Here is a 55,327-nt window from a genome sequence, read left to right as displayed (position 1 = left end):
TAGATGTCCGAAGTCCAACGGAAATATCATTTGCAATGTGCGTACCGCCTACCGGTATTTGCCTCACTGCCTGAAGGGCACCATGCTGGAATACAGAAATCGTCGTGGAACCTCCTCCAAGATCGATAAGGCCGACTCCGAGTCCTTTTTCATCTTTAGAAAGAGCAATGGCGCCAGCCGCAAGCGGCTCGAGCACAATATCTGCTGTTGTGAGGCCTGCTTTTTCCACACATCGGAGCAGGTTATGAAGCACCGTGCGAGAACCCGTCACGATCAGTCCTTCCATTTCCAACCTGACTCCGATCATTCCCCGCGGATCATTGATCTCATCGAGTCCGTCTACGATAAACTGCTTCGGTACTACGTCAATGATTTCCCGGTCAGGTGGAATGGACATCACCTGCGCGGCATCAATGACACGCTTTACATCTTCATCACCAATTTCACGGTGCTCACTTGAAACAGCCACTACTCCGTGACAAGGCTGTAATTTGATGTGATTGCCCGTGACACCGACGATCACGTTGCGAATTTCCATACCTATCATACGCTCAGCTTTTTCAACTGCCTCTTTAATCGATCGGACAGTTTCATCAATGTCCACGATGGCTCCTTTACGGAGACCGGATGATGGAACTTCGCCGACTCCGATAATGTTAAGGGCACCGCTCGACACTTCGCCGATCACCACCCGTACATTCGATGTACCAATATCAAGCGTTACATATGTATGCTCATAATTCATTCAATCAGGCACCTCCCCCGGTTATCCATTCAATAAGATTAATTCAGTTTCTATATAAACTAGTTCGTTCTCACTGCTGAAAGTCCTGCCGTAAAGTCATAGAAAAAAACAGTCAACGGTTAAAAAGTTGCTTCCTTATATCAGAGGCATCGCGAAATATTCGTAATGTTAATACAATGGAAACGACTATGTACAAGTCTACACTAAGTTGGTGTCCTAGAAAAGCGATTATCGTACCTAAAATCAGATTCGTTACAAATCCGTAAAAAAACATTTTTTCACAAAACACACGTTCGACAAACGCTTTCATTCCGCCGGTTATGCTTAGTAATAATGTTAGAATCCAAACCGCTGCATAAGATTCGTAGCCACCTGGCAGTTCCCCTTGATAAAATACTCCAGTTATTATCCCTGCACACACTGCGACGGCAAGTGTTACAACCAATTTCACTCGTCTTCCTCCTCGGCCGGCTCTGCCGTCTGAAGCCTGTACGAACCATCAAATCCCGGTACATCAACTTGCTTGAGCTCAAGCGTCAGCTCAAATCCTTCTGACTTCAGGAGCATGGCTGCCTCTGACGCATTGATTCGATCTTTTGCGAGCTCCGGTGAGGGAGCAGTGAGGGAAATAGCAACCGGGAGCGAGCCAGCACTGTGCCCATCCACCAGCGTGCGGCCATTTACTTCCCGGATCGACGTCCGGGCTGTAATACGTTCTTGGCCGACCGACGCAGCTTCGGCTCCAGCTTGGAAGCTGTCGTTCAATAAGAGCCTCAGCAAATCCGGCGGCAAGTGGATCCCCTCATCATTCGGATCAAATACTGTAAGAACGATTCCGTCTCCTGAGATCTCGGTCAGCGAGGCCGCTGCTTCCAGTCGCTTTACTGCAGAATCAGCTGCGGGCGTGCTGTCTGGTTCATCCAGAAGTGCAAGCCTTCGCTCGAGCATCGCAGCTTCTGCGAGCAGTTCTTCCTGCCTTTCAGCTTCATACAAGAGCAGCTGCTGCAAGCTGCCTTCATCTTCATAAGCTGGAGAAGAAGTGAGTGAGCTGCCTAAGGCATGGCTGCATACCGCTGTAAACAAGAAAACCGCCGTCCCAATAAGCACATGCTTCATCCGACCTCGCCTCCAGTGCGTACTTCAGGAATTATGATTTCATTCAACGTTTCCATCCGTACCTGAACATTATCCGCTAACAGCTCATAAACTGCACCGCCACGCAATTCCATGGACGCTTCCAGAACGCTGCTGTCTCCGATTGCTTCAACGACAAACGGAGCTGTTGAACGGATCCCGTCCACTTCGATCACTGGACCGATGCATTTAATGTAAGAGGACTGACTAAGCCTGACTCCATTGACAGCGACCGCTTCTGCTCCTGCGGTTAACAACTCGTCTACCGCCCTTTGGACGTGCTGCTCATGAACAAGAAAAGCTGAAGGGTTATCGCTGTCTGTAGTTGTATCATCAAGTTCTACACGCAGACCTTCGCCTTTTACAGCTACGTCTCCGGCAAGCATTCGAAGCCGCATCAGCTGCTCTTCGGTTACGGTTGACGCATCCTGCGCAGCTGACAATTCTTCCTGCTCCCTTAAAGAACGCTGAAGTCCTTCAACTTGCTCCTCCAGCAATTCATTTTCTATCTGAAGTGCTGCAGCTTCTGCTTCATCACTAACAAATCCTTCCTCTGACTCTATCGAGCTGCTAATGGCCAGTCCCGCCAGCAGACTGACAAAAAAGACAGCCGCAGCACTAATCCACTTCATCCGCGTCCGCTGCCTCCCCGTCTCCCGCTGTATCCTCTTCTGCCTCTTCTGCCGGCTCATCGGCGGATTCCTCCGGAGGAACGTCATCAACGATACCGCCGCCGGATTCTTCTCCTTCCATGGGCTCTTCTTCTTCATCAATTTCGGCAAATGATTCAAAGTATGGGTTGATACGCATATGAATGATACCCTCTTCACTGCTGTCGAGCTGACCTGCAACTGCTGCGTAAGGCTCCATACGGTCGGCAAACGATGAAACCGTTGTACTGACGACATTCCCGTCATTCATATAAAGAGTCAGCCTCTCCGGGTCATTTTCCACCGGATCGTGAATGATGTCGGAAATGGCATACTGGACGGAAGTACTCATGCGGTTTATTTCTTGAGCCAGTTTAGTCAGCATTTCTCCCTCTTCAAAACCATGCAGGACAGGAGCATCCCCTGGAGGACGTTCCATTTCTACAATGTTACCGTTGCTTAAAACCGGATTATAAGAGCTTCCTGCTGATGCATATGCTGCAGTCCTGTACTCTTCTACTTCGATCCGCACCGTTGATGGCCACGTCCTGCGAATCGATGCCTCTTCTATCGTTTCGTGAGAGAGAATAGAAGCCGTATGCTCATCAAGATCAAGTCCCCACATCTTCATACCTCGTTCAATACCTGATACAGCTTCTATTTCCTCGGCCCCTGTAAACGCTGCACCTTCTACATGGATTGAACGTACATCGCTCAGACTGCTTTGAAGGTAAACTGCAGTACCAATCAACAGCAGCAAAACGGAAAGATAGAGCAGGAAGCGTTTGCGTGCCCGTCTCTTTCTGTCAGCTTGAAGCTTTGGCAGTTTATGCTCAAGGTCGACCACTCTGTCCCTGCTCATTTTCCCCCTCCTTTTCCTTTATTTATGAGCGTTTTAACGCGTGCAGCTCTTCCGAGAGTAAAGCTGCTGCCTGCGGCATGCCAGCTTCCCTCGCTTTTTGACTCATGGCTGCTGCTGTTTCCGGATCAAATAAAGAATCCAGTGCCGCGACAAGGGTTTCTGCAGTCAGATTTTTCTCTTCGATCATCAAGGCAGCACCCTTTTTTACGTAAGCATCCGCATTATGAAATTGGTGATTTTCTGTTACATACGGACTTGGTATATACACTGCAGGTACACCTAGCGCTGTCAATTCTGCTATAGAAGTCGCTCCGGCACGCCCCACAGCTCCACGGACCTGTCTTAACAGAGCCGGCATGTTTTCAACGTACGGGACGGTAATAATAGAGTCGGCTTTCTTTTCAGGGAGCTCTTGCTGGATAGCATCATAATGAACGCTCCCCGTTACATAGAGAACCTGGTACTCTTTTTCAGCCAGCTCGCTGTATGCTTGTAATACTGCCTTATTAATTGGAGCCGCGCCTCGGCTTCCACCGGCTATGACGAAAACAGGCTGATCCGGATTAAGTCCATATTCCTTCAGAATCGCAGGCGTATCCTCTGCCTCTACTGCTTCTGATGCACGTGGATTTCCTGTATAGACCACTTTTTTCTCCGGGAACCTCGTTACAGCTTCATCAAAGCATACCGCGACCCGGTCGGCGTATCTGGCGAGAAATTTATTCGTGATGCCTGGCACGCTGTTCTGTTCGTGAATAAGTGTCGGAATTCCAAGCTTTGCTGCAGCATAAACGACCGGCCCGCAAACATAGCCCCCAGTGCCGACAACAACATCCGGCTTAAATTCTTTTAAATAGGCCTTTGATTGACGGACTGCTTTAACAAAACGAAAGACGGTTTTAACGTTTTCAACTGATAGGCTGCGCTTGAACCCTGTAATATGCACACTCTTAAATAAAATGTCTGCATCTGGAACCAGCGTTGATTCGAGCCCCCGCTCAGTTCCGATGTACAACACATCGGTCTCTTCTTTTTGCTGCAAGTGGCGAATAAGCGCCAGAGCCGGATAAATATGACCGCCCGTCCCTCCGCCTGATACTGCGATTCTCATGTATGATTCCCCGCTTTCTTCCCAGTTGCCTGCTCAACTGCGTGGATAAATGTTCTCCCTCGTTCTTCGAAGGTAGAAAACTGGTCCCAGGAGGCGCAAGCGGGTGAAAGCAGGATCACATCCCCTTCACGAGACACATCAATCGCTAGCTCTACTGCTTTTTCGAGCGTTTCAGTCTGATGCCGCTCTGGTACGCCGGCTGATTCTCCTGCTTCAAGCAGTTTACCTGCTGTTTCTCCATATGAAATCAGGCCATGAACGTTCGACATTTCCGGAATCAGTCCATCAAAAGAAAGCCCGCGGTCGAGTCCTCCAGCAATAAGGATAACTGGCTGTGTAAACGCCTGAAGCGAGGTGACTGCTGCAGGAACATTGGTAGCCTTGGAGTTATTAAAAAAGGTTCTTTCTTTCCAGACCATGACATGCTGCAAACGATGCTCGACGCCGCCGAACTGGCGAAGAACAGATTTAATTTGTTCCAGTTCAGCTCCAGCTGCAGCTGCAGCTGCGGCTGCAGCAAGACCGTTAGCGATGTTATAGCTTCCCGGCAGTGAAAAGTCTGTTTCGCGCACTAATTTCTCTCCGTGGAGGCAGAGCCAGCCATCAAATAGACAAGCACCGTCTGCCAGCTTTTTTTTTGTTGAAAATGGAATTTTTATGGAAGGTGCTGATTCGACCATGCTGCAGACAATCGGGTCATCCGCATTGTAGACGAGCGTATCTGATTCTGTCTGGTTACGGAAAAGCATTGCTTTCGCTTCTATGTAAGCCTCTTTCGAACCGTGATAGTCCAAATGAGCATCGGCAATATTTAATAGCACCGCCACATTTGGACGAAAATTAACTGTACCCATCAGCTGAAAGCTGGAAAGTTCCGTTACCATCACATGATCGCTTGATGCCTGCCGAACAACTTTTGATGCGGTCTCTCCAATGTTTCCAGCGAGCAGCGGCTGACGGCTGCTGCCCTTCAGCATTTCGTGAATATAGGTGGTCGTAGTTGTTTTACCGTTAGATCCCGTGATTCCAATCATGTCACAGGGAGCGGCATCGTAAGCAGCCTCTACCTCTGTAATAATCGGTATGCCTGCTTCCACCGCTTTTTGAACGAGTTCATGATCGTACCGGATACCCGGGTTTTTCACGAGTACTTCCGGCTTTTCTTCAATCAGCTCCGGAGGATGACTTCCGCAGACCGTCCGTATTCCCAGCGACTGAAGTTCTTGCGCAAGTTCATTTTCATCAAATGCCAGGCTGTCATTAACAGTTACATCAGCACCGAGCTGGTGAAGCAGATAGGCTGCTTCTGTCCCGCTCCGTGCAAGTCCTAAAATGAGAACGCGCCGGTTTTTCCAATCGTTTTTTGAAAACATTATAATACCTCCAGCATAATACCGGCAGCTGCACATAGCACACCGATGGTCCAGAATGTCGCGACCACCCGCCACTCACTCCAGCCGGAAAGTTCGAAATGGTGGTGGATCGGGCTCATCTTGAATATTCGTTTCTTTCTTAATTTAAAGGAAGCCACCTGCAAGATAACGGACAGAGTTTCGATTACGAATACACCGCCGATTATAATCAACAGCAGCTCCGTTTTTGTCAGCACTGCCGTCATGGCAAGCGCTCCACCGATCGCCAGCGAACCGGTATCGCCCATGAATACTTTAGCAGGATGTGCATTAAAAACAAGAAAACCTAAAAGTGCTCCTGTCAAAGCCATCGCAAACACTGCGGTTGAAAACAAACCTGCTGCATAAGCAATGAAAGCGAAGGCCGTAAAGGCTGCAGCAGCGGTACCCGCTACCAGTCCGTCCAGGCCGTCGGTTAAATTGACCGCGTTGCTCGCTCCAACGAGCATCACAATAATGAGCGGGAAATAAAGCCAGCCGACATCAACAGCGAGCTCTGTCCCGGGTACGCTGATCTCTGTAGACAAGCCTGTCGCAAGCAGGATGATGTAAACAAGAGTTGAGATCCCTACCTGCCCTAAAAATTTCTGTTTCGATGTAAGACCTAGATTACGTTTTTTTACTACTTTAATGTAATCATCCAGGAACCCGAGCAGACCAAAGCCTAACAGCACAATGAAGATAAGAATCAGCTCAATGTTGATGCCGTAATAAAATCCTGATGCTGCTGCTGAAGCGGCAACTGCGGCTCCAAGAATAATCAAACCGCCCATCGTCGGAGTTCCCGTCTTTTTTTGGTGGGACTGAGGCCCCTCCTCACGGATGCTTTGTCCAAACTTCAGTCTTCGTAAATATGGAATAATAAATGGTGAACTAATCACCGTTAAAGTAAATGCTAAAATCAAGGCAGGAATCAGCCCGGTGTCAAACATGCGGTAGTACCCCTCTCTAATCTCTGTTCAATTCGTGCAAAATTTCGTAAATCATTTCTCTGTTTGCGCCTTTATACATAATTAAATTATTGCCGACGAGTGCTTCTTTCAGCTTATCGATGGCATCTACATGCGTTTTATAGTAAAACGAGATGACATCGTCACGCTGCGCTCTCTCCAGTGCATCATGCACCCAGAAAGCTTTCTCGCCAACAGCAATCACATCTGTTATAGCAATGGTAATATGCTTTGCAAAAAGCTCGTGCACCGCCTTGTGATATCTGTCAGACTGGAAACCTTCATCAATAATTAAGTACCTGCGGTCATAATTGCCTGTGTGGGACAGCCAGCCTAATGAATAATCGAGCTCTGCCTCCTCCATAGCCTCAGACTCAAACAGCACATAACCGCCATTCATCGCAGGCATGACCTGGAATCCAAATACCTCCGGACGCAAAAACGAGGCTGGCGGGTGTGTTTTTCCGGTAAGTCTTCTATAGCTGTTTTCAGCAGTTTGAATAAGCGGCGCATAGACGGCCAGCCAATCCGGCAGGTCGTTCCGGTCTGCAGAAGGAGACGGCGGAAACAAGGTAGTCACAATTGTTCCAGCATCATTTGACGCTTTTGTATAAGCGGCATCTACAGTACAAACCAGCGATATTTCCGGTTTCAAAAGGCCTGCTAAAGATTCTCTCCGTTTATCATTTTCTTCGATATGCAAAAAGACAACTTCCGTATCTGTATCAAGTGACAGAATCAGCTCGGCATCTGACGCGGACTCCAGCTGACGCTCATTTAAAACCGCTGTTTTCCTTCCTTTCATCCATGCTGTCATCATTCTCAGCATCACACCTGCCGTATAATCCCCCTCTACCAGCACAACCTTTGCTTTATGATGCTGCAGGTAATAAGCTGCGAGGTCTTTACATACCTGTTCCGGACTGTCTGTCATAAACAGTGGAAAATGTTCCGGGATTGTATCCGGCACCGGCTCGGTCTTACGCCATAAAGCAGCTGCTGCTCCGCCTTCAACCGCTGCTTCAATAAACTGGTGGCCATCATAGCGGGGTCCGCTCACAGGCACAAACAGACTGCCTTCCACCACTTCGTAAATACTGCTTGTAACATTTGCAAACTCCTGAACATCTGTATTTCCTCTTTGAGATGAAGCATATGCAGACAACAGTTCCGGCGTCACAAAAATACTCAATAGCCCCACTCCTTCAGCGCGGTTTCAGCTTCTTTCCTGTCATCGAACTCGGTGCGGACTCCATTAATTTCCTGGTACGTTTCATGCCCTTTACCCGCAATCAGCACAACATCACCTGCTTTAGCATGCAAAATTGCTTTTCTGATTGCTTCTCGACGGTCAGACTCCACAAGAAAGTCCGTTGAACTCATCCCCTGTTTCATGTCTTCAAGAATAGCATCCGGATCTTCAGATCTTGGATTATCAGATGTAAGGATTGTCAGCGAACTTCTCGCTTCTGCCGCTGCGGCCATGAGCGGACGCTTCGTCTTATCGCGGTCCCCTCCGCACCCGACGACCGTAATAACATCGCCGGTTGAAACTTCCTTGATTGTATCCAGTACATTTTCGAGACTGTCTGGAGTATGTGCATAATCGACGATGACGTGCACCGGGTGAACGGATTCCACCGGTTCGAATCTGCCCCGGACTCCTTTCAGGTTTTCGAGGTCTGCCGCGATTGTACGAAGCTCAATGCCTTGAGCATAAAGAGCTCCCGCAGCTGCAAGGACGTTGTAGACAGAAAATCGTCCGGGAAGAGAGATGCGGATTGGATACGATTCGCCAAAACCATTCAAGCGAAACTGGCTCCCTGATGGGTCCAGCTTCAAATCTGATGCCTGCAGATCTGCTTCAGAGTGAATGCCGTAGGTAACAACTGGTACTGCCGAAGCTCTTATCATGACAGACGCATACGGATCATCGCTGTTAATGACCGAAACCGGAAGCGGATATCGATTAAACGAAGAACCAAGCTGCGAAAACAACAGACTTTTCGCATGTGCATAGTCATCCATATCTTTGTGATAATCAAGGTGATCCTGAGATAAATTCGTAAAGACTGCCGTTTGAAATGCCGTACCATGGATTCTTCCACCTGCCAGCGCGTGCGATGACACTTCCATTGCTACCGTTTCAGTTCCTGCCGAGCTCATGTTATGAAGCAATTTCTGCAGCGTAATTGATTCCGGCGTTGTATTCGCTGACGCTACTGTTTTTCCTGCATAACGAGTATACATTGTACCTATAACGCCGCACGCTTTGTCTCTCATCTCCAATAGCTGTTCGATATAATGAGTTACCGATGTTTTTCCATTCGTCCCGGTAACTCCGATCATCGTCAGCTTGGCACTTGGGTGTCCGTAGAAGTCTGCCGCCAGTACAGCCATGGCCCGTCGTGAGCTGCCTGTTACGATTTCCGGCAGTCCGATATTGAGCCTTCGCTCTGTCACGATCGCAGCAGCTCCGGCCTCCTTAGCAGATTCAGCAAATGTATGCCCGTCAACCGTATATCCTGGAATACAGAAAAACAAATCGCCTTGCTTTAGATTGCGATTATCCATCTCCATTCCTGTGATGGCAACATCACTTCCGTACACATGCTTAATTGGAAGCCGTTCAGCTAGTTTGTATAGTGTTGTAGTCATTAGTATCACCCTTCGGCATCATCGCTGCTAAGAATTATGATATTCCCCGAATGAATTGGACGTTAATCCATGAAGAAAGTTTCATCGTCTTCATCTTCGTCTTCGTTATCATCTTCATCTGTTTCCTCTTCCACCTGCTCACCCGGCTCGTCCATATCGAGCAGAATCCGAATTGTTCCAGCTCCTGACGTAGAGCTCCCTGGCTCTGGTCGTTGATCGACTGCGAAACCCTGGCCTTCCGACTCCACCTGCATATCCATAAGACTCGCTGCCTGCTGAACTGAACGCAGACTCCATCCGGACATATCCGGCATCGATGCATCCCCTTCTGTCTTCAAGAAAAGCTTCGTCCCGTGGGCGAGAGTCACACCTTCTTCAGCACTTTGACCAACGATCTCTCCGCCGTCTCCAAGCACGTAAACATCCAAGCCTTCTGCAATCAGCTGTTCAGAAACGTCTTCAGCCTGCGCACCGCTGTAGTCTTCGACGGTTATCTCAGTCCCGCCGTCTCCATCAATCTGAGATTCTTCGGTTGGAGCAATATTTAAATACTGCAGACTCTGTTCCATTACCTGTCTGAAGATCATTGAAACTGGTTCATTTCCAAGCTGACTAGGTTCAAGCTCCGGACGGTCAACGGCTACATAGACAATGACTTCCGGATCTTCTGCCGGAGCCATGCCGATGAAAGAAAAAATGTTCTTCCCGTGTCCAGACATATATCCTCCACCCTCTTCAGCAGGGATCTGGGCTGTTCCGGTTTTTCCGGCAACCTCAAATCCGTCAATGGCATAAGCCCTTCCTGTACCGGCTTCTTCGGTCACTACTGTTTTCATGATGTCCCGGACCTCTGCTGCTGTTTCAGCAGAAATCGGTTCACCTGCAATTTCAGGAGACGCTTCGTACACTGGTTCACCTGTCGTACCATCAGTAATGGCAGAAACAATATACGGATTCATCATTTTTCCATCGTTTGCGATTGCAGTTGCTGCTTTTACCTGCTGCATCGGAGAAACAGAGGTCGCCTGACCAAAAGCTGTGGTCGCTGCATCAATTGGATAGGTCTCCGCAACGTCCCCGCCATTGACCTCATTTGGAAGATCAATGCCTGTAGGCTCTCGAAAACCAAACTCTGTCACATATTCATACAGCTTTTCAGGTCCCAGTATTTCCATAGCAATTTTTGAAAATGCAACGTTGGATGAACGCTGCACTCCTTCGTTAAATGTGATGTCTCCCCAGCCTTCTCCATTATTATGATCGTGAATCCTTCGGTCGAAAATTTCATATGAACCAGACGTAAACTCTTCGTCTCCTTCATACACTCCTTCTTCAATTGCCGCAGCCAGCGTAAAAATTTTCATGGTGGAGCCAGGCTCGAACCTGGATGATATCACATAGTTCGTAAAGTTTTCGATATCTTCGTATTCATTCGGATTAAAGCTGGGCCGGTTTGACAGCGCAAGGATCTCTCCAGTTTCTGCATGTGCAGCAACAGCCATCATCCGCTCCGGCTCATACAGCTCGTCTACCTGATTCATCGTCTGCTCCATCGCCGTTTGAATTCGAGCGTCTATCGTGAGTGACACATCAGCTCCGTTTACTGGCTCTTGAATACGTTCTTCTACTCCAGCAAGCGGTACAGCGCGGCCGTCCTGCTGATAAGAGATTTCTCCTGGTTCATCCCGCAGATACTCATTCAAGCTGTTTTCAAGTCCCATTCTAGCTTCTGACATATCGCGCTCTGTATAGCCAATAACATGCGATGCAAAAGTCTGCATCGGGTAGTAACGGCGAGGATCTTCACGGAAAACGATACCCGGCAGCTCTAACTCCTCAACACTCCGCATTTTTTCAAAGCTCATGTTTTTCGCTGCAGGACCTAACTCGACCTGGTGGGACTCTCTGGACAACTGCGCTTCGAGGAACGCCGGATCCACTTCGAGCACTTCAGCAAGCTGGGACGCCGTATATCCAGGGTCCTCCACGTAAGAGGACTGACTGTCATCAAGTACAGCTACAATCGTATAAGAAGGAATCTCTTCGGCGAGTACCTCCCCTGTTCGATCGAGAATGGAACCCCGCTCTCCATCAATTTCCATTGTCTGCGTCCAGCGTCGCTCCAGCAGATTTTCAAGATCCACTTCCTGCACTTCTTTAGACGCCTGTATATACGCAAACCGTGAGAACATGATCAAGATAGCCGCTGCAAAAATCATCAAAATATACAACGCTCTGCGAGTAATGACTTTTTGTTTATCCGCTTCCATATACTCTCCTCCTGCTTCCTTCACTAAACGGGTTCAACAGCAGAAAAAACCTTTTCGGAACGCTCAGACCGAAAAAGTTTTTTTGGTAGAAAGACGACGTTAATCCTGCTGATGAAGCACTCTCACTTGTTCATCGTGCAAAGACATGCCGAGTTCGGATTGCGCTATCGTTAAAATGCGATCCGGATCGGATAATTCTTTGACCTGCAGAGTAAGACCGTCATTTACACTTGTCTGTTCCGTAATCGCTGCCTCTTTCCCCTGTGCATCATAGTTCAGCGAATAGAGCGAAGCGTAGTTTGATACGATCATGAAAGCTGCTGCTATGATGAGCGGTACAGCAAGCCCGTAAAGCAGCTTCTCTCCTTTTGTGATTCCGCTCTTATGTACTCGTCTGACAACCGTCTTCGTTTTACGTACCGGAGCCGGATTGTGCTGCTTCACTAGTGGACTCATGTTAATCCTCCCCTGTTATGCTCGCTTTTCTGCGATCCTCAATTTGGCGGAATGAGCTCTGTTATTGTTCTCAAGCTCCTCCTTGCCAGCTGTGACCGGTTTTCTCGTAATCAGCTTCAACTCCGGTTCCATTCCGTCTGGAATAACCGGCATCCCTCTTGGAAGTTCCGGCATGCTGCTTTTTTTCTTGAAAAACACTTTGCAAATACGATCTTCCAGTGAGTGAAACGTAATAACCGCTACACGACCACCTGGCTTTAACATATCTACTGCCTGACTGAGCGCTTCTTCAAATACCTTCAGTTCATCGTTAACGGCAATTCGTAAAGCTTGAAACGTCCGCTTCGCTGGATGTCCGCCTTTTCGTCTTGCCGGAGCAGGTATCGCTTCCTTAATGATATCGACTAGCTCAAACGTGGTTTCCACTGGCCGAACCGCTCTTCTTTTTTCAATTTGACGCGCGATCTGTTTGGCAAATTTCTCTTCCCCGTATGTATGAATAATATAATGAAGATCCTGAAAGCTCCATTCATTCACTACCTCATAAGCCGACAGCTCACTTGAAAGATCCATTCGCATATCAAGTCTGGCATCGAACCGGTAGCTGAACCCTCGCTCCGGAACATCGAACTGGGGAGAAGATACGCCTAAATCAAACAAAACACCATCCACTTCTGTTACGTTTTGCTCTTCCAGCCGGAGCTTCAAATTTCGGAAGTTATCCTGAATAAACGTCACAGGCCTTCCCTCTAATCGATCTGCAGCTGCCTGCAGCGCATGCTCATCCTGATCAAATGCAAACAGGCGCCCGCCTTCAGTCAGTTCGTCTAAAATGCGGCTGCTGTGTCCGCCGCCGCCCAGTGTACAATCGACATACGTGCCGTCCGGTTTAATAAGCAGCCCATCGACCGCCTCTTCTTTCATTACCGTTTCATGCTCAAACAACGTCTGCCCTCCCCTTCCATTATGTATCAAATAAACCCTCTGCCAGCTCGGCAAATGCATCAGCGGATTCATCCATGTAGGAATCCCAAGCCGCTTTATCCCAAATTTCCACTCTGGAAGATACTCCAATAACGACACATTCTTTTTCCAATCCTGCATAATTCCGCAGTGAAACAGGAATATTGATTCTATTTTGTTTGTCCAGGTCACATTCAGTCGCTCCAGAAAAGAAGAATCTCGTGAATGCTCTGGCATCTTTCTTCGTAAACGGAAGCTCGCGTAATTTGGACTCCATCTTCTGCCACTCTTCCTGCGGGTAGACGAACAAACACTGATCCATCCCCCGAGTAACGACAAAGCCGGATCCGAGGTTTTCACGGAACTTAGCCGGAATAATCATACGTCCCTTTGTGTCCATCTGATGCTCGAATTCGCCGATGAACATGCCAGTTCCACCCCTTCCCCCACTTCTTAATTCTAATCTACCACATCTCCCCACTCTCTACCACTCATTTTGGAAATCATTGATAAATATTCTGAATTTTTTCTGGAACTGTCACAATTTTATATAGTTAAGCGCTTTTACCTTATCGCAATAAAGCTTGTCCAGGTTTCTAACGTAATGAGCGTTCATGAAACCGTCAATTGAAGATAAATGAGTACTGAGGAGGGCATACTGCGAAGAAACACTTCTGGGGGCCTATACAGCGTCATGTACGATCAATAGCTCCCTCCTGTGACTTGCGTCGCTCATGTTACTCGACTGATGTTTGAGTGAGGTGTATCGACCTGCATCCATGATGAGTCCCAAAGCTGGTTCTGTTAATCAACCAGGGCTTCCTTCCTCGTTCATCATTTTACGTGCAACACAAAAAGAGACGGCACATGTACCGTCTCTTCAGCATAATAACGATCATATATTCTTTAGATTACCGATTTCAAAGCAGCCTCTATTCAATCATAAGAGTCGCACCTTTGCTTGAGGCCTGTTCCTGTTAAAGAGCAAACGATCAAAAGGCTACTCGCTGATGACAAAATGAACAGGATTTTCATGTTGCTGGCTGCGGAGTGCTTGCAGAAGCTTGATCGCCGCTGATGGGCCATAGCGATTCCAAAGACTTAATACCGATACCCACCGTTCCTGGGTGCTCCCCTTTAAAAGAATTTCTTCATCCGCTTCTGTTAACCGCCGCAGATCTGCTTCAATGTCTTCCTTCTGCTTTGCCATTACTGCTTCTTCAAAGGAATGAAGCATCGCATGAAACCTGGCCGCCCAGCGTTTGTTAAAATCTCTCCGTAATCCATACGCATCGGCTGCATGTGCAGCAAGCGCCTCCAGCCTTTCATATGCCTCCGAAAATACGGCGTCTTCCTCGGGAGACTTCAGTCCGACTTGTAATGATTCCGCCTTTTGCATCGCGGCTCCAGACTGCAGCTCCTCAAATCGAAGATCATATCGTTTCATTGTTTTTTGAGTCCTTCTGGAAAGAAACGTGATAGAATGGCGCAGCTTGACGACCGGCATGCGAATATCAAAAAGATGAAAGCTTTCGCGAAGGGTGCCCCAATAAGCGAGCTCACCTGCTCCAGCAGTGAAAGTCAGTACCGGCAAAAGCATATCCTGCATTAACGGGCGCGTCACGACATTATTGCTCATGCCGACCGTTTGCTGCTCCAGCATTCCTACAAGCTCCTGTTCACTCCAACCAGCCGGATTATGTTCTGTAAAGTAACGGCCGCCTTTGAAAAACAGCTGCTGACGAATTCCGTTTTCATGTACAAACAAATGTGCAGTAGAATCCGGCGGATCTATAGGCTCCGTTCCGGCTGCCTGTTGGAAAAAACCAGCTCCATCAGCGGCAGTTTGCTGCAGCATTTCAGTATGCGTAAGCAAGCGCCTGAAGCTTTCCTGCTCCAGCTTGCGAATCTCCGGGTCATGAGCATCGATCAGGACCAGTCCGGTTCCTGCAAACAGCTTCCCGGTTAACACAGCAAACCACTCTGTGTAGCTCATCCCCTCCCTAATCGACTCAAGCAGCTCCTCATACATCTGCTTCGTCCACTTTGTTTCTCCGAGCCAGGCGACAGCTTCTCTTACAGCGGCTTCTGCTTCTTCCACAGGGATGCTTGTTTCTGAAGCAGACCGCTTCCACTTGTTCGATCCGGCACTTTTTATTTTTTTAACTCCTGAATGATGATGGATATAGGCGTGATTAATTTCTTCTATGTCATGATCCTCTCCTGCAATCCAAAACACCGGGACCACAGGATGCTGAAGCTTCGTTTCCTGTAATTCCGCTTCTAGCAATATCGATATGATTTTATTCACCGTATACATCGGACCTAGAAACAATCCTGCCTGCTGACCGCCCGCAACAACTACGGCCTCTTCATCTCTCAGCCGTGCAATCTGCCGGAAGGAAGCTGGACAGGGAAAATAGGTTTTATGAAACGAAGTGAGAATATCAGCCAATTCTTTCCGCTTAAAAGATCGGGTGAGCAGCTCCGCTAATCTTTCGTTTTCCCGGCCGGGTATGTAATCATATCTGGCCGTCACAGCCGGATCCCTTCGCTCGTACAGAGCCGCCGGGGTCCCTTCAGATGGTAAAGATTCACAAAATACGTCCATGTCCGCCAACCTTTCTCCTTACAATATCCCGTTTAGTATAGCAGAAGAAGGCATTGTCCTAAACCGAAGAGACTTCAGTCACCTGCTTGCCTGCAGGAAGCTGCACAGTCGTCTTCTGCCTCGATGAACAGGCTTCCAATAGTTCAAGCGCTTTTCTAAGAGCCGCTAGATGATAAACAATCCGGCGAAGGCCAGCACCGTATACATGCAGGCATATACGAGAAAATGAAATCTCCACGTCTGTTTTAACACCTTCCACATCCTGACTTCTTCGATAACATACCATTGCAGAATAGTTAACAGAGAGGCGACTGTTAGAAAACCAATAAGCATAAACCAGCCGGTTCCCACCCCCCACAACAGTTCGATCATAAAGTATACACTTATCATAAACAACAGGGCCGTCATATCTGCAGATAGTCGAAGCGATCGTCCCGGTTTCCCTATAAGCTTATTAACGGTAATAAAAAGGAAGACAAATACAAGCGGCGGGACTGTTACGGCTGTGGCGGCGGCCCCTGCAGCAAAATCCATCATCGCTCTGCCTCCTTTTTGCGTACAAGATAAACAATGCGCTCATGATGCGGAGCTCCTTTAACTCCGGCCATCGTGATCAGCGCACCATTTATTGCCTGAAGCTCAAGAGGCCGGCCTGCTTCGTAATCAGCAAGCATAGACGACCGATTGCGAGCCGTCATCCGAATCAACTGCTTCACGTCTTCCCAAATGAGTTTTTCCATATCGAGAATGGCGGCCGCCTCTATACACAGCTTCTGCGCTTCCTCTTCTGCTTCAGGGTTTTCTAAAAGATATCCATTTGGCTTTTCATACAGGACCGTTAACGGGTTTATGACCGCATTCATGATCAGTTTTTTATGTATTCGTGTTTTGATGTCCGCAACTTCTGATACGTTAAGCTTACCAGATTGTCGAATAAGCTCTTCTACTTCTCTTTTTCCTGTCAGCGGCACTGCGATCATGCCATCTCCTGTATGCCGTACTTCATGAAGCGATGTACGCAGAGCCCCGTGCGTTACTACTGCTGGATACGCTTCTACTCCTTCAGGGATGATGTCCATATGACCGATGCCATTTTGCAGCATCAGCATTGGCGCTGCCGGCTTCCAATTATCAAATAATTCGCTTATGTGATGCTGTTTCACCGTGCACAGCCAAAGATCCGGCTCCTCAGTGGATTCACGGCCCGCTCTGGGCCTGTATTGATACATTCTGTCTTCTTGCTCGAGACAGATACCTTCATCCTCAATTTTTTGAATTTGCTCCCTATTTCTCAGCTTCAAAAACACATCGTGTCCTTGAGCCATCAAATGCGCCGTGCAGAGGAGTCCCAGTGCCCCTCCTCCCGCAATACCTATCTTCACTGCTCGTTCACCTCTTTCCTTGCATAAGTTTATCATAAGTGGCGCTGCCTGAAAGCCGCAGGTCGAAAATCATCTGATCGTTCAACAGGGAGAGCCTTCCATCTAAATTGGTATTCCGGTATAATAGAGACAGCGCTTTCAATACAGGAAAGCTCTAAAGATTGATTTCAGATACTGGAGGGACTGTACATGGATCAGTACGAAGTAGAAAGATTAAAAATTAATTTTAAAACACTCGAGCACTTTGAAAACTTTCGAGAATACGGAATTCAGGAACTATCCATGAAGGAAGATCTGCAGGACAACATTGTGGAGAACGACAGTGAATCTCCATTTTACGGTGTTTACTTCGGCGATAAACTTGTTGCCAGAATGAGTCTCTATCGGATTGATGCAAAGTATGACCGCTATTTTGATCCGCCGCAGGATTACTTTGAGCTTTGGAAACTTGAAGTTCTGCCTGGCTTTCAAGGTAAAGGAATCGGCAAGGTGATGGTCGATTTTGCTAAATCTGAGGGACTGCCTGTCAAAACAAATGCGCGTCAGCGTTCAGATGATTTCTGGACGAAGCAGGGCTTTGAACCGGTCACGTATGACCCGGCTCGTGACCGTGGTGAAAATACGTATGTATGGTTTCCAAAAGGTGTCGGGGAGCAAAAGTAACCCCGTGTCCATACCGCCTTCAGCCGCCTCAGACAGCACGTCTGAGGCGGCTTTTATGTTACCTGATCGGATTATTGCTTTTTGTTAAGAAAGAACGCTACCTGCTTGTGATGTTCTTCTGATTCCCAAAGCGAAGCACAGCGGTCTGCTTCCATTCTCATCTCTTTATAAAATGCGGAAGCATTCACCGGTTCTCTGTAGCTTGTAACCGCCTCACCCGGGATCGTAACAGGCTTCAGGTCTCTCAGCACCTCATCGAGGCTTTCTGCTTTTTCATCAGCAAACCCAATCGATAAAAGACGTTCAGCATCGTAGACAGATGCGCTTGTCAGCATGTGAAAGGCGTTTTTCGCGCCTATTTTTTGCTTTAAACACGCAGCTCCGCCCCAGCCTGTTGACAGGGCCAGTCTTCCTTGGATAAAGCCAGCTTTTCCCTCTGCTGATATGTAAACTTTGTCACAGGCAGCTGCGAGTTCGGCACCGCCGCCTACAGCCGGCCCATCAATGTAGCACACGCTCACACAAGGCAGCTTTCTAAGACGGATCAGGTTTTCATTCATTGGCCGAAGCATAGTAAGCGCTTCTTCTTTTGTATATAACGAATGAAAAGCTTGCACATCTCCTCCCGAACAAAAAGCACCCCGATGGCCTTTGATCAAAAACGTGTGAATATGCCGATTCGTTTCAGCTTCCTCAAGAGCTTCAGCTAATGCGTTGATCACATCGAAATCAACTGCATTTTTTTGTTCAGGCCGATTAAGCTGAACGTGGAGCACGCCGTCCACCAGACTTATGTCTACTTTCATATCCCGCACGCCCTCTCCAGGTTATACACTGTCCCAACTGTTATTTCGACATCTTCCGGCACCTTCCTGCTTGATGGAAAACAAAAAAGCAGGGAAATAAATCCCTGCCCAGTCTTACTTGGATACTACGTCGCGGCCCTTGTAGGAACCACAAGATTTGCATACACGGTGAGAAAGCTTCATTTCTCCACAATCCGGGCACTCATTCATGCCTGGCACGCGTAGCTTCAGGTGTGTACGACGCTTATTTTTACGGGTTGTACTCGTTCTTCTGAATGGTACTGCCATTTCAGTCCCACCTCCTTGAAATCATTCCTTATCAAATAACTGCTTCAGTTTCGCCAATCTCGGATCCACCTTTTTCTCTTTTGCGGCTTCCTGCTCCTCAGCCTGAAGCTCCCAGCCGCTTCCAGATTCAGGTGCCGGACCCTCTGGCTTATCACTGAAAACACGCAGCGGCTTCTCTAACAGAATCCGCTCGCGCACATAAGGCATTAGATCGACCGTGTTGCCCTCTACTTCATGAACGTCATCTTCCTCTTCCTCGTCGAAGGTGGCCCACTCCGATAATTTAAACGATTCAATCGCTTGAATCGTAAAAGGAAATTCTACGTCATTCAGCGTACGGGCACAAGGAAGCGTCATGCTCCCTTCAATTGTGAGTGCGAACGTCGCAAGATCTTTCGATATTGACCCTGTGCCCTTTACGTGCACAGGCGTTACTTCACGAATTTCGCGGTCGCCTTCTTTTACCTGTGAGACGTCGACTGTTTCATCAAGCTCCAGACCATCTCTGCGGAAGGCCTGCAGCTGCTGTATCGACCATTTCATTAGTTTTCACCTCAAGACAACAAATGTAATTATATCGCTGCAAAAAATAAATGTCAAGGTAATCTCTTTACATAAAAAATACCGTCACACCTAAGGCGGACACAGCATGCATCAGCTGTTTTGCCTTATTGATATGTAAACATACTGTTCGTCTCTGTGCAACTGTCATATGCTATACTATTGCCGAAAGGAGCGCAGGAAGATGAATATACTTGGAGTCGTTGTTGAATATAACCCTTTTCATCATGGCCATGCCTTCCATCTCGAGGCCTCGAAGGAAAAAACAAAAGCTGATCTGACTGTTGCAGTTATGAGCGGTTCATTTCTCCAGCGCGGTGAACCAGCCGTGCTTTCCAGTTACGAACGGGCCGCGGTCGCAGCCAGAATGGGCGTTGACCTCGTGTTTGAGCTGCCATATGCTTTTGCTGTCCAGTCTGCAGATCGGTTTGCTGAAGGAGCTGTTAAACTGTTGAAGGCAGCCGGAGCAACCGCCGTCTGCTTCGGAAGCGAGCAAGGCAGTATCGATCCATTCCTGTACCAGGCGGACCTAGAGAAAACACATCAAGCTCAGCTTCACACACTGCTGCATAAAAACCTTGGTGCCGGCATGAGTTTTCCTTCCGCTTATGCAAAAGCTGCTGCATCACTCTCGCCTGATCATTCCTTAGACGTGAAGCAGCCAAATAACATTCTGGGGCTGCATTACGTGAAAGCTGCTCAACGGCTGCAGCTTGAGGCTGCGACAATTCAGCGCCGGGCTGCAGGCTACCATGATATCGAGCCGTCGGATGCCCGTATTGCAAGTGCAACCTCGATTCGGAACATGCTCACTTCGAAGCGAATCGGTGAAGCGCAAGCGTACATGCCAGATGATTCAGCGGCCTCTGTTACCGAACAGCTTCAGCAAACTGGTGTACTTCCTATTTGGGAAACCTATTATTCTCTTTTGCAGTACCGTATTTTAACCGCTTCACCGGAAGACCTTGCTGCAACAGCTGAATGCCGGGAGGGGATCGAGCATAGATTAAAAGCTGCAGTATTCGAGCCTGATTTTGCAAGCTTTATTAAGCACGTTAAAACAAAACGGTATACGAGGACGAGTCTGCAGAGACTATGCACGCATATTTTGACAAATACCTCTAAGACAGAAATAAAAGATACGTTCGAGAACGAGCCGCCGCTGCATCTTCTGGCAGCCACTGAGCGCGGCAGAAAGCACCTTCGCACACTGCGACAAAGAGACATTCATCCGACTGTAAAGGGAAGCAGTCAATGGAAAACTGATCCACTCAGTGCTTCGGCCTACGATGTGCATCAGCTAGCTTTTCCGACTCACAGCCGCTCGTCAGCCTTTAAACAGTTCGCCAGGATGGTATAAGCAGATACATGCAGGGGAAACTATAAAAACCGGTCGTTCCACTGACAGCAGAACGACCGGTTTTTTCATACGCAACATTCTGTTTCCACACCCAATCACTCGAGGGAATCTAAAAAATCCATCGCTTCGTCAAACGTTCCTACAGGCACAATCTCCATATCTGATCCAATCGTCTCCGCAGTATCTATCGCGATTTGATAATTAGAATCTTCACGGCCTTCTTCTACGGGAACGAAAAAGATGTCAATTCCGTCTTCGTCGGATGCGTAAACCTTTTGCTTCACTCCACCGATTCTTCCAACGTTTCCATCTTCATCGATAGACCCAGTGCCAGCTATATTGTACCCTCGCGTGATGTCTTCTTCTGTCAGCTGATTATAAATCTCCAATGCAAACATTAATCCAGCTGAAGGACCACCGATTGTATTCGTATCAATTTCTACTTCAGGATCACGGATCAACTCCCGGTCCGTCACCGGATTAGAAACGCCAAGGCCTCCTGCTCCCTCTTCAGCCCCAATTTCTTCAGGGAACGCCTGCACCTCTACGGTTTCCTGCATTTCTTCATCTTCCCGCTCAAACGTCACATCAACAGAATCTCCAATCTCAGCAGATTCCAATGCTGCAAACATTTCTTCAATCGATAACACGTCGGTTTCGTTAATAGCCGTAATTCGATCTCCCGGCTCCAGCTTGCCCTCGATATCCATTCCGGGAATAACAGCCGTAACTAGTACCCCATATTCCTCAAACTCGGCTTCAAACCCGGCAGCATTGTAAGCAACGAGAATCGCCTGCTCCTGAGAACTCGCCATCATCATCAGCTGCCGATGCTGATACATTTCGTCTGTTTCCCCAGGCGGCCGGACTTCTTCAGCCGGCATCAACTCGCGCTGGTCACTGAAGTAGGACCATATGAAGTTAACGGGATTCGCTTGCCCCATCCGTATCGTCGTAAGAGAAAAGCTTCCCTCATAGTCATTACGCTCTTCCACCTCGATCACGTCCGTCAGCGGCTGCGCATCTCCTGGCATTGAGAAATAATAAGGGAGTTGTACAAAATTCAGAGCAAGTAATACGGCTACCAGCACTACCCATTTAATCCATCCTTTATTTCTGCGGGGTTGCCGACCGGTTTCATTCATTCATTAACACCTCTATCGCTGAGCCTATACTGCAGCTTCATTTATATAGTTCTAACATACAGGATCAGCGCACAGATTTACAGCAGTCTGCTTTCAGCGCTCTGATAGCTTCTGCTTAAGCGCTTCTGCAACCGCAGGCGGGACAAAGCCGTTAGGTACTGCCTCAAACCGGGCTACTTCTTTAATGATAGATGAACTGAGCACCCGGTACTGCGGTGATGTAGGCAGAAATATAGTTTCGAGCTCTGTATTTATTTCCCGATTCATAACTGCCATTGGAATTTCATATTCATAATCAGTAACTGAACGCAGCCCTTTCACTAGCACAGTGGCTCCTTCTTTTCTGGCAAATTCCGCTAAAAGGCCATCGAACGTTTTAATTTCGAGATTGTCTATCCCCTCTGTGCTTATACGAAGCAGCTCAAGCTTTTCTTCAAGTGAAAACAGTGGTTTTTTACTGCTGTTATGCATGACAGCTGTAATCACGCGATCAAACATCTGTGTACTGCGCTGCATGATATCAACGTGACCATTTGTAACAGGATCAAAGCTTCCTGGTATTATCGCAGTCGTCATCGTATTCAGCCTCTTTCATCAGCATATTTTTTCATTCATCACCGGTTACAGACAGATTTTCTGTTAGGCAGCTGCCTGGAACTACTTTTTATGACCAAATAGGGTCAAGGCTGTACTGCCGTAGTTCATTCTTCGAATCGTCCGGAGTCCGTCTATCTCTTCTGGAAGCTGTTTCTCTTTTCGGTGCTCCGCTGCGAGAATCCCATCCGCAGCAAGAAGCCCGTGACTGGCTATGTACCTGATCTTCTCTTCATACGTATCATCATCGTAAGGCGGATCCATGTAAATCATGTCGAAAACAAGGTCTCTTCCGGCAGCCGCTTTAAGCGCTCTGCCAGCCTCGCTTCGATAAAGTTCTGCCCGGTCTCCCGCACCGATATTGTTCACGTTCTCTTTTAAAACGGAGAAGGCTTTACCGTTTCTTTCCACAAATACCGCACGCTCAAACCCTCTGGACAGCGCTTCCAACCCTACCGCACCGCTTCCTCCGAAAAGGTCCAAAAACCATCCTCCGTTAAAATAAGGACCGGTTCCATGAAAAAATGCTTCACGAACTTTATCGGAAGTTGGCCGCGTGTTCATGCCTGGCACTGCTTTCAGTTGTCTGCCTTTAAATTCACCGCTGATAATCCTCATTGTTCTCCCCCTCTTATGACTTATCCCGCAGGCAAAAAATGCTTCAGGACGACGTCGCGTCCTGAAGCACGTAGCGTTACCATCACCCAAATGTATCGTCAGCAGCTGGTTACAAGCCCATATGGTAATCTTCTTTTTTCACGGGCTCTTTAGTCAATCCTTGGTATTCCGTTTTTATCCACGGACGCATGGAACGATCTACACGCTTAACAAACGGCATCTTTTTTATTTTTGAAACGGTCTCATCCACCTGTTCAAGGTCGCAGTATAAGATAACATATTTCATTCGCCTGGATGCGTAGTGTACGTGGCCAAACCGTTTTAACTGCTTGACTTGTTTTAGTGACTGAATATAAACAGCCAGTCCAATCCGGTCTTTCATGTATAGGGCCTCCTTTACCCGCATCCGCAGCTGCCGCCCGATCCGCATCCGCCGCTGCAGGAAGACTGCTGGGCATCAAAAAACGGATTACCGGTCGGCACCTTAATATTAACTGAGACCTGCCCGGCAATCAGCAGGCTGATTTCACTCAGAAGTTCATGCAAAGCTGTTTCAGCTTCTTTAAACGCTGCGATGTCGGGGTGCATATCCAGCTTTCGCTTGTATTCCCTTACTTCCTTCGTTATTGTTCTGAAATCAGGGTGATATTTACCAAAACGCTGCACATCTTCATATTTATCTTTGAGCTCCTGAAAAGACATGATCTGCCTTTGAAGCTCCCGGTTAGATTGAACGGCAAGCTTTGCCTCTGTGTACTGGTTAAACAGCTCAGACTGCGTAATCATTTCACTGAGGTCCTGCGCTTCCTCCACCAGCGAAATATCTGTCATGATCATCATGGCCGCGCCACCTCCATAGTGTCAGTATAGCACGGGAAGTCTGCAGACAGAAAGTGTGGTTATTCTGTGAACTTCCATTTAAATCTTTTTCTCTTCATTGCAACGGGAAACATTTCATAATATGATTAGTAATGGAACAGTTATATCGTCTGTAGGAGGGAAACTATGAAATTTGAACAGTCAGGTTTGGAAGACAAAATTGTACCGTTTGCCGACTTCCGTGAAATTATGGAAGAAGCCGGCTTTGACGCCCAATGGGACTACGAACGGTGCACGTATGATTATAAGATTCTTGATGAAGTAAAGGATGATGTTTACTACTTCCGTTTTCCAGGAGTGGTGCACGAAGGCGAATTTCCAAAAGAGTCATCCAAAGTACGTCTGCTTCAGCCTTACCTCGGCAAGCATTATTATCCACACGGCGTTGAATACGACGAAGTATTTCCTGAGCGTATCGTGGAGAAATGCAAGAAAAAGATTGAACAGGTCCGTGAAAAACTCAGTGCTTCTGCAGTAGGCTGAGCAACCTTGGAAACTTTCGATCTCTGACGGCTATGCCCACGGGATCGGAAGTTTTTTTATCGATACATACTCTCATCAAGCGGAAAGGAGACCAGCATTGTCCCCACAACTGAAAAAATATCTATTTATCGGACTAGGTGTGGCTGCTGCGGCTGCGATCCTTTATTTTATTCTGCCGGTATCTGTACCGCTGATCCTGGCGTTTATTACCGCATTGTTTTTATCGCCGGCAGTTCGGACGCTCCACCAGAAAACACGCTTATCCCGTAATTTCGCGGTCTTTATCGTCTTCATTCTGTTTACAGCGATTATAGCTCTGTTGGCTTATTTCCTGCTGACGAGGGCTCTGACGCAACTTAATGCGTTTATTGAAAACCTGCCGATGATGATCAACGAAATTAATTTGGCCTGGATGAATTTGCTGGAAAACCTGCGTGGACAGTTCGACCATTTGAGTGAGGATATCGTGGATACGATCGATGCTGAAGTAACCACCCTGCTCTCGGGACTTCGAACAAACCTTCAGGAAATGAACGTAATCGGCTGGGTAACCAATGTGATAATCAGCATTCCATCTTATATTGTTTCTCTGCTCGTTTATTTAATTGCGCTCTATCTCTTCTTGCTCGATTTGCCAAGGCTTCGCCAAAAAACGTACGCCTATTTCAAAGAAGAAACGGCAGAAAAGGTCCAGTTTATGACCTCCCGCCTCTCTTATGTTATTTTAGGCTTTTTTAAAGCTCAGTTTTTGGTGAGTATTATTATATTTATCGTGACTTTTATCGGTCTCCTACTGATAGCACCGGAAGTAGCGCTTATCATGTCTATCATCATTTGGCTGATTGACTTCATCCCGATAATTGGTTCGATCGTTGTACTCGCTCCATGGGCACTTTACCACTTCTTTGCAGGAGACACGGCAATGGGCATTCAGCTGATCGTGCTTGCCGTTATACTGCTTACGATCCGCCGTACAGTAGAACCGAAAGTGATGGGTCATCATATCGGCCTTTCACCGCTTGCCACGCTGATCTCGCTGTACATTGGTCTCATGCTTTTTGGCGCTATCGGATTCATTCTCGGTCCGCTCACCGTTATTTTATTTACGAGCGCCAGAGAAGCTGGACTGATAAAAATGAATGTAAAAGTATAGCAGTAGCTGTTCAGGCAAAAAACCGCCTGCTGACCGTGTAAAAACGGTTGGCAGGCGGTTTTTTCTAAATAACGATTCCGAGGATTGCATCAAACAGCCTTGTGGTCTCTCCAGGAGGATAGATCACATAAAGCAGCAGATACACCGCAATCCCAGTAGATGCTGATACAAACCAAATTAAGGAAGTAACGGGCCCAAGTTTACGGTGAAGCCGCCGGTTGTCCCGATACCCGGAAATCAGCTGAATAATACCGAGAACAGCTGCAATCGTCGCCATCGTAATGTGAAACAACAAAAACACTGTATAGTATAGGGCCACGCTGTCTGGTCCTCCAAAAGAGGTGGAACCGATAAAGAACGTTTTCGACAGATACGTAATAAAAAAGATGACTGCAAGGACGGCTGCCCAAAACATGACAGTCTGGTGCGCGGCAATGCGTCGCTGGGCGGCCAGTATCCAGCCTACCGCTACAAATACGGCACTCAGTGCAATAAAAATGGTACTTACAAATGGTAAAAATGTTGCCATCAGCCTGCTCCTTCCAAAGATAAACATGTCTAGCTGCTGCCGAGCAGACGCTTAAGAAAGAGCGTGCCGCTTGTAGCGGCACGCTCTCCTGAATGTGAAAACTAGTATTTCACAATACCGATAAGCAGCATAAGAGCAGCCACTGTCATAGCAGCAACGAATAGCCCGGACCAGATCATTGCATTTACCCAGCCGGTGCCTTTGCCGTTCATGTGCATGAAGTAGTAAAGCTGCATGACGACTTGAACTGCTGCCAGCAGAAGGATAAATGGAATTGCGAATCCTGTAGGAATAGCGTCGCTGGCAATCGTTAGAAATGCCGTTGACGTGATGAAAATCATAAACACGAATGAAACAATCTGCGTGCGAGATTCGCGTTTCAGCTTCCGTTCAGTCTCCTTGGAAGGTCTGCCTTCCAACGGAGCACTTGGATCTACATGTGCCATTTAATCAACCCCCTGCTCCAAGAAGATAAACAACGGTGAAGATGAAAACCCATACGACATCGATAAAGTGCCAGTAAAGGACCGCTGTGTAAAACTTAGGTGCGTTCGCAAGCGTAATGCCTGCTTTACGGTAGCGGATCAAAAGCGTTGTGATCCAGCCAACACCGAACGCCACGTGCGCGCCGTGCGTACCAACCAGTGTATAGAAGGAGGACGCAAAAGCACTTACAGTAAAGCCGAGTCCGTAATTAAAATAATAATCGTAGAACTCATAAATCTCAAATGAAAGGAATGCAACACCGAGTGCTACAGTTGCCCACATCCAGATTAAAAGCTTGTTAAAATTACCCCGCTTCATATTGATGATGGCAAACACACTCGTAAGTGAGCTTGTTAACAGGATCATCGTCATAATAAAAACGAGATCGAGGTGGAAAAGTTCGCTTGGTCCAGGACCTCCCTCGGTGCTTGTACGCAGACCGAGATAGGTTCCGAAGAGGGAGCCGAAGAGAACCGTCTCCCCACCAAGGAAAAACCAAAAACCTAAAAACTTGTTTCGGCCTTCCAGCGTCGCTTTTTCGGGATTCGGCGGAAGAACCTGTGGCTCCACTACTTGATTATCAGCCATTATTTGTCCTCCCCCTTTTCGCCGGTAATTTCAGAAACAGGGATGTTATAGCCATGATCTTCAATAACTGAGCGGAGCATCATCGTGAAGAATGTAACGACTAGACCGCCAATAATGACCGGCCATGAATAATAGATGACGCCAAAGCTCGCAATGGAAAGTCCCAGTGCAATAAAGATCGGCAGAATTGAACCGTTTGGCATGTGAATATCACCTAATGGCTCCGCCGCTTTCATACGGCCGTCCCCATTCATTTTCTCGTAGAAAAATGCATCAAGATCTCTGACGAGCGGTGTCTGAGCAAAGTTGTACTCCTGTACTGGAGAAGTAGTTGCCCATTCCAGCGTGCGCCCGTCCCAAGGATCTTGAGTATTGTCCGTGTTTTTTCTGGAAATCAGCACGTTGATAACAAGAAGAATAAACGCTGTTCCCATCATGAAGGCACCCATTGTTGAGATGAAGTTCAGGTCGTTAAGATTCTGACCATCCAGGTATGATGCCACTCGGCGCGGCATCCCCATCAGACCAAGGAAGTGCTGCACGAAGAACGTCATGTGGAAGCCAATCAGGAATAACCAGAAGAACCACTTTCCTAGAGCTTCGCTAAGGCGATAGCCAAACATCTTCGGCCACCAGTAGAATGTTCCTGCGAAAATACCGAATACAGAACCACCAATAATGACATAGTGGAAGTGTGCCACAACGAAGTATGTGTCATGGAACTGGTAGTTCGCAGCACTTGTTGCAAGCATGACGCCCGTAACCCCGCCCATAACAAAGGATGGGATGAAGGCGAGAGCAAACAGATTGGCAACCGTAAAGCGGATTCGTCCGCCCCATAATGTCAGAAGCCAGTTAAAGATTTTAATACCAGTCGGTACTGCAATAGCCATCGTTGCTACAGCAAAAATCGCATTCGCAACCGGCCCCATACCAACGGTAAACATGTGATGCGCCCATACCATGAATCCGAGGAAACCGATGATGAGCGTTGCAAAGACCATCGCAGAGTATCCGAACAATCGCTTTTTCGCAAATGTTGAAATAACCTCTGAGAAGATACCGAATGCCGGTAAAATAAGAATGTACACTTCCGGGTGTCCGAAGATCCAGAATAAGTGCTGCCAGATAACGACGTTACCACCCATGGCAACATCGAAGAAGGCCCCGCCGAATATCCTGTCTAACATGAGCAGCAGAAGCCCAACAGTAAGAGCAGGGAATGCAAACAGAATCAGCATGGATGTCACAAATGTACTCCATGTAAACAGCGGCATTCTCATCATGCTCATACCAGGAGCACGCATGTTAACAATCGTAACGAGGAAGTTAATCCCCGACATGAGTGTACCGGCACCGCTGACCTGAAGACCCATTACATAATAGTCGACCCCATGACCGGGTGAATCAGACGACAGCGGAACATACGATGTCCAGGCTGCATCAGGTGCACCGCCTGTAAACCAGCTGACGTTCAGGATAATTCCCCCGAACAGGAACAGCCAGAAACCAAGAGAGTTGATGAAAGGAAATGCAACGTCTCTCGCTCCTATTTGAAGCGGTACAACAAAGTTCATAAAACCAAAGAATAATGGCATTGCTGCAAGGAAGAGCATCGTCGTCCCGTGCATGGTTAATAATTCATTATATGTTTGTTCGCCTAAAAAGCTCATTTCCGGGAACATGAGCTGGATGCGCATTAAAATCGCTTCCAGCCCTGCTACAGCGAAGAAGAAAAGACCCGCAAGAAAATACATGATACCGATTTTCTTATGGTCGACTGTAGTAAGCCAGTCCCAGAGAACGCTCTTTTTGGCAGGTGAGCTGTTCGCCACGAATAGTAACCTCCCTTTTATTCAAGCGTTATTCATCGAGCACTGACAGGGTATTGATATACTCAATCAGCGCATCCATTTCATCATCTGAGATGGCTTCTTCTCCGAATCCAGGCATTTCGTTACCCGGCTTGAGCGAATCAGGATCACGGATCCAGTCGTGCAGATTGTCATCCGAGTACTCAAGGAAGCCGGCTACAACTGTTCGTTCGCTGTAATTCGTGAAGTTAGGCCCTGTATTACCACCTTCATCACCGATTGCGTGACAGGCAATACAGTTTTCTACGAAGATGTCACGGCCTTCCACCGCTACTTCGCCTTCCGGCTCAAGCTGCTCTTCCGGAGGTTCAGCCATTGTTTCAGCCCACGAGTCAAATGTATCAGGGTCTACAGCTACGACTTTGAAATCCATAAGCCAGTGAGACGGACCGCAGATTTCTGTACATTTACCCATGTAAATTCCTTCTTCAGGTGCTTCAAACCAAAGATCGTTTGTAATTCCCGGTACGTTATCCTGCTTACCAGCAAGTGCCGGCACCCAGAAGGAATGAATAACATCACTTGCTTCGAGTTCAACGATAACTCGCGTGTCTGTTGGGATATACATGTCCTGCCCGGCGTTTACACCTAGCTCAGGATAGATAAATTCCCACCAGAATTGATGCCCGTGGGCTTCAATTACCACGTAATCTTCTACCTCTTCGTCTTCATCCAGCAGCTCTTCATCTACACCCTCATCCGGAATACCGGTATCTGCAAGTGTAAACGTATCCATAACGTTCGGAATTGCCAAAAGAAGCAGCAGTAAGATTGGAATTGTCGTCCAGATAAATTCAAGCGTCCTGTTCCCGTGAACCTGCTTAGGGATATGGGTATCACCCGGTCGTTCACGGAAGCGGATAAGTACAAATGCGTAGATGGAAAACACGATCACAATAACAAATATCATGATGTAAAGTGACAGCTGAATGAGAGACAGCTGCATCTCGGCAACCGGTCCTCGCGGATCCAGTGCGGAGAGATTTTCCATGCCGCATCCTGCCAGCAGCAGAATAAGTGAGAATGGAAGCAGTTTTAGCATGTGCTTCATCGCGTCATAACCCCCGCTTTCTTTTCCAGTTTTAGAACATGTGTACAAGAACCATCAGCACAAACATGATCGTGAGATAATTCAGGGAGTAGATGAACATACCGGTTGCCCACTTCATGTCATCTTTCGTCCGCAGCCCGATCAGGCCGTAAACAAGCCATCCTCCGCCTAACATGACGGCAGCAGCTGTGTAGATAATTCCAAAATCAGCTATCAAAAGCGAAACTGGAATCAGTGCGGCTACGTACCAGATGATTTGACGTTTTGTTAATGCATTGCCAGCCACTACCGGCAGCATAGGAATACCTGCCGCTTTATATTCATCTTTTCGGCGCATCGCCAGCGCCAGAAAGTGCGGCGGCTGCCAGATAAACATAATCAGAAACAGCGTCCAGGCATATGGATGGAGACCAGGGTCAATCGCTGCCCACCCGATCAACGGTGGAACAGCACCGGCGAAGCTTCCAACAATCGTGTTCAGCGTCGTCGTCCGTTTCGTCCACATTGTATAAAGAACAACGTAAATGATAAGACCGGCAGCCCCGATCATAGCAGCTGTTAATGAAGCCGCTGCAAGAGCCGCGGTACCGGCGATTGATAGTGCTAGACCATATGTAAGCGTCTGCTTTCCAGTCAGCCTGCCGCTGACAGTAGGCCTGTCTTTCGTCCGCTCCATTAAGTGATCAATATCCCGGTCAATATAGTTATTCAGCGCACATCCACCGGCAATGATCAACGCGGATCCAGCTACAGCCATTAACGCAGGCAGGAAGCTTTCGGCAAGCGTTGCCCCTGTGTAATAGGCAGCCAGATAGAGACCTGCAAACACGGTAATCAGATTGGACATTACAATACCCGTTTTTGAAATCGATACATAGTCTCTCCACGTAACGGCTGACTCTGTTGATTCCTTTATACCAGCCACAGACTCCGCTGAAGAAATTGCATTGAGTTTACTCATCTTTAGTTCACCCCCTGTATTGGCCACCTTTTCTGCATCCGCTAAAAAAAGAATAAGAATGCAAGATGCTGTCCGGCTTCAGCTCGTTAAGCTGAAAACGTACGCATAACAAAAAAGATGACAGTTTGCACCGTTCATATCACATTATAAAGGAACGCCTATTCTTTTTCATCACATTTTTTAGTTGTTACTATATCTATCACATGCTTTGTGACAATTATGTGAAATTGATTTTATCGCTAATAATTTGATTTATTATGAAAGAAAGCTACCTGTTAAGGGCCTCATTTTGATAAGATAGACAGGAATGTGCTAGGCTGCCGCGCTAATTTATTATTCCGACATAGCAAAGTGGCTGTTTATTTTTGTATTGGAAAGACGGTGAACACCATGCATCGCATGTTAAAGTTTTTTGGAATCATTACCACTCTTGGAATGCTTCTCGTTATTATCCAAGGCGCTCTCGTTACTCAAACCGGTTCAGGCGACGCCTGCGGTCCCGAATGGCCGCTTTGTTACGGACAGCTGATTCCTGAAAATCCAGCTGTAGAAACGTTAATTGAATACACGCACCGGCTCGTATCCGGAATACTTGGCATAATGGTTATTGCTCTCAGCATTTGGAGCTGGCGCACTATTGGACATTTAAGAGAGACGAAGCTGTTTGCATTTCTTGCGGTAACATTTATTATTTTTCAGGGACTGCTTGGTGCGGCTGCCGTCGTGTGGGGACAATCTGACGCGGTCATGGCGCTTCATTTTGGTTTTTCCCTCATCTCATTTGCCAGTGTCCTGCTGCTGACTATTTTGGCGTTCGAAGATGGCAAGCCCGCTTCTTTAACCAAGCCTTTAATTACAAAAGGCTTAAGATGGTCGCTGATCGGTAATTTAATTTTCGCATATGCTGTGGTCTATACTGGAGCATATGTCAAACATACAGGTTCAGGCGGTGCCTGTGCAGGTTGGCCGCTGTGTAACGGCATTCTGATTCCGTCTCTTACAGGAAGCACCGGTATTCAATTTGGACATCGAGTTGCAGCAGGACTGCTCTTTATCACCATTCTGATGATGTTTTTCAGGTTGTTAAAATCACACCTCAATAACAAACCTTTGTTATACAGCGGCGTACTCACGATGATGTTTATTACTGCTCAGGTTGCCAGTGGAGCTGTCGTTATTTTCACTGGATTTACGCTCTACGCGACTATGGCACACGCTGTGATTGTCAGCCTTTTATTCGGATCGCTAAGCTATATGGCGGTCATTGCTTCCAGAAGCAGCATTCGTTAACATGAAGAGGCTGGGACAAAACCAGCATCAACAGAAGCCCTTACCATTTTTGGTGGGGGCTTTCTGTATGAGGGGGTTGATCCTTCCAATGCCAATCGCTTACCGCGGGCAAGGCTTCAGCTAACCGCCGCAAAAACAGCGGCGGTGGACCTTCAGTCCTTGCTTTTCCCGCAGGCGTCTCTTGTCTTTTCACGATCAACCCATGATCAAGATCGTACGGTCTTGATTTCCCGAAAAAAAAGGATACCTTCAGGTTAAGTTAGAACGACCAAGTCATAACAAAACCGGAGGTATCCTTATGTTTAAAGAGTTTAACATGGATCAGCTCGTTCTGCCGATGGATTTATCCTCTCCATTACCAAAACATGATGTGGCCTTTGCGGTAAATGATCTCATTGAACCTATACCGGAAAAAGCCTTTGATGCATGTTATACACGCAATGGACGGCCTTCGTATCACCCGAAAATGATGATGAAAGTCATTCTTTTGGCGCCGGACTGGCTTTTGAAGGATTCTCGTGAGAAGCCTGTGTCCGAGTGAAGCCTTATAGCCGTTCGAACTTGAACGGCATGACAAGCGCGAGCGGAGCCGGACTGGGTCTTGAAGGCTTTTTATAAGAAGCCTGAGTCCGAGTGAAGCCGTGACTTTTTTCCCTTCATACTGGGTCACCCTGAGAAAATCGCTGAAGGCCAGCCCACGGCAGGCTAGGTAAGCAGAGAAAAATACAATCAAACGAATAAACATTTAAGTTGAAAGACTTTTTCAACATCATGAAAAGCACCGGTCCCATTTGGAACCGGTGCTTTTACATGCTTATTTTTTTCCGAGAAATGCGCGGAGCATCCAATTATGCTTTTCAACAGACTGCCTGATTTCAATCAGCATGTCAGCCGTTGCTTCATCGTCAGCGTCATCCTCCAGCGTTTCAATGTCTTCTTTCAGCTCATCGGAGAGCTGTGTGAAATCATGGACTAAAGCTTCCACCATTTCTTCAGCAGTCTGCTCCCCTTCCGCCTCATTAATCGTAGACGTTTCCAGATATACTTTCATTGATGCAACCGGACGTCCTTTTAGTGCAAGAAGCCTTTCAGCAAGCTCATCTATGTGCTCCTGAGCCTCATCATAAAGCTCCTCAAACTTTTCATGCAGTGTAAAAAAATTAGGCCCGGATACATACCAGTGATAATTATGAAGCTTTACGAACATAACGTTCCAGTTTGCTACGTGCCTGTTTAAGATTTCGGTAGTCTGCTTGTGTGCCATGTTCCCATTCACTCCTATTCGTTATGTCTTACACTAGTATCTGTTCCCTTATGGAATAAGGACCAAACATGCTGCAGATGGAGCACTAATTCCCTGCATAAAAAAACACTTTCAATCAGCTATTACGCCTTAGAAAGTGTTCATCACCTTTTTATACGCTGCCGCCCCGAGCCTTCATCGTTGCTTCATGCAAAGAAGAAAGCTGCTGCTCCAACTGGGAAAGCAGACGGCGCCCCTCCTCCTCCGACACTAATTCAAGCCGGATAGCAAAGTCGATCTCCCGTGAAAGACCAAACATTTGCGTATCAAGAACTTCCTCATAAAGCGGACATTGAGGCATCGTCAGGTTTTTCATTTGAACCTCAATTAGTTTTACTATTTTATCTGCATCCTCTTTCAGAAGTGCAAAAGCCTTCTCACTCTGACCAGGCAGGATTTCAGTTGACACGCGAATCCCTCCTCTATATAAACGATCACGGACCGAATATGCCGATTCATGATTTACGTTTATCTTATCGGTTATTCACTAAAAATGCAACTCGCGAATCGATAGATGACACGCTCTTAAATGGAAGCTATACTATGAACTAGAAGGAAGGTGACTACTTATGGCAGAAATGCTCGTGAAAATAGTAGGCAATGTGAAGCATCCTGTGATGCTGGATCCCGGAACATGGATATTTGACGAACGTCGAATTGATATGGAGAAAGCGTTTGATCAGGCTGTAAAACAAGACAGCAGCGAGTCTTACGCAGCGCTCGGAAAAGCATTTGACATGCAGCGCACAGAAGGAGCAGTTCCCCAGCAGCAAACAAATAAAATTACGGTCAGTAAAAAGGACATGAAAGAAAAATCTTTCGGTATACGACTCCGTCCTTTTTTACAGAACAGCTCCCCCCGCGATGACGCTGAATCCGTCAGGCTTATTCGCTCTTCAGGCGATGAGGTTCACCTGACGTTAACCGAAGCAAGCAACGGCATACTCCAATTTTCTCATAAAGGCAGTCCGCTGACAGAGGACGGACCCGTTCACTTTTTTTTTAGCGACGGCTCCAACCGCGACAAGCCAATCACCGGTATTGAACGAATTGAAGTCATGTAGGTTTCCTCTGTTTTAACCGAGTTACATTAGCATATTTAAACAGGCGCCGGCAGGTTCACTGCTGGCGCCTGTTCGTATTTAAAGCAAATCTGCAGCCAGCTGAGCCAGGCTTGACCGCTCTCCCTTTTCAAATTTCATATGGCCGGATATGGTGACATGCTTCATTCGCTCAATGACGTAGGAAAGACCGTTTGTGTATTCGTCCAAATAAGGGTGATCGATTTGTTTCGGATCGCCCATCAAAACAATTTTGCTGCCTTCCCCAACACGTGTAATGATCGTTTTCACTTCATGTTTTGTCAGGTTTTGCGCTTCGTCAATGATAATATACTGGTCGGGAATGCTTCTTCCCCTAATGTACGTTAACGCCTCTACCTGAACAGACGACATGCCAGCCAGAATATCTTCTAATTCCGTGTCTTTTTTTGTATTAAACAAAAATTCCAGATTATCATAAATTGGCTGCATCCACGGTCGCAGTTTTTCATCCTTTTCACCTGGCAAATATCCAATATCCTTTCCAACCGGTACGACAGGTCTCGTTACAAGCAGTTTTTTATAGGCCTGAACATCTTCTGTCAGGAACATACCGCACGCCAGAGATAGCAGCGTTTTACCAGTTCCGGCCTTTCCCACTAACGTAACAAGCGGGATGTCCTTGCGGGTAAGCAATTCCATCGCCATACGCTGTTGAACATTTCGGGGGCGGATCCCCCAGATACCATCCGAATCGCCTAAAAACAAATTTACACGCTGCGAGCGCTCATCCACCATGCCGAGCGCTGAACGACTTGGCTGGGATGGATCTTTGAACAAATAAAAGTGATGAGGATACGTTTCAGCTGTACCGGCATCTTTGATGGACAGAGATTTTTTTTCGTACAGCTCATTCATCAGTTCGCTGTCCAAATACATTTCGCTGTATCCTTTATAAATGTGATCAAACTGTGCGACGCGATCCGTTAAAAAATCCTCCGCTTTTATATACAAAGCATCCGCCTTGACCCTGAGCAGTGCATCCTTCGTAACGAGAACGATCGATTCCGGGTGAGCGCTCTCTTCCTTTAAATTCAGCGCAATAGCAAGAATACGATTATCGTTCGTTTTTTCAAGGCCATGCTTTTCGAGCTGATCTGCTGATTTATGATTGAGTTCTACCGTCAATCTGCCGCCGTTCTCAAGCGGTACGCCCGCATGCAGTTTGCCGGTTTCCCTCAGCTTATCTAAGAGCCTGCCAACCTCCCTGGCATTTCTGCCTATCTCATCCGTCAATCTCTTTTTAGTATCAATTTCCTCCAGCACGACGGCTGGAATCACCACCTTGTTCTCTGCAAAGGAATGAATGGATAGAGGGTCGTGCAGTAACACATTCGTATCAAGGATATATGTCTTGATCATATGAATCCCTCCACTGCAAAATACGCAGCTGGTTTAAACAGACTGCAATGCTTCCATCACCTGTTTATCCAGCTTCGCTGCTGCATCTTCATCATACGTTTTTTCAAACTTCGGTTCATGTGTAAGTCTTGCTCCATAAAACATGACGTCTTTAACTTCCTGAATATGAAGCTCCATCATAGAAAGCTTCACCGGCAATTCGTCTATTTTTTCCTGGATCATTTTTGAATTGCCGGATAACGCATAAGTAGAACCATCCGCAATCACTGTCATGACGGCTGCAGGGTTATCATAAATATTAGAAATAATTCTCGATTTCCGATCTACCGCAAAACGAACGGTATTTCGGTCAACAGCATAGATCCAGGATATTGCATTCACGCTAGGTCCTTTAGTATCCTGATCGATCGTCGCCAGCATTACGTAATGTTCTTCCTGAAGTTCCCGGAGCAGGTCTTCAGGAAGTGCCTGCTCAATTCTGTTTCCCATTGTCAACACCCCTTTTCTCACTTCACACGCGCCTTAAGCGCGTTTACTACATTCTATTCGCTTACTCACCTCTAATTTCCTGCCTGCAAATCGGACAAACGCATATTTTTCATAGAAAACGCATGGTATACTAAACAAGTAAAAATTACTGGGTGGTGAACTTCATGCGGGTCAAATGTGTTCTTTGTGACAAAATTGAAACGATCTCTTCTACACTCCCCTTAGCCAAGAAGCTGCGAAACCGTCCTATTCACACGTACATGTGCCGGGACTGTCATGACCGCATTTCGGAGCGGACAGCGGAACGCCATCAAACAGGTAAATTCCGTTCGCATAAAGCTGCAGAAGAAACAGATGATTATATTTAATCAGGCAACGCGTATCTGTCAAATCAGTAAAGAACGTACCGGTAAAGCTTGAGATGACTGGTACGTTTTGCTTATTATTTCTAGTCGTAAGGAATGCTTCCCATAAAAAAAGACCGTATCAGCTACGGTCCTCTTCCGGTTGTGCCTCTACATCTTTTTTATGTCTTCTAAGCTGAAGCTTATAAATACCTAGCACTAAGCCAGCGATAAAAAGGGATTCGATGATTGGTAATGTGAAAGCTAAAAATGTAATAAAGATATTCCCGAAAAGCATTAGTGCATAAATAACGACATTTTTTAAAAGCGGAAGCTTGCGGGCAAAACCTAAATTAAACACAATAATACTTAGAGCATTGGTTAATACATACAGCACAAGGAAGGCCGTAAGAAAATTTTCGGGGTCAGACGCTCCTAAAAATTCCGCCAGCGGAGTCATGGAAGGGGCAGGAGCCGCTTCTGGGGAGGCAAAAAGCATAATGATAACACTCCTATATTAAGATATAAATCACTGCCTACCATACTATAGCACATTTGCCAGAGGGGACCTAACTTCTTCACATATTGTTCACACGAAAAACGCCGATTCGTATTTTGAACTGCCTGCTTTTCTTTCAGATCAATCTATCGTAAACTAAACCAATAGAGGAGGCGTTTACATGCGTTCGTTTGATATTATCTTTTTCATTTTAGCTTGTACGGGTACAATCGGCATTATGGGACTTGGCATCGCATTAGCTCAGTTGAGCATCCCGCTTCTGCTTCTATTTGGCGGACTATTCGGAGGCTCTCTTGCCGTTGGTTTTAAACGAAAAAAACGGCTTCAAAGCTCATCTGCCTGACAACGTAAACAGAGGCCCCGCTGACGCGGCTGCCTCTGTTTTTACGTTATCGTTTTAAATAAGCAGTAATTTGCTGGTAGATAGCGGGACTTGCCGCAAATAACGTATCCTTTTGCAGGAACGTCAATTCATTTCCTTCATACGTTGTAGCTATTCCGCCGACTTCTTTTAATACGGCCCACCCTCCAGCTACATCCCATGGAGCTAAGTTCATACTGATATATGCGTCAATGCGGCCCGAAGCTACATAGGCCATCTCAAGCGCAGCTGAACCGTAAGAGCGCGTACCTCGGGCTTTTTTTACGATTTCCTGAAGCCTTGAATCTTTCAGCACCCAGCCCGTATTAAATGACACCAGCGCTTCATCCAGAGGAACCTCAGGCAACTGAGGAAGCTTTTTCCCATTGAGTTCAGCTCCTTTTCCAGCCTCAGATACGAACCATTCATCGTTCATGACATCCAGGATAATTCCGATGACAGGTTCCCCGTCTTTAAAAATCCCTAATGAAACGGCAAAATATGTTCCCATATGAACAAAATTCACCGTGCCATCGATTGGATCCAATATCCAGACGTAGCCGGATAAATCATCAATTTGCTTGTAGCTTCCCTCTTCCCCCATCAACCGGTGGTCTGGGAAGTCTTTCGCAACTTTATCCAGAAACAGCTTCTCCACATTTCGATCGACATCGGTGACGAGGTCATCCTTATTCGCTTTCGTATCAATTCCATATGTATGCGTCATCGCATCCTTAATAAACGCCGCAGCTTCTTCCACATAGCTAAGCGCTTTTTGCTTTAAATATCCGTGATCCATAAACCGACACGTCCTTTAATAGAGTTGGGTGATGTATTCACTTATATCATACCGGTAAGAAGGGAAGCAACTTTCAAGGGGTGGGATAAGGCCGGGGGGAGACCAGGAGAAGCCCGTAAAAATCCCTTCATGAGGTTTTTCATGAAGGGCAATGTGAATTTACAATGCCAGAAATAGGTTCAGATTCATTCGACAGCCTAGGCTTCCAGACGGAGCCACTCGCTGCGGAGTTCCTCAAGGCGGCCCTTGCTGAGCTCAATCTGCTCAATTTCACTGGCCTGCATGGCATCGTACAGCGTCTGCAGCTCATAATCAATTTCTAATTTGAGTACAGGGATACGACGCTCCCCATCTTTTCTCTTTAACGTTTGAATGACCTTCTCCATGATTCGCACCCCTTTTGTATCCGATGGAATCGGATTTTTTAATTTGAAAGAAGATTCCGACAATGATAAATGGGTTATACCTAGGGTAGTTCATTTATCCGAATTTTGCAACAATAATATATCTTATTTTTTTAATTCCTTAATTATTGATAATTTAAACCTGTTTATCGTCCGCCTGTCAGCATAAACCGTGATCGTTTCGTATCTGCTTATTATTTGATAAACTGATTACTAGTACATTTACCCGCACAGCCTCTAATGTATGCAGTCTGTGTGTATTTCTTACAGGATGGTGAGACAATGGGATTTAATGGATTTACTCAGGATGATTTTGATGTATTTGCAGTAGACGGACTGGATGAGAGGATGCATGTGCTCAAAGAACGCATACGTCCAAAGCTTGAGGAGCTCGGTGCAGAATTCGCTCAGGAGCTGACAGAGTTAACGGGAACCGACATGTATTATCATGTAGCTAAACACGCCCGAAGAAAAGTCAATCCGCCTGACGATACGTGGGTTGCTTTTTGCAGTAATAAACGCGGATATAAAAAGCTTCCTCACTTTCAAATAGGCATGTTTGGAAGTCATTTATTTATCTGGTTTGCTGTGATTTATGAATCTCCTGTTAAGCAGGAACTCGGGTACGAATGGAAAAAAACATCGGAAACCCTAATGGAATCTGTGCCGGCTTCTTTCGAATGGAGCGTTGATCATACTAAGCCTGCAACCATTGCACATGACTCCTTGACCAAAGATGATCTGGACTCGATGCTGGACCGCCTGGAATCCGTGAAAAAAGCGGAGCTCCTTTGCGGCCGCACGATTGATGCAGACGATCCTGTATTGCGTAATCCGGATGCTTTAAAACAGGAAATTAAAGAAGTGTTTCAAACACTGCTTCCGCTTTACGAGGACAGTATGGAACTGTACGAGCAAAAAGTATAGCTGATGGTTTAATGCATATGGCCGCTGCCGCTTGTAAACGAATACGATAAACAGTTTTGTACCGGCAGATTCTATACGATTGCTGCACGATTTATAAACGTCGGTCTTCCGCCGTTACTAGACGAATCGCCTTTAACAGGTATTAAAAAGGAGCTATCCTCAATGGATGGCTCCTTCTTTCTCAGTTCATCTGAATCACAGTTCCTGTTTTTGCCTGTTTCGCGTCTCTTACAACATAAAACGGTACTTCTCCCGACTGCTTCTCGTATTCCTTAAAGTGCTGCTTTTCTTCTGATTTTGACGGTACGACTTGCTGAAATGTACGATAAGCATTCATAATATCTTCACGCTTCGCTCCTGTTGTGTACGCTTTATGCACCACTTCAAAAAATTGGACAACATTGATTACTTCCTCTGTAGTCCAATTTTGCGAAATGGGAAAATAAACTTGATCACTCATAGTATCCCTCTTTTCTTCTATATTTTAAAGGCTGCTTCTGCTATACTTTTTTTGTTTGCTTCTTATGAGGCATTCATATAAATGGGAGGATGAATCATGAACAGAGTCCAGGAAAAGGCTCCATTATACGAGGGCCTGCTAGAACATATTAACAAAGATCCGCTGCAGTTTCATATACCCGGACATAAAAAAGGGGCCGGAATGGATCCTGACTTCCGTCGTTTTGTAGGTGACAATGTATTAAAAATGGATCTTATAAACATAGCGCCGCTCGACGATTTGCATCATCCAAAAAAAATAATTGATGAGGCTCAGCGACTTGCAGCCAAGGCTTTTGGGGCTGATCATACGTTTTTTTCCGTTCAAGGCACAAGCGGGGCAATTATGACAATGATCATGTCTGTATGCGGGCCGGGCGATAAAATAATTGTTCCAAGAAACGTGCATAAGTCCATTATGTCTGCAGTTATTTTTGCAGGAGCGAGACCTGTGTTTGTGCATCCGGAAATAGATGAAGCATTCGGTATCTCGCATGGAATTTCACTGGAGGCTGCAGAGCGGGCCCTTGAAGCACACCCCGATGCAAAAGCATTTCTCGTTATTAATCCCACCTATTTTGGTATAGCTGCAGACTTAAAACGCATTGCAGAAGCAGCTCATCGGTATGGCATTCCTGTCCTCGTCGATGAGGCTCACGGCGTCCACACGCATTTTCATAATAGGCTTCCGCTGTCTGCCATGCAGGCAGGAGCGGATATGGCAGCCACAAGCGTGCATAAGCTGGGGGGATCACTCACTCAAAGTTCCGTGTTAAATATTCAAGGAAGCCTCGTACAGCCTGCAAGAGTACAGGCTGTGATCAGCATGCTGACTACAACTTCCACCTCTTATATTCTTTTAGCCTCTCTCGACACGGCGAGAAGACATTTGGCGATAAACGGGTGGCAGGAGATCGAAAAAGCATTGAACCTTTCGACAGCTCTTCGCGATCAAATTAATAAAATACCCGGTCTTTCTGCTCCCGGTAAAGAGATGCTGAATCATAAATCCCGGTTTGATATGGATACAACAAAAGTGATGATCAGCGTGAAGGAACTTCGAATTACCGGTTATGACGCAGAAGTCTGGCTGAGAGAAAACGAAAATATTGAAGTGGAGTTATCTGATTTATACAACATTCTCGTGATTGTTACACCGGCAGATTCACATGAAACAATCAGCAAGCTTGCCAGTGCTCTAGAACATTTAAGCAGAAAAATGCTCCCTTCCAGAACATGGGTCGACAACGGCGCAGAGGTGGAGGTACCATCCATTCCCGTTCTTGCCTATTCTCCGCGGGATGCGTTTTATGCGGATACAGAAGAAGTTCCCCTGCATGCCTCTGCCGGAAGGATCAGTGCTGAATTTCTGATGATTTATCCGCCTGGAATTCCGGTCTTCATCCCTGGAGAAATCATTGAAGAAGAAAATCTTCGTTACATTAAAAAAAATATGGAATCCGGTCTTCCCGTTCAGGGACTGGAAGATAAGTCCCTTTCTTCTATTAAAGTGATTCGCGAAAGCAAGCCGATCATTTAATCAGCAAAAAACGTGCTTCAGCTTCGGATGCTGGCGCACGTTTTTGTAATCGTAATTATTGACCTGCAACAGATGGTGGCATAGCTGCATATGGCTTCATCGCCTTTTTGAAATAGGAAGCAAGAATGGAAGTATCTGTTTCGTCTACCATATGAAACATTTCCATGAGGGTTTTGTTATCGTCGAGCGTGTTATAGTCTAATAGCAGCTGGCGGCCCGTATGGAGACAAATAACAAGAGTTTTACCGAAGAACATGGTGGAGTAGATGATAGCGTAGTCATACCGGTCCCCAGCAATATCAACACCTATAAACTGAACATCCGCTTTTTCATGAACATTATAAAGCTCCCTGCAGAACTCCATCAAAATCCCTCCTCCCTTTTATTATAAGAAAATTCAGTCAATAATTCAAATAGGTGCTTTCGTCGAAAAGGACTTCCAGTAAAACGATGAATGATTAAATGAAACAGCCCACTTTCTACGAATGGAAAGTGGACTGTTTTGCTTGAATAAACTGAACCAGCTCTTGAGCAAATATTAAATCTTGATTTGAAATACGATAGTCAGAATCGATCAGCTTTACGCTGATCATATATGTGAGCCGATTTCCTGCATAGACGGGAAGATAGAGAGCTTGATCCCTTCCCTTTTTTACGTAAGAAGTCATTTGAAGACGTTCAGGAAATAAGAAGCCCTGCCCAAGGGTTTCCTGTTCTTTTGAGAGGCCACGGATGCCAAGCGCATATTTTAGCTTCATGCCATCATCTGAGTACTGATGAATCGTTAAAACGGCTTGTTTCCTTCCGGCTGCATGAATCGTTTTTAAAATCCGCACCATAAAGTCTTCCTGACTGACTGCGTAGTCATAAGCAAGACCTACTTCAAGTCGCATTTCATCCAAAAAATCTGATTTGTTCATTCTGCTCCACCACCTTTTGTGCCCCATATCCACTGTTGTGCCCATCATAACATAGTCAATTTTAAAATCATGTCGTCTTTTGTCTATAAAAGACGGATATTTAAATTATTCGAAAAAATGAGTCTAAAGTATAGTAAACAGAAAGAGACGTGAGCTCCCTTTCAGCCCACGCCTCTTCCATAATTTTCGATTATGTTACGGCCACAATTCACGCAAAATATCCGCTGTCTCTTCAAGTGTAAATGGTTCCCAGAAAAGCTGGCCGTCAATCAGTAAATCCTTATGCAGATGCAGACCACCGTCATCCCCGATTAAGGCATAGCTGGTACCAGAATTACCAACATATCCGATGACCGTTTCTGCATCAACTGTATCTCCAACCTCTACATCCTCCGGGATATCGTCCAGATGTGCAAAGCGGATCATCACTCCGTAGTCATATTGAACCCAAACCTGTTGTCCTCGAAGCCGATCTAGAATATATTCAGGTGTAAACCCTGCCTCTGCTGCTACTTCCAGTTCTGCGTCCCGCTCCTCTTCAGAAGGATAATCTTCGTAATCCAAATCAGATCTGACGACAGTGCCTTCAGCCATGGCATAGATCGGCGTGTCCGTCGTTATTTCAACACCGGAGGCATAGTCATAATAATCAATTCCTTCGTGCTCACCGTTTCGGTAATCTCTCGGTGCACCTGGCAGATGGCTCTCCACGGTACTAACAGAGGCATCTTCAATCGGGCGCTCTAAAAACTCTAAATAGGCAACCATATCTTCTGGTGTCATCGACTCAATCTCGGCTTCTGCTTCGATGGAAGGCGGATCGTCAGGCAGCGTGATGAAGAGCTCTCCTTCTTCCTCTTCAAGCTCGGTTTCAAATCCGTACTCAAACAAATCTCTGTGAAGCAACGCTTCTTCTCCTTCATTTGTTTCAAGAAAAGCTGCTTCATAAGGTAGATATTGTCCGTTGATCTCCATGACAGGTAGCCGCTCAACTAAATAGATATCAAGATCTTCCCACGTGATCTCTACGGAGCGATTGACGTCATCATACATGTAGGATAGACCGAGTTCTTCAGCAGCTTCTTCAGCAGAAACATAATCGCCGTACAGCGTAAGCTCAGCATCATAAGAAGGCTCTGGTTCCTGCTCTTCCGGATCATTTTCATTCTCAACGTCTTCTGCATTGTTCTCATCAGCCGTTAACTCATTGTCCTGCTGCTCTGCAGCCGAATTATTGTTGTTTGAATTCGTATCGTCATTCATATCTGCACAGCCTGCAAGCAGAATACCAGCAGAAATCAAATACCATTTTTTCATTTTTTTATACCCCTATTCAATTTCATCAGGATCAACAAAATCGTAACCTTTGCCTCTCAATCCTTCCACTATATCTTCCAGTGCTTCAAGCGAGTGTTCACGATCATGCATGAGAAGATTAGCTCCGCTGCGCAGATTTTCAGTCTCAACCATTATTTCTGCGAGCGGACCTGCCTCCATGTAATCAGCTTCCCAATCATAGCCGTATGTCCAGTTCATACTCTGCATGCCTTCTGCCTCTACGATCTCTTCAGAAGCATCGGTATTCACACCAAATGGAGCTCTGAAAAATCTAGGACGTTCTCCTGTAATCTCTTCAATCATATCATTTAGTTCAACAATTTCCGCTTCCGTTTCTTCAGCAGAAACATCACTTAAATTTGGATGACTCATCGTATGATTTCCGATTTCAAACCCTAGCTCATAAATCTCTTCCAGTTGTTCTTTCCCTTCATCGGAAGTGATGAAATGGCCATTTACAAAAAAGATAGCTGGTGTATCCATTTCAGCCAGAGCTTCAGCCATTTGTACTCCATGATTGTCAGGTGCGTCATCAATCGTCATCAGCACAATTTCTTCTTCGGCATCTTCCAGCGGTTGAATGGAAGCATCTCCTGCTACATAGTATGCCGGCTCGGCTGCTTCTTCATTCCCCTCCTCGTTTTGTTCACTGTTCGTGTTGTCGTCTGTTTCATTCATATCTGCCTCATCCGTATGTTCATCATTGTTCATTTCGTTTTCTGTATAATCATTTTCATCTGTATTGGCTGCTTCTTCATTTTCAGCGTTATCGTCATTCTCCTGATCGTTGTTCTCGTTATGTACTTCTGTTTCCGCGGCTTCATTCCCATTCCCATTATTATCTGCACATCCTGCAACAAAAACCAGCATGACACCGGCAAGTATTCCCGCTCGTTTCATAGATAAGCCGCCCCCTTGAATTGTCTGTGTACCTCCCTGATTTTAGCACATCCGTATTCACCGCTCCAAACGTAAACCGGGTAAATTCCAGAATATTTCTTACAAAATCTGGCTTATCCGGATTCCATGCATCTTTTATGAGAAGTACGCTCAGACAACAATTGAAAAAGCGCCCCTGGAAAAGGAGCGCTTTGATATCCTGCGTTGTAAAGAATGAGGTCCGGCAGCCTTTATTTTGTAATATGAACTGGCATGCCGAGAGCAACTTCAGCTGTTTCCATTGTAATTTCGCCTAATGATGGATGCGCATGAATCGTAAGCGCAATGTCTTCAGCTGTCATACCAGCTTCAATTGCTACACAAGCCTCTGAGATCATATCAGATGCATTATGACCAGCAATTTGAACACCGAGTACGAGTCCATCTTCTTTACGAGTTACCATCTTCATGAACCCTTCAGATTCATTCAGCGAGAGGGCACGTCCATTAGCCTGGAACGGGAACTTCGCTGCGGTAACGTCATAGCCTTCTTCTTTAGCCTGCGCTTCTGTAAGGCCAACTTGCGCCAGCTCTGGACCTGAGAACACGACTTCTGGAATAGCAGTGTAATCTATTTCCGATTTTTCACCGGAAATCACTTCTGCAGCAACTTTTGCTTCATAAGATGCCTTATGCGCAAGAGCTGGTCCAGCTACGATATCTCCAATTGCATAAATGTTTGAGGCTGACGTACGGCACTGCTTGTCTATCTTCACAAAGCCTTTATCGTCAAGCTCAACTCCAGCCTGTTCAAGACCCAGTTCATCGGTATTTGGACGGCGGCCGACAGTAACAAGAAGAACGTTTCCTTCAAACTCTTCTTCTTTACCTTTAACTTCCGCTTTTACCTTCACACCGTTTTTCGTTTCTTCCATTTCCTGTGCAAATGCTTCTGTTTTAATCGTGACACCCATGTTTTTAAGACGCTTGGAAACAAGCTGACTCATTTGCTTTTCGAAGCTAGGCAGAATCTGTTTAGTACCCTCGAGGATCGTTACTTCAGATCCAAGATTCGCGTATGCAGATCCAAGTTCTACCCCGATATAGCCTCCGCCGATTACGAGAAGCTTTTCAGGGACTTCCTCCAGTGCCAGAGCACCAGTTGAAGAAACGACTTTGCCTTCCTTAAATTTAAAGGCAGGCAGCTCAATAGGACGGGAGCCCGTAGCTACAATACAGTTTTTAAACTTGTACGTCTGCGAGTTTTTGTCGTCCATAATCTTACACGTCTCACCATCTACAAAGTAAGCTTCTCCGCGAACGATATTTACTTTATTACCTTTTAGGAGTCCTTCAACTCCGCCGGTAAGCTTGTCAACGACAGAGCCTTTCCACTTCTGCACTTTAGAGAAGTCGAGCTTTACATCGCCGACGGAAATTCCCATGTCATCGGAATTACCTGCGTTATGAAAACGATGTCCCGCTTCAATCAGCGCTTTTGAAGGAATACATCCTACGTTTAAACAAACACCGCCCATGTTACCTTTCTCTACGATTGTAACAGTTTGACCGAGCTGGGCAGCACGGATGGCGGCTACATAGCCACCGGGACCGGACCCAATTATCAGCGTGTCTACCTCTTCAGGAAAATCTCCTACTACCATGCACTATCCCTCCATTACCAATAGTTGTGGATCGTTCAGCAGGCGCTTAATGTGATTCATGGCGTGCTGTGCAGTCGCACCATCAATGATACGATGATCAAAGCTTAAAGACAAGGCTAAAACAGGTGCGACTGTTACTTCCCCATCTTTTACAACAGCTTTTTCCGCAATGCGGCCCAGCCCAAGAATCGCTACTTCCGGATGGTTGATAACTGGTGTAAACCACTGACCGCCGGCAGAACCAATATTCGTAATAGTGATAGAAGCACCTTTCATTTCGTCAGAGGCAAGCTTTCCATCGCGGGCTTTACCTGCTAGGTCATTAATCTCATCAGAAATGGTGAAAATTGATTTGCGGTCTGTGTTTTTCACTACTGGAACGAGCAGACCTTTTTCGGTATCAGCTGCAATTCCAATGTTGTAATAGTGCTTATGAACAATCTCTTCCGTTGAATCATCGAGCGAAGTATTCAGCATTGGGAATTCACGTACAGCACTTGTTAATGCTTTAACGACATACGGAAGGTACGTCAGTTTAATTCCTTTTTCCTGAGCAACTGGCTTAAACTGTTTGCGGTGTTCAACCAATGCAGACACTTCAATTTCATCCATTAACGTTACGTGAGGAGCTGTATGCTTGGAATTAACCATTGCTTTTGAAATTGCCTTACGAATGCCAGACATTTTCTCACGAGTTTCAGCCTGGCCTTCGGCTGGCTCATAGGAAGCTACCGGCTGCTTTTCTTCCTTTGCTTCATCTGAAGGAGCCGAAGCAGTCTCTGCAGCTGGCTGATCCCCGGAAAGGTATGCATCGACATCTTCTTTCAGTACACGGCTGTTCTTTCCGCTGCCGCGAACCTGACGGATGTTGACATCTTTATCACGAGCGTATTTACGTACAGAAGGCATTGCAATCACACGGCTGCCGTCATCTTCTTTTGAAGCACTTTCAGACGTTGAGTCTGCAGCAGGAGCTTCATCCTTTTGAGCATCCTTGCTGTCTTCTTTAGGCTCTTCTTTGCTTTCTTCCTCTGATTCTTCCGCTGCATCTTCCCCGTCTTCATCAGCCGGAGGCTCTGCATCTGTTTCAAAGGTAATGATTACTTCACCGACAGTTGTGACTGTTCCCTCTTCAACGTGAAGCTGCTTTACTGTCCCCTCTACCGGAGAAGGAATTTCAACAACTGCTTTGTCGTTTTGCACTTCACAGAGAATGTCATCCTCTTTTACTTCGTCGCCCTCTTTTACTTCCCATTTGACGATTTCGCCTTCATGGATTCCTTCCCCAATGTCTGGGAGCTTAAATTCATATGCCATGGAAATGCCTCCATTTCAAGTAATGTTTGCTTAAATTGATTGAAAGTGCCGCAAAGAGGAGATTCTGATAACAGCCTCTCCTCCTGCGGGTTATTTCATGCAGATTTAGAAGTTCAGTGTTTCTTTCACTTTCTCAGCAATATCTTTATCATTTGGCAGCCAAGTATCCTCTGCAGCTGCAAACGGGAATACCGTGTCAGCTGCGGTTACACGACCTACAGGAGCTTCCAGGCTCAAAATCGCACGATCATTAATTTCAGCAACCACATTCGCTGCAATACCTGCCTGCTTTTGCGCTTCCTGCACGACTACAGCATGATTTGTTTTCTCCACTGATTCAATAATCGCATCAATATCGAGCGGGCTTACCGTTCGCAGATCAATTACCTCGGCAGAGATGCCGTCTTTTTCCAATTGCTCGGCAGCCTTTAAGGAAGCCTGTACCATTGCACCATACGTGATGATAGATACATCTGTTCCTTCACGCTTTACATCCGCTTTCCCAAGCGGAATAGTGTACTCTTCTTCAGGAACTTCATCACGGAATGAACGGTAAAGCTTCATGTGCTCCAGAAAAACAACAGGGTCGTTATCGCGGATGGCAGAAATCAGCAGTCCCTTTGCATCATATGGATTGGAAGGAATGACCACTTTCAGACCCGGCGTCTGAGCCATTAAACCTTCAAGGCTGTCGGCGTGCATTTCAGGCGTTTTTACACCTCCGCCAAATGGTGAACGGATTGTTACCGGTGCATTGTAAACGCCACCTGAACGGTAGTGCAGTCGTGCCATCTGTCCTGCAATGGAATCGAAAGCTTCAAAGACAAACCCAAAAAATTGAAGTTCCATAACTGAACGGTATCCAGTCAGGCTCAAACCGTGAGCAAGCCCGCCGATTGCAGACTCCGCTAATGGCGTGTCAAACACCCGCTCCTCGCCAAATTCCTTTTGAAGACCATCCGTCGCACGGAATACGCCTCCGTTGTTTCCTACGTCTTCTCCATACACTAGTACTTTTTCATCGTTTTTCAGCTCATTACGCATTGCATCAGTAATGGCCTGGATCATCGTCATCTGCGCCATAGCTTACTTCGACTCCTTTTTCTCGTAGTATTCGCGCTGCTCCTGCAGGTTAGTCGGCTCTTCATCGGAGAACGTGATGTCGATCAGGTCAGTCACCTTCTGCTTCGCTGTACCGTCTGCTTCTTTAATAGCAGCTTTAATGTCTTCCTTCGCCTGCTCTACGATTTTCTCTTCTTCATCTTCGCTCCACAGTTTCTTATCTTCAAGAAACTTACGGAAACGTACAAGCGGATCTTTCTTCTCCCACTCATCATCTTCCTCGGAAGTACGGTATCGAGTCGGGTCATCTCCGGCCATCGTATGCGGCCCGTAACGGTACGTTAAGAATTCCAGAAGTGTTGGACCTTCTCCTTCAACTCCGCGCTCACGTGCTTTTTGTGTAGCTGCGTAAACGGCGAGAATGTCCATTCCATCTACCTGTTCGCCGTGGATTCCCGCTGCTACTGCCTTCTGGGCAATAGTCTTCGCTGCTGATTGTTTTTCAACAGGTACGGAAATAGCAAAGCGGTTATTTTGTACGATAAATACAGCCGGGAGGTTGTAAGCACCCGCGAAGTTCATACCTTCATAGAAGTCACCCTGAGATGCACCGCCGTCACCGGTATACGTAATAGCGATCTGCTTTTCACCGTCTTTTTGAAGCCCCATTGCAACACCGGCAGTTTGCGTAATCTGAGCACCAATGATGATTTGCGGAAGCATAATGCGAACGCCTTCCGGAACCTGTCCACCTTTAAAGTGCCCGCGAGACCATAGAAAAGCCTGGTGCAGCGGAAGCCCATGGTAATAAATCTGTGGAATATCACGGTATCCAGGGAGAATCCAGTCTTTCTTATCCAGCGCAAACTGAGAGCCGATCATGGAAGCTTCCTGACCTGCAACAGGAGCGTAGAAGCCCAGGCGTCCCTGACGGTTTAACGAAATAGCACGCTGGTCCCAAATACGCGTGTACACCATGCGAGTCATCATTTCCTTCAGTTCTTCGTCAGACAGTTCAGGCATGGCGTCCTTATTAACTACCTTCCCTTTTTCGTCGAGAATCTGAAACATTTCAAACTGATCTTCAACTTTCTGAAGCTCTTTCGTTTTCTTCATGAAAAGGTTCACCTCATTTTTATTATTTAGCCTGCTGCAGCCTCTGATGAACTCAGCGTCTGTCGCGGCTCTGTAACAACCATCTTCAAATGAAAAGTAGTACAACTTGCTTTCACACCTCATAGTTTACACGAATGAAAATAGATTCGTCAACGACTTTAACCCTTGCTGTGTAACGTTAAAGAATCATCTTCTTCTGTAAAACACTTCACAATGCCATCCCATACTGTATTATTCTAATCTTTTGCCTGTTATATTCTCACCAGGCAGCCTGTTTCGGCTTCACCTGAAAACTATACCCGCTCCCCATTCGTATTAACCGTTTCCTGTGCACAAAAAAACTTTCCGGTAATGAATATTCCGGAAAGTAGAAGTGGATGGAAATTAAGAAGCCTGGCCGGCTTCGACCTGGAGTTCACTAATTTCATAGAAATCCATTTTGGCATCATTAAATTGCTCGGTTGCACGATTAAATGATTCGTTCCGTTCTGCGATTTCCCCGTACAGCTCATTAACCGTTTCATGCTGCTGCTGCAATTCTTCCATTTCAATTTCTTCGTTGGAAATCATGCTGAACAGTTCTATATCCTCATCAATGGACTGCATGTATGTATCGTAAAGATCCGTATATGCCCCATATCGTTCATCCATTAATTCTGTGACTTCATTGGCAGCTTCCTGTTCTTCTTCTTCGAGATTCCCTATGTGATCGGAACCTTCCTGAAACTGCTCATAAGCTTCATCAATGATGGACCGTTCCTCTTCCATTAGTTCACGGCGTTCCTCCGCAGAACCAATTGCTTCTTCAGACAACGGCTCTATTTCATCCGTCTCACTTAAACTGAGCATTTCTTCATACAGCTCATTTTCCTGTTCTTCTCTCTCTGCAAGCGGGTCCTGCACCTCAGCGATATCCTGTTCAATCTGCACGGCTGCTTCCCATTCCTCAAATACCTGTTCTGCGGCATTTTCTCCTGAACATGCTGCTGTTACAGCTAGCACACATGCTAACCCAGTTAATTTATATCCTGTCAAACGAAGCCCTCCTAAAAATAAATCATTCCTATCAAAATTACCTTAGTTGCCAATAGATTACAAGTGTCTATTTCTTAACATGAGCTCCCCTTTTCCTGCTGATTAGATGTAAAAAAGAGATTTTCACTTTGCCGTTCATAATGGATTCATGCGTCACGTACCAAGCACCCTGCTTATAAACGCCCTATCATCTAAAGCAGCGCTGGTTCTGGTACAGATTCTGGTTACTGAATCCCTATAGTCAGTTAACTGAAGCAGATTCTTGACCGGCAGGCCGCTTTAGTATGATTCTTCCTAATAAAAGACAGTCACCATCTATTGAAAAGATACTTTATACGTTCTATATTAAATAGAGAGGATGGAGAGGGAGGAGCAGGATTGATGATAACGATGAAGGATATTATCCGCGAAGGGCATTCCGTGTTGAGAGAAAAAGCTGCTGAAGTTGCTATGCCGCCTTCAAAAGAAGACCAGGAAATGATGGATGCCATGATGACATTTTTACGTAACAGCCAGGATCCTGAAACGGCTGAAAAATATGAACTGCGTGCTGGAGTCGGTTTAGCCGCACCTCAAATTAATGTATCGAAACGGATCATTGCCGTACGAACAGCCAATGAAAATGATGAACCAAGAGAGTTTGCTTTATTTAATCCAAAGATTGTCAGCCATTCTGCAGAAACAGCCTATCTGGAGTCTGGTGAAGGGTGCTTGTCTGTAGACCGTAATGTGGAGGGTATTGTCCCGCGCTATGCCCGCATTAAGGTAGATGCGTTTGATCGAAACGGAGATAAATTGAAGCTTCGCTTTCGAGGATACGAGGCTATAGTCGTCCAGCATGAGCTTGATCATCTGGATGGCATTATGTTTTATGACCGGATTGAGGAGTATGCAGGTGATTATAAGCAGCCGCTTCCTTCTAAATCAATTGTACATCGCAGCGAAGAAGAGCTCGTTCTTTAAGCTTTTCATCACTTCACTCCGCCGGGCTCCCCGCCCCAGGCGGAGTTTTTTTTGGAAACGCTGCTGTTAATCCACGCGAGGCACAGTAGAAAATGAACGTCAACCTTGAATAACACGGTATTTACGTATAAAATATGAAAAAGGTGGAGAGAACGGTTTTCAATACTGATTCTGTTTCAGGATGTGCAAATCAGCCGGAAGCACATGAAATATGTGTCTTTGCACATCTTTATGAACAGATTTCGGATTGGAACTCAGACGGACTTTTACAACCTGTTCAACTACTCAGTAGATCATTCAAACTAAAGGAGAGAATAGCATGATTTTCAAAGTATTTTACCAAGATACGCTCGCAGAAGTACCAGTGCGTGAACGAACCAGCTCGCTTTATGCGGAAGCCGAAACGGAGGAAGAAGTCCGAAAAGGCTTGAAAGATCGAGGATATAACATTGAATTTGTGACCCCGTTATCCGAAAAAGCCCTGGCATATGAGAAAGAATCCAATGAAGACTTCACTGTGGAGTCATTGTCCAAATGAAAGTAAAAAATCATCAAGTTGCTGTCTTTTCCCTGGGGGGTCTGGGTGAAATCGGCAAAAATATGTATGCAGTTCAATTTCAGGATGAGATTATTGTAATTGATTCCGGCATTATGTTTCCTGAAGACGAACTGCTCGGTATTGACTACGTCATTCCTGACTACACGTATTTAGTCAAAAATGCAGATAAAATCAAAGGGGTTTTTATTACCCATGGTCATGAAGATCACATCGGCAGTGTTCCCTACCTGTTAAAAGCAGTCAATGTTCCGATTTACGGAGGGAAACTTGCTTTAGCACTTATTCGCAACAAACTTGAAGAGCACCGGCTTCTTCGAACAGCTGAACTTCATGAGATCAACGAAGACACTGTGGTGAAATTCCAGAAAACGTCCGTATCGTTTTTTCAAACGACACACAGTATTCCCGATGCTTACGGTGTTGTCGTAAAAACACCATCCGGCAACATCGTACAAACGGGAGATTTTAAGTTTGATTTCACTCCTGTTGGTGAACCGGCTAACTTATCAAAAATGGCAAAAATCGGTGAAGAAGGCGTATTATGCCTCCTTTCTGACAGCACCAACGCAGAAGTTCCCGGTTTTACAATGTCGGAGCGAAAAGTCGGTGAAAGCATTGAATCGATTTTCAGAAAAGTAGACGGCCGAATTATTTTCGCTACGTTTGCGTCTAACATTTACCGGCTTCAGCAGGCTGTTGAATCAGCAGTTAAATACAGACGGAAAGTAGCCGTATTTGGGCGGAGTATGGAAAACGCTATACGGGTAGGACGTGAGCTCGGATACATTAAGGCTCCGGAAAGCACGTTTATTGATTCTTCCCAGCTGAATAAAATACCTGCTGACCAAGTATTAATTCTCTGTACCGGAAGCCAGGGAGAGCCGATGGCGGCGCTCTCCAGAATTGCTCACGGTACACATCGGCAGATTCAAGTTATCCCTGGCGACACCGTCGTATTTTCATCTTCTCCAATTCCCGGAAACACGCTGAGCGTCAGTAAAATTATTGACCAGCTTTTCCGTGCTGGAGCAGAAGTTATTCACGGACCGCTGAATGACATTCATACGTCTGGTCACGGCAGCCAGGAAGAACAGAAGCTGATGCTCAGACTAATGAAGCCAAAGTACTTCATGCCGATTCACGGGGAATACCGTATGCTGAAGAAGCATGCCGAGATGGCCCAGGATTGCGGGGTGCCTGAGCAGAACTGCTTTGTAATGGATATCGGTGATGTGCTCGCTCTTGATAAAGAGGAAGCTGGTCTTGCTGGCAAAGTACCGGCTGGTGCAGTTTATGTAGATGGAAATGGCATCGGCGATATAGGCAATATCGTTTTGCGGGACCGCCGCATTCTTTCCGAAGAAGGACTTGTTGTCGTTGTTGTCAGCCTGAACATGAAAAACCATAAGATTGCGTCAGGTCCGGATATTATTTCACGCGGTTTTGTCTATATGCGAGAATCCGGCGATCTCATAAACGAGGCGCAGCGTAAGCTGCATGGTCATCTGCAGCATATGATGAGTTCAAAGACTACGCAGTGGTCTGAAATTAAAAATTCTATTTCAGATACACTCGGTCCTTTTCTATATGAACGAACGAAGCGTAAACCGATGATTCTGCCAATTATTATGGAAGTTTAATTAGTCCGCAGCATCCGTTTTAAATCGCTTACGATTAAAGAGACTGGGATAAAACCAGCATCAACAGAAGCCCTTACCATTTTTGGTGAGGGCTTTCTGTATGAGGGGGTTGATCCTTCCAATGCCAATCGCTTACCGCGGGCAAGGCTTCAGCTAACCGCCGCAAAAACAGCGGCGGTGGATCTTCAGCCCTTGCTTTTCCCGCAGGCATCTCTTGTTTTTTCACGATCAACCCATAATCAGGACCGTACGGTCTTGATTTCCCGATAAAAAAAGGATACCTTCAGGTTAAGTTAGAACGACCAAGTCATAACAAAACCGGAGGTATCCTTATGTTTAAAGAGTTTAACATGGATCAGCTCGTTCTGCCGATGGATTTATCCTCTCCATTACCAAAACATGATGTGGCCTTTGCGGTAAATAATCTCATTGAACCTATACCGGAAAAAGCCTTTGATGCATGTTATACACGCAATGGACAGCCTTCGTATCACCCGAAAATGATGATGAAAGTCATTCTTTGTGCGTATACGCGGTCCGTTTTTCGGACAGAAAATAGAGGTCATGCTGCATGACAGCATTCGTATGATGTGGCTCGCCCAAGGATATACGCCGACCTATCGAAGCCTGAATCGATTCCGCGTTCACCCGGAT

At 46.3% G+C, this 55,327-nt stretch carries 62 protein-coding genes and 1 pseudogene (1 of these 63 cut by a window edge); 15 read left to right on the top strand and 48 right to left on the bottom strand.

Annotated elements, in window-relative coordinates; all coding sequences use genetic code 11:
* The 17 genes from ftsA to ACSZLD_RS02425 all read right to left on the bottom strand — a co-directional run.
* A protein-coding gene (gene ftsA / locus ACSZLD_RS02505; RefSeq protein ID WP_377908142.1) for a cell division protein FtsA crosses the window boundary here: on the bottom strand, window positions 1-745 show its 5' portion. 557 nt of this gene lie to the left of the window's left edge; only the first 745 of its 1,302 coding nucleotides appear in the window; it begins with the start codon at window positions 743-745; its stop codon lies beyond the left edge, outside the window.
* Window positions 746-857: 112 nt separating this feature from the next.
* Entirely contained in the window at window positions 858-1,196 is a 339-nt protein-coding gene (locus ACSZLD_RS02500; protein WP_377908141.1) for a DUF1290 domain-containing protein, read from the bottom strand.
* Window positions 1,193-1,861, bottom strand: coding sequence for a DUF881 domain-containing protein (locus tag ACSZLD_RS02495; RefSeq protein WP_444684137.1), 669 nt, complete (start codon window positions 1,859-1,861; stop codon window positions 1,193-1,195). Before ACSZLD_RS02495 ends, ACSZLD_RS02500 begins: the two co-directional genes overlap by 4 nt.
* Window positions 1,858-2,511, bottom strand: coding sequence for a DUF881 domain-containing protein (locus tag ACSZLD_RS02490; RefSeq protein ID WP_444684136.1), 654 nt, complete (start codon window positions 2,509-2,511; stop codon window positions 1,858-1,860). The genes ACSZLD_RS02495 and ACSZLD_RS02490 overlap by 4 nt, the downstream gene beginning before the upstream one ends.
* A complete protein-coding gene (locus ACSZLD_RS02485; RefSeq protein ID WP_444684135.1) occupies window positions 2,498-3,391 on the bottom strand; it encodes a cell division protein FtsQ/DivIB in 894 nt (297 codons plus the stop codon). The genes ACSZLD_RS02490 and ACSZLD_RS02485 overlap by 14 nt, the downstream gene beginning before the upstream one ends.
* 22 nt (window positions 3,392-3,413) lie before the next feature.
* Window positions 3,414-4,502 carry an undecaprenyldiphospho-muramoylpentapeptide beta-N-acetylglucosaminyltransferase gene (gene murG, locus ACSZLD_RS02480; RefSeq protein WP_444684134.1) on the bottom strand — a complete coding sequence of 363 codons (1,089 nt, stop codon included), beginning with the start codon at window positions 4,500-4,502 and terminating at the stop codon, window positions 3,414-3,416.
* A complete protein-coding gene (gene murD / locus ACSZLD_RS02475) occupies window positions 4,499-5,875 on the bottom strand; it encodes a UDP-N-acetylmuramoyl-L-alanine--D-glutamate ligase (protein ID WP_444684133.1) in 1,377 nt (458 codons plus the stop codon). The genes murG and murD overlap by 4 nt, the downstream gene beginning before the upstream one ends.
* Window positions 5,875-6,846: a phospho-N-acetylmuramoyl-pentapeptide-transferase gene (gene mraY / locus ACSZLD_RS02470; RefSeq protein ID WP_377908134.1), complete on the bottom strand. Its 972-nt coding sequence runs from the start codon at window positions 6,844-6,846 to the stop codon at window positions 5,875-5,877. The genes murD and mraY overlap by 1 nt, the downstream gene beginning before the upstream one ends.
* A 16-nt stretch (window positions 6,847-6,862) precedes the next feature.
* The gene (locus ACSZLD_RS02465; protein ID WP_444684132.1) at window positions 6,863-8,056 is read right to left on the bottom strand and encodes a hypothetical protein; all 1,194 of its coding nucleotides are present in this window, start codon (window positions 8,054-8,056) and stop codon (window positions 6,863-6,865) included.
* A complete protein-coding gene (locus tag ACSZLD_RS02460) occupies window positions 8,053-9,522 on the bottom strand; it encodes a UDP-N-acetylmuramoyl-L-alanyl-D-glutamate--2,6-diaminopimelate ligase (RefSeq protein WP_444684131.1) in 1,470 nt (489 codons plus the stop codon). Before ACSZLD_RS02460 ends, ACSZLD_RS02465 begins: the two co-directional genes overlap by 4 nt.
* Window positions 9,523-9,584: 62 nt before the next feature.
* A complete protein-coding gene (locus ACSZLD_RS02455; RefSeq protein WP_444684130.1) occupies window positions 9,585-11,792 on the bottom strand; it encodes a penicillin-binding protein in 2,208 nt (735 codons plus the stop codon).
* 99 nt (window positions 11,793-11,891) lie between these two features.
* Window positions 11,892-12,248 (bottom strand): cell division protein FtsL, encoded by a 357-nt coding sequence (gene ftsL / locus ACSZLD_RS02450; protein ID WP_377908130.1) that lies wholly within the window; start codon window positions 12,246-12,248, stop codon window positions 11,892-11,894.
* A 15-nt stretch (window positions 12,249-12,263) separates the two neighbouring features.
* Window positions 12,264-13,193: a 16S rRNA (cytosine(1402)-N(4))-methyltransferase RsmH gene (rsmH, locus tag ACSZLD_RS02445; protein ID WP_444684129.1), complete on the bottom strand. Its 930-nt coding sequence runs from the start codon at window positions 13,191-13,193 to the stop codon at window positions 12,264-12,266.
* Between the two features lie 19 nt (window positions 13,194-13,212).
* The gene (mraZ, locus tag ACSZLD_RS02440; protein WP_377908127.1) at window positions 13,213-13,638 is read right to left on the bottom strand and encodes a division/cell wall cluster transcriptional repressor MraZ; all 426 of its coding nucleotides are present in this window, start codon (window positions 13,636-13,638) and stop codon (window positions 13,213-13,215) included.
* Between the two features lie 573 nt (window positions 13,639-14,211).
* On the bottom strand, window positions 14,212-15,822 hold the full coding sequence (gene bshC / locus ACSZLD_RS02435; RefSeq protein WP_444684128.1) for a bacillithiol biosynthesis cysteine-adding enzyme BshC: 1,611 nt from the start codon (window positions 15,820-15,822) through the stop codon (window positions 14,212-14,214).
* 165 nt (window positions 15,823-15,987) lie between these two features.
* The gene (locus ACSZLD_RS02430; protein ID WP_444684127.1) at window positions 15,988-16,359 is read right to left on the bottom strand and encodes a DUF3397 family protein; all 372 of its coding nucleotides are present in this window, start codon (window positions 16,357-16,359) and stop codon (window positions 15,988-15,990) included.
* Window positions 16,356-17,204, bottom strand: a complete 849-nt coding sequence (locus ACSZLD_RS02425; RefSeq protein WP_377908124.1) for a ketopantoate reductase family protein — start codon at window positions 17,202-17,204, stop codon at window positions 16,356-16,358. The genes ACSZLD_RS02430 and ACSZLD_RS02425 overlap by 4 nt, the downstream gene beginning before the upstream one ends.
* A 189-nt stretch (window positions 17,205-17,393) precedes the next feature.
* On the opposite strand from ACSZLD_RS02425, the gene ACSZLD_RS02420 reads away from it, so the two are divergent.
* Complete coding sequence (locus ACSZLD_RS02420; protein ID WP_377908123.1) at window positions 17,394-17,867, top strand: N-acetyltransferase; 474 nt, start codon at window positions 17,394-17,396, stop codon at window positions 17,865-17,867.
* Between the two features lie 71 nt (window positions 17,868-17,938).
* Here ACSZLD_RS02420 and ACSZLD_RS02415 read toward each other — a convergent pair whose 3' ends face one another.
* From ACSZLD_RS02415 to ACSZLD_RS02405, 3 genes are all read right to left on the bottom strand, one after another.
* Window positions 17,939-18,673 (bottom strand): enoyl-CoA hydratase/isomerase family protein, encoded by a 735-nt coding sequence (locus ACSZLD_RS02415; RefSeq protein ID WP_444684126.1) that lies wholly within the window; start codon window positions 18,671-18,673, stop codon window positions 17,939-17,941.
* A 114-nt stretch (window positions 18,674-18,787) separates the two neighbouring features.
* The gene (gene rpmF / locus ACSZLD_RS02410) at window positions 18,788-18,961 is read right to left on the bottom strand and encodes a 50S ribosomal protein L32 (protein ID WP_168004743.1); all 174 of its coding nucleotides are present in this window, start codon (window positions 18,959-18,961) and stop codon (window positions 18,788-18,790) included.
* Window positions 18,962-18,982: 21 nt separating this feature from the next.
* Window positions 18,983-19,504 (bottom strand): YceD family protein, encoded by a 522-nt coding sequence (locus ACSZLD_RS02405; protein ID WP_377908121.1) that lies wholly within the window; start codon window positions 19,502-19,504, stop codon window positions 18,983-18,985.
* A gap of 202 nt (window positions 19,505-19,706) precedes the next feature.
* On the opposite strand from ACSZLD_RS02405, the gene ACSZLD_RS02400 reads away from it, so the two are divergent.
* The gene (locus tag ACSZLD_RS02400; RefSeq protein WP_444684125.1) at window positions 19,707-20,882 is read left to right on the top strand and encodes a nucleotidyltransferase; all 1,176 of its coding nucleotides are present in this window, start codon (window positions 19,707-19,709) and stop codon (window positions 20,880-20,882) included.
* Window positions 20,883-20,977: 95 nt separating this feature from the next.
* Here the strand turns inward: ACSZLD_RS02400 and ACSZLD_RS02395 are convergent, their stop codons facing one another.
* From ACSZLD_RS02395 to ACSZLD_RS02375, 5 genes are all read right to left on the bottom strand, one after another.
* Window positions 20,978-22,027: a SepM family pheromone-processing serine protease gene (locus ACSZLD_RS02395; protein WP_377908119.1), complete on the bottom strand. Its 1,050-nt coding sequence runs from the start codon at window positions 22,025-22,027 to the stop codon at window positions 20,978-20,980.
* Window positions 22,028-22,120: 93 nt separating this feature from the next.
* Complete coding sequence (gene coaD / locus ACSZLD_RS02390; RefSeq protein WP_377908118.1) at window positions 22,121-22,603, bottom strand: pantetheine-phosphate adenylyltransferase; 483 nt, start codon at window positions 22,601-22,603, stop codon at window positions 22,121-22,123.
* A gap of 81 nt (window positions 22,604-22,684) precedes the next feature.
* On the bottom strand, window positions 22,685-23,329 hold the full coding sequence (gene rsmD, locus ACSZLD_RS02385; protein ID WP_377908117.1) for a 16S rRNA (guanine(966)-N(2))-methyltransferase RsmD: 645 nt from the start codon (window positions 23,327-23,329) through the stop codon (window positions 22,685-22,687).
* Window positions 23,330-23,348: 19 nt separating this feature from the next.
* Window positions 23,349-23,621 (bottom strand): YlbG family protein, encoded by a 273-nt coding sequence (locus ACSZLD_RS02380; protein ID WP_377908116.1) that lies wholly within the window; start codon window positions 23,619-23,621, stop codon window positions 23,349-23,351.
* A 14-nt stretch (window positions 23,622-23,635) separates the two neighbouring features.
* Complete coding sequence (locus tag ACSZLD_RS02375; protein ID WP_377908115.1) at window positions 23,636-24,079, bottom strand: YlbF/YmcA family competence regulator; 444 nt, start codon at window positions 24,077-24,079, stop codon at window positions 23,636-23,638.
* 165 nt (window positions 24,080-24,244) lie between these two features.
* On the opposite strand from ACSZLD_RS02375, the gene ACSZLD_RS02370 reads away from it, so the two are divergent.
* Together ACSZLD_RS02370 and ytvI are read left to right on the top strand one after the other, a co-directional pair.
* Entirely contained in the window at window positions 24,245-24,601 is a 357-nt protein-coding gene (locus tag ACSZLD_RS02370; protein ID WP_377908113.1) for a YugN family protein, read from the top strand.
* A gap of 97 nt (window positions 24,602-24,698) precedes the next feature.
* Window positions 24,699-25,754: a sporulation integral membrane protein YtvI gene (gene ytvI, locus ACSZLD_RS02365; RefSeq protein WP_377908111.1), complete on the top strand. Its 1,056-nt coding sequence runs from the start codon at window positions 24,699-24,701 to the stop codon at window positions 25,752-25,754.
* Window positions 25,755-25,818: 64 nt separating this feature from the next.
* Here the strand turns inward: ytvI and ACSZLD_RS02360 are convergent, their stop codons facing one another.
* The 6 genes from ACSZLD_RS02360 to cyoE all read right to left on the bottom strand — a co-directional run bounded on the left by ACSZLD_RS02360 (window position 25,819) and on the right by cyoE (window position 31,243).
* Window positions 25,819-26,283 (bottom strand): DUF420 domain-containing protein, encoded by a 465-nt coding sequence (locus tag ACSZLD_RS02360; RefSeq protein ID WP_377908109.1) that lies wholly within the window; start codon window positions 26,281-26,283, stop codon window positions 25,819-25,821.
* A gap of 101 nt (window positions 26,284-26,384) precedes the next feature.
* Window positions 26,385-26,729 carry a cytochrome C oxidase subunit IV family protein gene (locus tag ACSZLD_RS02355; RefSeq protein WP_168004754.1) on the bottom strand — a complete coding sequence of 115 codons (345 nt, stop codon included), beginning with the start codon at window positions 26,727-26,729 and terminating at the stop codon, window positions 26,385-26,387.
* Between the two features lie 4 nt (window positions 26,730-26,733).
* Window positions 26,734-27,357 carry a cytochrome (ubi)quinol oxidase subunit III gene (locus ACSZLD_RS02350; RefSeq protein WP_168004755.1) on the bottom strand — a complete coding sequence of 208 codons (624 nt, stop codon included), beginning with the start codon at window positions 27,355-27,357 and terminating at the stop codon, window positions 26,734-26,736.
* Window positions 27,357-29,192, bottom strand: a complete 1,836-nt coding sequence (gene ctaD / locus ACSZLD_RS02345) for a cytochrome c oxidase subunit I (protein ID WP_377908108.1) — start codon at window positions 29,190-29,192, stop codon at window positions 27,357-27,359. The genes ACSZLD_RS02350 and ctaD overlap by 1 nt, the downstream gene beginning before the upstream one ends.
* A 28-nt stretch (window positions 29,193-29,220) precedes the next feature.
* Window positions 29,221-30,282 carry a cytochrome c oxidase subunit II gene (coxB, locus tag ACSZLD_RS02340; protein WP_377908107.1) on the bottom strand — a complete coding sequence of 354 codons (1,062 nt, stop codon included), beginning with the start codon at window positions 30,280-30,282 and terminating at the stop codon, window positions 29,221-29,223.
* Window positions 30,283-30,313: 31 nt separating this feature from the next.
* Window positions 30,314-31,243, bottom strand: coding sequence for a heme o synthase (gene cyoE / locus ACSZLD_RS02335; RefSeq protein ID WP_377908106.1), 930 nt, complete (start codon window positions 31,241-31,243; stop codon window positions 30,314-30,316).
* Window positions 31,244-31,633: 390 nt separating this feature from the next.
* Between cyoE and ACSZLD_RS02330 the strand changes: the two genes are divergently transcribed.
* Window positions 31,634-32,533: a COX15/CtaA family protein gene (locus ACSZLD_RS02330; protein WP_444684124.1), complete on the top strand. Its 900-nt coding sequence runs from the start codon at window positions 31,634-31,636 to the stop codon at window positions 32,531-32,533.
* Between the two features lie 316 nt (window positions 32,534-32,849).
* Complete coding sequence (locus ACSZLD_RS02325; protein ID WP_444684123.1) at window positions 32,850-33,074, top strand: transposase; 225 nt, start codon at window positions 32,850-32,852, stop codon at window positions 33,072-33,074.
* Window positions 33,075-33,347: 273 nt separating this feature from the next.
* Here the strand turns inward: ACSZLD_RS02325 and ACSZLD_RS02320 are convergent, their stop codons facing one another.
* Window positions 33,348-33,797, bottom strand: a complete 450-nt coding sequence (locus ACSZLD_RS02320) for a Dps family protein (protein WP_377908103.1) — start codon at window positions 33,795-33,797, stop codon at window positions 33,348-33,350.
* A 151-nt stretch (window positions 33,798-33,948) separates the two neighbouring features.
* Complete coding sequence (locus ACSZLD_RS02315; protein ID WP_377908102.1) at window positions 33,949-34,245, bottom strand: Fpa/YlaN family protein; 297 nt, start codon at window positions 34,243-34,245, stop codon at window positions 33,949-33,951.
* A gap of 160 nt (window positions 34,246-34,405) precedes the next feature.
* Between ACSZLD_RS02315 and ACSZLD_RS02310 the strand changes: the two genes are divergently transcribed.
* A complete protein-coding gene (locus ACSZLD_RS02310) occupies window positions 34,406-34,900 on the top strand; it encodes a peptidyl-prolyl cis-trans isomerase (protein ID WP_444684122.1) in 495 nt (164 codons plus the stop codon).
* A gap of 78 nt (window positions 34,901-34,978) precedes the next feature.
* Here ACSZLD_RS02310 and ACSZLD_RS02305 read toward each other — a convergent pair whose 3' ends face one another.
* Both ACSZLD_RS02305 and ACSZLD_RS02300 read right to left on the bottom strand, forming a co-directional pair.
* A complete protein-coding gene (locus ACSZLD_RS02305; RefSeq protein ID WP_377908099.1) occupies window positions 34,979-36,298 on the bottom strand; it encodes a PhoH family protein in 1,320 nt (439 codons plus the stop codon).
* Window positions 36,299-36,331: 33 nt separating this feature from the next.
* Entirely contained in the window at window positions 36,332-36,787 is a 456-nt protein-coding gene (locus tag ACSZLD_RS02300; protein WP_444684121.1) for a pyridoxamine 5'-phosphate oxidase family protein, read from the bottom strand.
* Between the two features lie 164 nt (window positions 36,788-36,951).
* On the opposite strand from ACSZLD_RS02300, the gene ACSZLD_RS02295 reads away from it, so the two are divergent.
* The gene (locus tag ACSZLD_RS02295; RefSeq protein ID WP_377908097.1) at window positions 36,952-37,155 is read left to right on the top strand and encodes a YlaI family protein; all 204 of its coding nucleotides are present in this window, start codon (window positions 36,952-36,954) and stop codon (window positions 37,153-37,155) included.
* 118 nt (window positions 37,156-37,273) lie between these two features.
* On the opposite strand, the gene ACSZLD_RS02290 is transcribed toward ACSZLD_RS02295, so the two are convergent.
* The gene (locus ACSZLD_RS02290; protein WP_444684120.1) at window positions 37,274-37,630 is read right to left on the bottom strand and encodes a YlaH-like family protein; all 357 of its coding nucleotides are present in this window, start codon (window positions 37,628-37,630) and stop codon (window positions 37,274-37,276) included.
* Window positions 37,631-37,811: 181 nt separating this feature from the next.
* On the opposite strand from ACSZLD_RS02290, the gene ACSZLD_RS02285 reads away from it, so the two are divergent.
* A complete protein-coding gene (locus tag ACSZLD_RS02285; protein ID WP_377908095.1) occupies window positions 37,812-37,994 on the top strand; it encodes a hypothetical protein in 183 nt (60 codons plus the stop codon).
* A gap of 46 nt (window positions 37,995-38,040) precedes the next feature.
* Here the strand turns inward: ACSZLD_RS02285 and ACSZLD_RS02280 are convergent, their stop codons facing one another.
* Both ACSZLD_RS02280 and ACSZLD_RS02275 read right to left on the bottom strand, forming a co-directional pair.
* Window positions 38,041-38,811: an inositol monophosphatase family protein gene (locus ACSZLD_RS02280; RefSeq protein ID WP_377908094.1), complete on the bottom strand. Its 771-nt coding sequence runs from the start codon at window positions 38,809-38,811 to the stop codon at window positions 38,041-38,043.
* 197 nt (window positions 38,812-39,008) lie between these two features.
* A complete protein-coding gene (locus ACSZLD_RS02275) occupies window positions 39,009-39,197 on the bottom strand; it encodes a YkzI domain-containing protein (RefSeq protein WP_168009393.1) in 189 nt (62 codons plus the stop codon).
* A 300-nt stretch (window positions 39,198-39,497) separates the two neighbouring features.
* Between ACSZLD_RS02275 and ACSZLD_RS02270 the strand changes: the two genes are divergently transcribed.
* The gene (locus tag ACSZLD_RS02270; protein ID WP_444684119.1) at window positions 39,498-40,142 is read left to right on the top strand and encodes a YktB family protein; all 645 of its coding nucleotides are present in this window, start codon (window positions 39,498-39,500) and stop codon (window positions 40,140-40,142) included.
* Window positions 40,143-40,323: 181 nt separating this feature from the next.
* Here the strand turns inward: ACSZLD_RS02270 and ACSZLD_RS02265 are convergent, their stop codons facing one another.
* Window positions 40,324-40,602, bottom strand: coding sequence for a UPF0223 family protein (locus ACSZLD_RS02265; protein ID WP_444684118.1), 279 nt, complete (start codon window positions 40,600-40,602; stop codon window positions 40,324-40,326).
* A gap of 96 nt (window positions 40,603-40,698) precedes the next feature.
* Here ACSZLD_RS02265 and ACSZLD_RS02260 point away from each other — a divergent pair, with 96 nt between their 5' ends.
* Window positions 40,699-42,180 (top strand): aminotransferase class I/II-fold pyridoxal phosphate-dependent enzyme, encoded by a 1,482-nt coding sequence (locus tag ACSZLD_RS02260; RefSeq protein WP_444684117.1) that lies wholly within the window; start codon window positions 40,699-40,701, stop codon window positions 42,178-42,180.
* Window positions 42,181-42,235: 55 nt separating this feature from the next.
* Here ACSZLD_RS02260 and ACSZLD_RS02255 read toward each other — a convergent pair whose 3' ends face one another.
* The 9 genes from ACSZLD_RS02255 to ACSZLD_RS02215 all read right to left on the bottom strand — a co-directional run bounded on the left by ACSZLD_RS02255 (window position 42,236) and on the right by ACSZLD_RS02215 (window position 51,511).
* Window positions 42,236-42,544: an SAV0927 family protein gene (locus ACSZLD_RS02255; RefSeq protein WP_377908089.1), complete on the bottom strand. Its 309-nt coding sequence runs from the start codon at window positions 42,542-42,544 to the stop codon at window positions 42,236-42,238.
* 115 nt (window positions 42,545-42,659) lie between these two features.
* Window positions 42,660-43,100 carry a hypothetical protein gene (locus ACSZLD_RS02250; protein ID WP_444684116.1) on the bottom strand — a complete coding sequence of 147 codons (441 nt, stop codon included), beginning with the start codon at window positions 43,098-43,100 and terminating at the stop codon, window positions 42,660-42,662.
* Window positions 43,101-43,295: 195 nt separating this feature from the next.
* Window positions 43,296-44,417: a M23 family metallopeptidase gene (locus tag ACSZLD_RS02245; protein WP_444684115.1), complete on the bottom strand. Its 1,122-nt coding sequence runs from the start codon at window positions 44,415-44,417 to the stop codon at window positions 43,296-43,298.
* Window positions 44,418-44,429: 12 nt separating this feature from the next.
* Window positions 44,430-45,338 (bottom strand): polysaccharide deacetylase family protein, encoded by a 909-nt coding sequence (locus tag ACSZLD_RS02240; protein WP_444684114.1) that lies wholly within the window; start codon window positions 45,336-45,338, stop codon window positions 44,430-44,432.
* Between the two features lie 230 nt (window positions 45,339-45,568).
* Window positions 45,569-46,981: a dihydrolipoyl dehydrogenase gene (gene lpdA / locus ACSZLD_RS02235; RefSeq protein ID WP_444684113.1), complete on the bottom strand. Its 1,413-nt coding sequence runs from the start codon at window positions 46,979-46,981 to the stop codon at window positions 45,569-45,571.
* Window positions 46,982-46,984: 3 nt separating this feature from the next.
* Window positions 46,985-48,298 (bottom strand): dihydrolipoamide acetyltransferase family protein, encoded by a 1,314-nt coding sequence (locus ACSZLD_RS02230; protein WP_444684112.1) that lies wholly within the window; start codon window positions 48,296-48,298, stop codon window positions 46,985-46,987.
* A 105-nt stretch (window positions 48,299-48,403) separates the two neighbouring features.
* A complete protein-coding gene (locus tag ACSZLD_RS02225) occupies window positions 48,404-49,381 on the bottom strand; it encodes an alpha-ketoacid dehydrogenase subunit beta (RefSeq protein WP_377908083.1) in 978 nt (325 codons plus the stop codon).
* A gap of 3 nt (window positions 49,382-49,384) precedes the next feature.
* Window positions 49,385-50,476: a pyruvate dehydrogenase (acetyl-transferring) E1 component subunit alpha gene (pdhA, locus tag ACSZLD_RS02220; protein WP_377908082.1), complete on the bottom strand. Its 1,092-nt coding sequence runs from the start codon at window positions 50,474-50,476 to the stop codon at window positions 49,385-49,387.
* A gap of 384 nt (window positions 50,477-50,860) precedes the next feature.
* Window positions 50,861-51,511: a YkyA family protein gene (locus ACSZLD_RS02215; protein ID WP_377908081.1), complete on the bottom strand. Its 651-nt coding sequence runs from the start codon at window positions 51,509-51,511 to the stop codon at window positions 50,861-50,863.
* Between the two features lie 381 nt (window positions 51,512-51,892).
* Here ACSZLD_RS02215 and def point away from each other — a divergent pair, with 381 nt between their 5' ends.
* The 4 genes and pseudogenes from def to ACSZLD_RS02195 form a co-directional block, all read left to right on the top strand.
* A complete protein-coding gene (gene def, locus ACSZLD_RS02210; protein WP_444684111.1) occupies window positions 51,893-52,474 on the top strand; it encodes a peptide deformylase in 582 nt (193 codons plus the stop codon).
* Window positions 52,475-52,793: 319 nt separating this feature from the next.
* On the top strand, window positions 52,794-53,012 hold the full coding sequence (locus ACSZLD_RS02205; protein ID WP_377908079.1) for a DNA-dependent RNA polymerase subunit epsilon: 219 nt from the start codon (window positions 52,794-52,796) through the stop codon (window positions 53,010-53,012).
* A complete protein-coding gene (gene rnjA / locus ACSZLD_RS02200) occupies window positions 53,009-54,673 on the top strand; it encodes a ribonuclease J1 (RefSeq protein ID WP_377908078.1) in 1,665 nt (554 codons plus the stop codon). Before ACSZLD_RS02205 ends, rnjA begins: the two co-directional genes overlap by 4 nt.
* 332 nt (window positions 54,674-55,005) lie before the next feature.
* A pseudogene (locus ACSZLD_RS02195) lies at window positions 55,006-55,327 on the top strand (transposase); the annotation flags it as partial.

Source organism: Alkalicoccus luteus, assembly GCF_052061695.1.
In the GTDB taxonomy this organism is placed as follows: Bacteria; Bacillota; Bacilli; order Bacillales; family Salisediminibacteriaceae; genus Alkalicoccus; species Alkalicoccus luteus.
The sequence above is the reverse complement of the archived record's forward strand: the minus strand, read 5'-3'. Positions and strand labels throughout refer to the sequence as shown.

Excerpts from the sequence above, each read along its gene's own strand:
- ACSZLD_RS02495 (WP_444684137.1), bottom strand. The coding sequence starts at position 1,861 with ATGAAGCATGTGCTTATTGGGACGGCGGTTTTCTTGTTTACAGCGGTA.
- ACSZLD_RS02490 (WP_444684136.1), bottom strand. The coding sequence starts at position 2,511 with ATGAAGTGGATTAGTGCTGCGGCTGTCTTTTTTGTCAGTCTGCTGGCG.
- ACSZLD_RS02485 (WP_444684135.1), bottom strand. The coding sequence starts at position 3,391 with ATGAGCAGGGACAGAGTGGTCGACCTTGAGCATAAACTGCCAAAGCTT.
- murG (WP_444684134.1), bottom strand. The coding sequence starts at position 4,502 with ATGAGAATCGCAGTATCAGGCGGAGGGACGGGCGGTCATATTTATCCG.
- murD (WP_444684133.1), bottom strand. The coding sequence starts at position 5,875 with ATGTTTTCAAAAAACGATTGGAAAAACCGGCGCGTTCTCATTTTAGGA.
- mraY (WP_377908134.1), bottom strand. The coding sequence starts at position 6,846 with ATGTTTGACACCGGGCTGATTCCTGCCTTGATTTTAGCATTTACTTTA.
- ACSZLD_RS02460 (WP_444684131.1), bottom strand. The coding sequence starts at position 9,522 with ATGACTACAACACTATACAAACTAGCTGAACGGCTTCCAATTAAGCAT.
- ACSZLD_RS02455 (WP_444684130.1), bottom strand. The coding sequence starts at position 11,792 with ATGGAAGCGGATAAACAAAAAGTCATTACTCGCAGAGCGTTGTATATT.
- ftsL (WP_377908130.1), bottom strand. The coding sequence starts at position 12,248 with ATGAGTCCACTAGTGAAGCAGCACAATCCGGCTCCGGTACGTAAAACG.
- mraZ (WP_377908127.1), bottom strand. The coding sequence starts at position 13,638 with ATGTTCATCGGCGAATTCGAGCATCAGATGGACACAAAGGGACGTATG.
- bshC (WP_444684128.1), bottom strand. The coding sequence starts at position 15,822 with ATGGACGTATTTTGTGAATCTTTACCATCTGAAGGGACCCCGGCGGCT.
- ACSZLD_RS02430 (WP_444684127.1), bottom strand. The coding sequence starts at position 16,359 with ATGATGGATTTTGCTGCAGGGGCCGCCGCCACAGCCGTAACAGTCCCG.
- ACSZLD_RS02420 (WP_377908123.1), top strand. The coding sequence starts at position 17,394 with ATGGATCAGTACGAAGTAGAAAGATTAAAAATTAATTTTAAAACACTC.
- ACSZLD_RS02415 (WP_444684126.1), bottom strand. The coding sequence starts at position 18,673 with ATGAAAGTAGACATAAGTCTGGTGGACGGCGTGCTCCACGTTCAGCTT.
- rpmF (WP_168004743.1), bottom strand. The coding sequence starts at position 18,961 with ATGGCAGTACCATTCAGAAGAACGAGTACAACCCGTAAAAATAAGCGT.
- ACSZLD_RS02405 (WP_377908121.1), bottom strand. The coding sequence starts at position 19,504 with ATGAAATGGTCGATACAGCAGCTGCAGGCCTTCCGCAGAGATGGTCTG.
- ACSZLD_RS02400 (WP_444684125.1), top strand. The coding sequence starts at position 19,707 with ATGAATATACTTGGAGTCGTTGTTGAATATAACCCTTTTCATCATGGC.
- ACSZLD_RS02395 (WP_377908119.1), bottom strand. The coding sequence starts at position 22,027 with ATGAATGAAACCGGTCGGCAACCCCGCAGAAATAAAGGATGGATTAAA.
- coaD (WP_377908118.1), bottom strand. The coding sequence starts at position 22,603 with ATGACGACTGCGATAATACCAGGAAGCTTTGATCCTGTTACAAATGGT.
- ACSZLD_RS02380 (WP_377908116.1), bottom strand. The coding sequence starts at position 23,621 with ATGAAAGACCGGATTGGACTGGCTGTTTATATTCAGTCACTAAAACAA.
- ACSZLD_RS02375 (WP_377908115.1), bottom strand. The coding sequence starts at position 24,079 with ATGATGATCATGACAGATATTTCGCTGGTGGAGGAAGCGCAGGACCTC.
- ACSZLD_RS02370 (WP_377908113.1), top strand. The coding sequence starts at position 24,245 with ATGAAATTTGAACAGTCAGGTTTGGAAGACAAAATTGTACCGTTTGCC.
- ACSZLD_RS02360 (WP_377908109.1), bottom strand. The coding sequence starts at position 26,283 with ATGGCAACATTTTTACCATTTGTAAGTACCATTTTTATTGCACTGAGT.
- ACSZLD_RS02355 (WP_168004754.1), bottom strand. The coding sequence starts at position 26,729 with ATGGCACATGTAGATCCAAGTGCTCCGTTGGAAGGCAGACCTTCCAAG.
- ACSZLD_RS02350 (WP_168004755.1), bottom strand. The coding sequence starts at position 27,357 with ATGGCTGATAATCAAGTAGTGGAGCCACAGGTTCTTCCGCCGAATCCC.
- coxB (WP_377908107.1), bottom strand. The coding sequence starts at position 30,282 with ATGAAGCACATGCTAAAACTGCTTCCATTCTCACTTATTCTGCTGCTG.
- cyoE (WP_377908106.1), bottom strand. The coding sequence starts at position 31,243 with ATGAGTAAACTCAATGCAATTTCTTCAGCGGAGTCTGTGGCTGGTATA.
- ACSZLD_RS02330 (WP_444684124.1), top strand. The coding sequence starts at position 31,634 with ATGCATCGCATGTTAAAGTTTTTTGGAATCATTACCACTCTTGGAATG.
- ACSZLD_RS02325 (WP_444684123.1), top strand. The coding sequence starts at position 32,850 with ATGGATCAGCTCGTTCTGCCGATGGATTTATCCTCTCCATTACCAAAA.
- ACSZLD_RS02320 (WP_377908103.1), bottom strand. The coding sequence starts at position 33,797 with ATGGCACACAAGCAGACTACCGAAATCTTAAACAGGCACGTAGCAAAC.
- ACSZLD_RS02310 (WP_444684122.1), top strand. The coding sequence starts at position 34,406 with ATGGCAGAAATGCTCGTGAAAATAGTAGGCAATGTGAAGCATCCTGTG.
- ACSZLD_RS02305 (WP_377908099.1), bottom strand. The coding sequence starts at position 36,298 with ATGATCAAGACATATATCCTTGATACGAATGTGTTACTGCACGACCCT.
- ACSZLD_RS02300 (WP_444684121.1), bottom strand. The coding sequence starts at position 36,787 with ATGGGAAACAGAATTGAGCAGGCACTTCCTGAAGACCTGCTCCGGGAA.
- ACSZLD_RS02295 (WP_377908097.1), top strand. The coding sequence starts at position 36,952 with ATGCGGGTCAAATGTGTTCTTTGTGACAAAATTGAAACGATCTCTTCT.
- ACSZLD_RS02290 (WP_444684120.1), bottom strand. The coding sequence starts at position 37,630 with ATGCTTTTTGCCTCCCCAGAAGCGGCTCCTGCCCCTTCCATGACTCCG.
- ACSZLD_RS02285 (WP_377908095.1), top strand. The coding sequence starts at position 37,812 with ATGCGTTCGTTTGATATTATCTTTTTCATTTTAGCTTGTACGGGTACA.
- ACSZLD_RS02280 (WP_377908094.1), bottom strand. The coding sequence starts at position 38,811 with ATGGATCACGGATATTTAAAGCAAAAAGCGCTTAGCTATGTGGAAGAA.
- ACSZLD_RS02275 (WP_168009393.1), bottom strand. The coding sequence starts at position 39,197 with ATGGAGAAGGTCATTCAAACGTTAAAGAGAAAAGATGGGGAGCGTCGT.
- ACSZLD_RS02270 (WP_444684119.1), top strand. The coding sequence starts at position 39,498 with ATGGGATTTAATGGATTTACTCAGGATGATTTTGATGTATTTGCAGTA.
- ACSZLD_RS02265 (WP_444684118.1), bottom strand. The coding sequence starts at position 40,602 with ATGAGTGATCAAGTTTATTTTCCCATTTCGCAAAATTGGACTACAGAG.
- ACSZLD_RS02260 (WP_444684117.1), top strand. The coding sequence starts at position 40,699 with ATGAACAGAGTCCAGGAAAAGGCTCCATTATACGAGGGCCTGCTAGAA.
- ACSZLD_RS02255 (WP_377908089.1), bottom strand. The coding sequence starts at position 42,544 with ATGGAGTTCTGCAGGGAGCTTTATAATGTTCATGAAAAAGCGGATGTT.
- ACSZLD_RS02250 (WP_444684116.1), bottom strand. The coding sequence starts at position 43,100 with ATGAACAAATCAGATTTTTTGGATGAAATGCGACTTGAAGTAGGTCTT.
- ACSZLD_RS02245 (WP_444684115.1), bottom strand. The coding sequence starts at position 44,417 with ATGAAAAAATGGTATTTGATTTCTGCTGGTATTCTGCTTGCAGGCTGT.
- ACSZLD_RS02240 (WP_444684114.1), bottom strand. The coding sequence starts at position 45,338 with ATGAAACGAGCGGGAATACTTGCCGGTGTCATGCTGGTTTTTGTTGCA.
- lpdA (WP_444684113.1), bottom strand. The coding sequence starts at position 46,981 with ATGGTAGTAGGAGATTTTCCTGAAGAGGTAGACACGCTGATAATTGGG.
- ACSZLD_RS02230 (WP_444684112.1), bottom strand. The coding sequence starts at position 48,298 with ATGGCATATGAATTTAAGCTCCCAGACATTGGGGAAGGAATCCATGAA.
- ACSZLD_RS02225 (WP_377908083.1), bottom strand. The coding sequence starts at position 49,381 with ATGGCGCAGATGACGATGATCCAGGCCATTACTGATGCAATGCGTAAT.
- pdhA (WP_377908082.1), bottom strand. The coding sequence starts at position 50,476 with ATGAAGAAAACGAAAGAGCTTCAGAAAGTTGAAGATCAGTTTGAAATG.
- def (WP_444684111.1), top strand. The coding sequence starts at position 51,893 with ATGATAACGATGAAGGATATTATCCGCGAAGGGCATTCCGTGTTGAGA.
- ACSZLD_RS02205 (WP_377908079.1), top strand. The coding sequence starts at position 52,794 with ATGATTTTCAAAGTATTTTACCAAGATACGCTCGCAGAAGTACCAGTG.
- rnjA (WP_377908078.1), top strand. The coding sequence starts at position 53,009 with ATGAAAGTAAAAAATCATCAAGTTGCTGTCTTTTCCCTGGGGGGTCTG.